The sequence below is a fragment of the Rhodococcoides kroppenstedtii genome (genome assembly GCF_900111805.1).
In the GTDB taxonomy this organism is placed as follows: domain Bacteria; phylum Actinomycetota; class Actinomycetes; order Mycobacteriales; family Mycobacteriaceae; genus Rhodococcoides; species Rhodococcoides kroppenstedtii.
Genome location: NZ_FOJN01000007.1, coordinates 1 through 54,943, shown reverse-complemented (window position 1 = coordinate 54,943; position 54,943 = coordinate 1). Strand labels below are relative to the sequence as shown.

General features: G+C 69.9%; 62 protein-coding genes and 4 tRNA genes (1 of these 66 cut by a window edge). 18 read left to right on the top strand and 48 right to left on the bottom strand.

What is annotated here, in order from left to right; translation table 11 throughout:
• The 9 genes from nusG to BMZ18_RS09900 form a co-directional block, all read right to left on the bottom strand.
• On the bottom strand, positions 1 to 719 hold the 5' portion of the coding sequence (gene nusG / locus BMZ18_RS09940; RefSeq protein ID WP_068360701.1) for a transcription termination/antitermination protein NusG. The gene continues 133 nt to the left of window position 1, outside the view; 719 of the gene's 852 nt are visible here — the first part of the coding sequence; it begins with the start codon at positions 717 to 719; the stop codon falls past the left edge of the window.
• Between the two features lie 58 nt (positions 720 to 777).
• On the bottom strand, positions 778 to 1,248 hold the full coding sequence (secE, locus tag BMZ18_RS09935) for a preprotein translocase subunit SecE (protein WP_068360704.1): 471 nt from the start codon (positions 1,246 to 1,248) through the stop codon (positions 778 to 780).
• Between the two features lie 114 nt (positions 1,249 to 1,362).
• A tRNA-Trp gene (locus BMZ18_RS09930) sits at positions 1,363 to 1,438 on the bottom strand.
• Positions 1,439 to 1,541: 103 nt separating this feature from the next.
• Positions 1,542 to 2,015 (bottom strand): (3R)-hydroxyacyl-ACP dehydratase subunit HadB, encoded by a 474-nt coding sequence (gene hadB / locus BMZ18_RS09925; RefSeq protein WP_244516478.1) that lies wholly within the window; start codon positions 2,013 to 2,015, stop codon positions 1,542 to 1,544.
• On the bottom strand, positions 2,008 to 2,547 hold the full coding sequence (gene hadA / locus BMZ18_RS09920; RefSeq protein ID WP_068099496.1) for a (3R)-hydroxyacyl-ACP dehydratase subunit HadA: 540 nt from the start codon (positions 2,545 to 2,547) through the stop codon (positions 2,008 to 2,010). Before hadA ends, hadB begins: the two co-directional genes overlap by 8 nt.
• A gap of 90 nt (positions 2,548 to 2,637) precedes the next feature.
• The gene (gene rpmG / locus BMZ18_RS09915; RefSeq protein ID WP_027504552.1) at positions 2,638 to 2,805 is read right to left on the bottom strand and encodes a 50S ribosomal protein L33; all 168 of its coding nucleotides are present in this window, start codon (positions 2,803 to 2,805) and stop codon (positions 2,638 to 2,640) included.
• Positions 2,806 to 2,901: 96 nt separating this feature from the next.
• Positions 2,902 to 2,974 (bottom strand) — tRNA-Met (locus BMZ18_RS09910).
• A 35-nt stretch (positions 2,975 to 3,009) separates the two neighbouring features.
• Positions 3,010 to 3,082: transfer RNA gene (locus BMZ18_RS09905), tRNA-Thr, on the bottom strand.
• A 181-nt stretch (positions 3,083 to 3,263) separates the two neighbouring features.
• Positions 3,264 to 3,346: transfer RNA gene (locus tag BMZ18_RS09900), tRNA-Tyr, on the bottom strand.
• A gap of 145 nt (positions 3,347 to 3,491) precedes the next feature.
• On the opposite strand from BMZ18_RS09900, the gene BMZ18_RS09895 reads away from it, so the two are divergent.
• Complete coding sequence (locus BMZ18_RS09895; RefSeq protein WP_068099495.1) at positions 3,492 to 3,983, top strand: YajQ family cyclic di-GMP-binding protein; 492 nt, start codon at positions 3,492 to 3,494, stop codon at positions 3,981 to 3,983.
• A gap of 8 nt (positions 3,984 to 3,991) precedes the next feature.
• Here the strand turns inward: BMZ18_RS09895 and htpX are convergent, their stop codons facing one another.
• Both htpX and BMZ18_RS09885 read right to left on the bottom strand, forming a co-directional pair.
• Positions 3,992 to 4,858, bottom strand: a complete 867-nt coding sequence (gene htpX / locus BMZ18_RS09890) for a zinc metalloprotease HtpX (protein WP_068360707.1) — start codon at positions 4,856 to 4,858, stop codon at positions 3,992 to 3,994.
• Between the two features lie 89 nt (positions 4,859 to 4,947).
• On the bottom strand, positions 4,948 to 5,988 hold the full coding sequence (locus tag BMZ18_RS09885; protein WP_068099493.1) for a polyprenyl synthetase family protein: 1,041 nt from the start codon (positions 5,986 to 5,988) through the stop codon (positions 4,948 to 4,950).
• A gap of 117 nt (positions 5,989 to 6,105) precedes the next feature.
• Here BMZ18_RS09885 and BMZ18_RS09880 point away from each other — a divergent pair, with 117 nt between their 5' ends.
• Positions 6,106 to 7,344 carry a geranylgeranyl reductase family protein gene (locus BMZ18_RS09880; RefSeq protein WP_068360745.1) on the top strand — a complete coding sequence of 413 codons (1,239 nt, stop codon included), beginning with the start codon at positions 6,106 to 6,108 and terminating at the stop codon, positions 7,342 to 7,344.
• A gap of 34 nt (positions 7,345 to 7,378) precedes the next feature.
• Here the strand turns inward: BMZ18_RS09880 and BMZ18_RS09875 are convergent, their stop codons facing one another.
• From BMZ18_RS09875 to BMZ18_RS09865, 3 genes are all read right to left on the bottom strand, one after another.
• A complete protein-coding gene (locus tag BMZ18_RS09875) occupies positions 7,379 to 8,077 on the bottom strand; it encodes a demethylmenaquinone methyltransferase (RefSeq protein WP_280141985.1) in 699 nt (232 codons plus the stop codon).
• 27 nt (positions 8,078 to 8,104) lie between these two features.
• Positions 8,105 to 9,247 carry a glycosyltransferase family 4 protein gene (locus BMZ18_RS09870; RefSeq protein WP_068360710.1) on the bottom strand — a complete coding sequence of 381 codons (1,143 nt, stop codon included), beginning with the start codon at positions 9,245 to 9,247 and terminating at the stop codon, positions 8,105 to 8,107.
• A gap of 94 nt (positions 9,248 to 9,341) precedes the next feature.
• Complete coding sequence (locus tag BMZ18_RS09865; protein WP_068360753.1) at positions 9,342 to 9,716, bottom strand: DUF3592 domain-containing protein; 375 nt, start codon at positions 9,714 to 9,716, stop codon at positions 9,342 to 9,344.
• Positions 9,717 to 9,898: 182 nt separating this feature from the next.
• Between BMZ18_RS09865 and BMZ18_RS09860 the strand changes: the two genes are divergently transcribed.
• Positions 9,899 to 10,399, top strand: coding sequence for a DUF2505 domain-containing protein (locus tag BMZ18_RS09860; RefSeq protein WP_068360713.1), 501 nt, complete (start codon positions 9,899 to 9,901; stop codon positions 10,397 to 10,399).
• Here the strand turns inward: BMZ18_RS09860 and menD are convergent.
• A complete protein-coding gene (menD, locus tag BMZ18_RS09855) occupies positions 10,396 to 12,006 on the bottom strand; it encodes a 2-succinyl-5-enolpyruvyl-6-hydroxy-3-cyclohexene-1-carboxylic-acid synthase (RefSeq protein ID WP_068360716.1) in 1,611 nt (536 codons plus the stop codon). The two genes, BMZ18_RS09860 and menD, sit on opposite strands and share 4 nt — an antisense overlap.
• Positions 12,007 to 12,111: 105 nt before the next feature.
• Between menD and BMZ18_RS09850 the strand changes: the two genes are divergently transcribed.
• Entirely contained in the window at positions 12,112 to 12,708 is a 597-nt protein-coding gene (locus BMZ18_RS09850) for a flavin reductase family protein (RefSeq protein WP_068360756.1), read from the top strand.
• Complete coding sequence (locus tag BMZ18_RS09845) at positions 12,705 to 13,757, top strand: AbrB family protein (protein ID WP_068104855.1); 1,053 nt, start codon at positions 12,705 to 12,707, stop codon at positions 13,755 to 13,757. Before BMZ18_RS09850 ends, BMZ18_RS09845 begins: the two co-directional genes overlap by 4 nt.
• Positions 13,758 to 13,866: 109 nt before the next feature.
• Here BMZ18_RS09845 and BMZ18_RS19145 read toward each other — a convergent pair whose 3' ends face one another.
• From BMZ18_RS19145 to BMZ18_RS09825, 5 genes are all read right to left on the bottom strand, one after another.
• The gene (locus tag BMZ18_RS19145) at positions 13,867 to 14,790 is read right to left on the bottom strand and encodes an SIR2 family protein (RefSeq protein WP_082894880.1); all 924 of its coding nucleotides are present in this window, start codon (positions 14,788 to 14,790) and stop codon (positions 13,867 to 13,869) included.
• 764 nt (positions 14,791 to 15,554) lie between these two features.
• Positions 15,555 to 17,534 carry a hypothetical protein gene (locus tag BMZ18_RS19350; RefSeq protein ID WP_139203905.1) on the bottom strand — a complete coding sequence of 660 codons (1,980 nt, stop codon included), beginning with the start codon at positions 17,532 to 17,534 and terminating at the stop codon, positions 15,555 to 15,557.
• Between the two features lie 475 nt (positions 17,535 to 18,009).
• Complete coding sequence (locus BMZ18_RS09835) at positions 18,010 to 18,453, bottom strand: DUF6918 family protein (RefSeq protein WP_068360719.1); 444 nt, start codon at positions 18,451 to 18,453, stop codon at positions 18,010 to 18,012.
• A 53-nt stretch (positions 18,454 to 18,506) separates the two neighbouring features.
• Entirely contained in the window at positions 18,507 to 19,469 is a 963-nt protein-coding gene (locus BMZ18_RS09830; protein WP_074922154.1) for an o-succinylbenzoate synthase, read from the bottom strand.
• Positions 19,470 to 19,495: 26 nt separating this feature from the next.
• Positions 19,496 to 20,104, bottom strand: coding sequence for a PaaI family thioesterase (locus BMZ18_RS09825; protein ID WP_068360722.1), 609 nt, complete (start codon positions 20,102 to 20,104; stop codon positions 19,496 to 19,498).
• A 49-nt stretch (positions 20,105 to 20,153) separates the two neighbouring features.
• Between BMZ18_RS09825 and BMZ18_RS09820 the strand changes: the two genes are divergently transcribed.
• The 4 genes from BMZ18_RS09820 (at position 20,154) to BMZ18_RS09805 (ending at position 23,898) form a co-directional block, all read left to right on the top strand.
• Complete coding sequence (locus BMZ18_RS09820; RefSeq protein ID WP_068099487.1) at positions 20,154 to 21,062, top strand: 1,4-dihydroxy-2-naphthoyl-CoA synthase; 909 nt, start codon at positions 20,154 to 20,156, stop codon at positions 21,060 to 21,062.
• Positions 21,063 to 21,066: 4 nt separating this feature from the next.
• Entirely contained in the window at positions 21,067 to 21,447 is a 381-nt protein-coding gene (locus BMZ18_RS09815) for a VOC family protein (protein WP_068360725.1), read from the top strand.
• Positions 21,437 to 22,600 carry an o-succinylbenzoate--CoA ligase gene (menE, locus tag BMZ18_RS09810; RefSeq protein ID WP_068360728.1) on the top strand — a complete coding sequence of 388 codons (1,164 nt, stop codon included), beginning with the start codon at positions 21,437 to 21,439 and terminating at the stop codon, positions 22,598 to 22,600. The genes BMZ18_RS09815 and menE overlap by 11 nt, the downstream gene beginning before the upstream one ends.
• 188 nt (positions 22,601 to 22,788) lie before the next feature.
• Positions 22,789 to 23,898, top strand: a complete 1,110-nt coding sequence (locus tag BMZ18_RS09805; RefSeq protein WP_068360730.1) for a GAF domain-containing protein — start codon at positions 22,789 to 22,791, stop codon at positions 23,896 to 23,898.
• Here the strand turns inward: BMZ18_RS09805 and BMZ18_RS09800 are convergent.
• The gene (locus BMZ18_RS09800) at positions 23,864 to 24,064 is read right to left on the bottom strand and encodes a hypothetical protein (protein WP_068099483.1); all 201 of its coding nucleotides are present in this window, start codon (positions 24,062 to 24,064) and stop codon (positions 23,864 to 23,866) included. The genes BMZ18_RS09805 and BMZ18_RS09800 overlap by 35 nt on opposite strands.
• A 320-nt stretch (positions 24,065 to 24,384) precedes the next feature.
• On the opposite strand from BMZ18_RS09800, the gene BMZ18_RS09795 reads away from it, so the two are divergent.
• The 4 genes from BMZ18_RS09795 (at position 24,385) to BMZ18_RS09780 (ending at position 28,885) form a co-directional block, all read left to right on the top strand.
• Entirely contained in the window at positions 24,385 to 25,260 is an 876-nt protein-coding gene (locus BMZ18_RS09795; protein ID WP_068360762.1) for a 1,4-dihydroxy-2-naphthoate polyprenyltransferase, read from the top strand.
• A 65-nt stretch (positions 25,261 to 25,325) separates the two neighbouring features.
• Positions 25,326 to 25,709, top strand: coding sequence for a phage holin family protein (locus BMZ18_RS09790; protein WP_068104851.1), 384 nt, complete (start codon positions 25,326 to 25,328; stop codon positions 25,707 to 25,709).
• Positions 25,710 to 25,742: 33 nt separating this feature from the next.
• Positions 25,743 to 28,196, top strand: a complete 2,454-nt coding sequence (gene pepN, locus BMZ18_RS09785; protein ID WP_068360733.1) for an aminopeptidase N — start codon at positions 25,743 to 25,745, stop codon at positions 28,194 to 28,196.
• A 53-nt stretch (positions 28,197 to 28,249) separates the two neighbouring features.
• Positions 28,250 to 28,885, top strand: a complete 636-nt coding sequence (locus BMZ18_RS09780) for a DUF222 domain-containing protein (RefSeq protein WP_074922131.1) — start codon at positions 28,250 to 28,252, stop codon at positions 28,883 to 28,885.
• 32 nt (positions 28,886 to 28,917) lie between these two features.
• On the opposite strand, the gene BMZ18_RS09775 is transcribed toward BMZ18_RS09780, so the two are convergent.
• Positions 28,918 to 29,247: a DUF4229 domain-containing protein gene (locus BMZ18_RS09775; protein ID WP_068099476.1), complete on the bottom strand. Its 330-nt coding sequence runs from the start codon at positions 29,245 to 29,247 to the stop codon at positions 28,918 to 28,920.
• 170 nt (positions 29,248 to 29,417) lie between these two features.
• On the opposite strand from BMZ18_RS09775, the gene BMZ18_RS09770 reads away from it, so the two are divergent.
• Positions 29,418 to 29,627, top strand: coding sequence for a BldC family transcriptional regulator (locus BMZ18_RS09770; RefSeq protein ID WP_068099475.1), 210 nt, complete (start codon positions 29,418 to 29,420; stop codon positions 29,625 to 29,627).
• Positions 29,628 to 29,741: 114 nt separating this feature from the next.
• Positions 29,742 to 29,954: a hypothetical protein gene (locus BMZ18_RS09765; protein WP_068099474.1), complete on the top strand. Its 213-nt coding sequence runs from the start codon at positions 29,742 to 29,744 to the stop codon at positions 29,952 to 29,954.
• A 42-nt stretch (positions 29,955 to 29,996) separates the two neighbouring features.
• On the opposite strand, the gene BMZ18_RS09760 is transcribed toward BMZ18_RS09765, so the two are convergent.
• From BMZ18_RS09760 to BMZ18_RS09725, 8 genes are read right to left on the bottom strand one after another with little or no spacing between them, the layout of a single operon-like run.
• On the bottom strand, positions 29,997 to 31,004 hold the full coding sequence (locus BMZ18_RS09760) for a MinD/ParA family ATP-binding protein (RefSeq protein ID WP_082834040.1): 1,008 nt from the start codon (positions 31,002 to 31,004) through the stop codon (positions 29,997 to 29,999).
• Complete coding sequence (gene ccsB / locus BMZ18_RS09755) at positions 31,001 to 32,011, bottom strand: c-type cytochrome biogenesis protein CcsB (RefSeq protein ID WP_074922130.1); 1,011 nt, start codon at positions 32,009 to 32,011, stop codon at positions 31,001 to 31,003. Before ccsB ends, BMZ18_RS09760 begins: the two co-directional genes overlap by 4 nt.
• Before the next feature lie 2 nt (positions 32,012 to 32,013).
• On the bottom strand, positions 32,014 to 33,651 hold the full coding sequence (gene resB / locus BMZ18_RS09750; RefSeq protein ID WP_068365692.1) for a cytochrome c biogenesis protein ResB: 1,638 nt from the start codon (positions 33,649 to 33,651) through the stop codon (positions 32,014 to 32,016).
• A 45-nt stretch (positions 33,652 to 33,696) separates the two neighbouring features.
• Complete coding sequence (locus BMZ18_RS09745; RefSeq protein WP_068104844.1) at positions 33,697 to 34,491, bottom strand: cytochrome c biogenesis CcdA family protein; 795 nt, start codon at positions 34,489 to 34,491, stop codon at positions 33,697 to 33,699.
• Between the two features lie 18 nt (positions 34,492 to 34,509).
• A complete protein-coding gene (locus BMZ18_RS09740) occupies positions 34,510 to 35,097 on the bottom strand; it encodes a TlpA family protein disulfide reductase (RefSeq protein WP_139203910.1) in 588 nt (195 codons plus the stop codon).
• A gap of 23 nt (positions 35,098 to 35,120) precedes the next feature.
• A complete protein-coding gene (locus BMZ18_RS09735; protein WP_068365690.1) occupies positions 35,121 to 35,786 on the bottom strand; it encodes a histidine phosphatase family protein in 666 nt (221 codons plus the stop codon).
• On the bottom strand, positions 35,783 to 37,117 hold the full coding sequence (gene hemL, locus BMZ18_RS09730; protein ID WP_068365689.1) for a glutamate-1-semialdehyde 2,1-aminomutase: 1,335 nt from the start codon (positions 37,115 to 37,117) through the stop codon (positions 35,783 to 35,785). The genes BMZ18_RS09735 and hemL overlap by 4 nt, the downstream gene beginning before the upstream one ends.
• 56 nt (positions 37,118 to 37,173) lie before the next feature.
• Positions 37,174 to 37,665, bottom strand: coding sequence for a GNAT family N-acetyltransferase (locus BMZ18_RS09725; RefSeq protein WP_068099467.1), 492 nt, complete (start codon positions 37,663 to 37,665; stop codon positions 37,174 to 37,176).
• A 61-nt stretch (positions 37,666 to 37,726) separates the two neighbouring features.
• Here BMZ18_RS09725 and BMZ18_RS09720 point away from each other — a divergent pair, with 61 nt between their 5' ends.
• Positions 37,727 to 39,700, top strand: coding sequence for an acyl-CoA dehydrogenase family protein (locus tag BMZ18_RS09720; protein ID WP_068099466.1), 1,974 nt, complete (start codon positions 37,727 to 37,729; stop codon positions 39,698 to 39,700).
• 31 nt (positions 39,701 to 39,731) lie between these two features.
• Here BMZ18_RS09720 and BMZ18_RS09715 read toward each other — a convergent pair whose 3' ends face one another.
• The 14 genes from BMZ18_RS09715 to BMZ18_RS09655 form a co-directional block, all read right to left on the bottom strand.
• Positions 39,732 to 40,007: a metal-sensitive transcriptional regulator gene (locus tag BMZ18_RS09715; RefSeq protein WP_068099465.1), complete on the bottom strand. Its 276-nt coding sequence runs from the start codon at positions 40,005 to 40,007 to the stop codon at positions 39,732 to 39,734.
• A 25-nt stretch (positions 40,008 to 40,032) separates the two neighbouring features.
• The gene (locus BMZ18_RS09710) at positions 40,033 to 40,305 is read right to left on the bottom strand and encodes a hypothetical protein (protein WP_139203904.1); all 273 of its coding nucleotides are present in this window, start codon (positions 40,303 to 40,305) and stop codon (positions 40,033 to 40,035) included.
• Complete coding sequence (gene mce1N, locus BMZ18_RS09705; protein ID WP_074922153.1) at positions 40,302 to 40,772, bottom strand: transport-regulating membrane protein Mce1N; 471 nt, start codon at positions 40,770 to 40,772, stop codon at positions 40,302 to 40,304. The genes BMZ18_RS09710 and mce1N overlap by 4 nt, the downstream gene beginning before the upstream one ends.
• The gene (locus BMZ18_RS09700; protein ID WP_139203903.1) at positions 40,769 to 41,251 is read right to left on the bottom strand and encodes a hypothetical protein; all 483 of its coding nucleotides are present in this window, start codon (positions 41,249 to 41,251) and stop codon (positions 40,769 to 40,771) included. The genes mce1N and BMZ18_RS09700 overlap by 4 nt, the downstream gene beginning before the upstream one ends.
• Before the next feature lie 25 nt (positions 41,252 to 41,276).
• Positions 41,277 to 41,459 carry a YfhO family protein gene (locus BMZ18_RS09695; protein WP_139203902.1) on the bottom strand — a complete coding sequence of 61 codons (183 nt, stop codon included), beginning with the start codon at positions 41,457 to 41,459 and terminating at the stop codon, positions 41,277 to 41,279.
• A gap of 108 nt (positions 41,460 to 41,567) precedes the next feature.
• Positions 41,568 to 41,702 carry a hypothetical protein gene (locus BMZ18_RS20165; protein WP_256365921.1) on the bottom strand — a complete coding sequence of 45 codons (135 nt, stop codon included), beginning with the start codon at positions 41,700 to 41,702 and terminating at the stop codon, positions 41,568 to 41,570.
• Between the two features lie 87 nt (positions 41,703 to 41,789).
• The gene (locus BMZ18_RS09690; RefSeq protein WP_083400195.1) at positions 41,790 to 42,455 is read right to left on the bottom strand and encodes a hypothetical protein; all 666 of its coding nucleotides are present in this window, start codon (positions 42,453 to 42,455) and stop codon (positions 41,790 to 41,792) included.
• A complete protein-coding gene (gene hemB, locus BMZ18_RS09685) occupies positions 42,452 to 43,432 on the bottom strand; it encodes a porphobilinogen synthase (RefSeq protein WP_068099460.1) in 981 nt (326 codons plus the stop codon). Before hemB ends, BMZ18_RS09690 begins: the two co-directional genes overlap by 4 nt.
• Positions 43,433 to 43,436: 4 nt before the next feature.
• Entirely contained in the window at positions 43,437 to 45,002 is a 1,566-nt protein-coding gene (locus BMZ18_RS09680) for a bifunctional uroporphyrinogen-III C-methyltransferase/uroporphyrinogen-III synthase (protein ID WP_068099459.1), read from the bottom strand.
• A complete protein-coding gene (locus BMZ18_RS09675) occupies positions 44,999 to 45,184 on the bottom strand; it encodes a hypothetical protein (protein WP_139203901.1) in 186 nt (61 codons plus the stop codon). The genes BMZ18_RS09680 and BMZ18_RS09675 overlap by 4 nt, the downstream gene beginning before the upstream one ends.
• A complete protein-coding gene (hemC, locus tag BMZ18_RS09670) occupies positions 45,177 to 46,178 on the bottom strand; it encodes a hydroxymethylbilane synthase (protein ID WP_068365910.1) in 1,002 nt (333 codons plus the stop codon). The genes BMZ18_RS09675 and hemC overlap by 8 nt, the downstream gene beginning before the upstream one ends.
• Positions 46,175 to 47,563, bottom strand: coding sequence for a glutamyl-tRNA reductase (locus BMZ18_RS09665; RefSeq protein WP_068104841.1), 1,389 nt, complete (start codon positions 47,561 to 47,563; stop codon positions 46,175 to 46,177). Before BMZ18_RS09665 ends, hemC begins: the two co-directional genes overlap by 4 nt.
• A gap of 7 nt (positions 47,564 to 47,570) precedes the next feature.
• Complete coding sequence (locus tag BMZ18_RS09660; RefSeq protein ID WP_068365909.1) at positions 47,571 to 48,497, bottom strand: redox-sensing transcriptional repressor Rex; 927 nt, start codon at positions 48,495 to 48,497, stop codon at positions 47,571 to 47,573.
• Positions 48,498 to 48,704: 207 nt separating this feature from the next.
• Positions 48,705 to 48,977, bottom strand: a complete 273-nt coding sequence (locus BMZ18_RS09655) for a glutaredoxin family protein (RefSeq protein ID WP_068099456.1) — start codon at positions 48,975 to 48,977, stop codon at positions 48,705 to 48,707.
• A 240-nt stretch (positions 48,978 to 49,217) separates the two neighbouring features.
• On the opposite strand from BMZ18_RS09655, the gene BMZ18_RS09650 reads away from it, so the two are divergent.
• Positions 49,218 to 50,156 carry an HAD family hydrolase gene (locus tag BMZ18_RS09650; RefSeq protein ID WP_235606547.1) on the top strand — a complete coding sequence of 313 codons (939 nt, stop codon included), beginning with the start codon at positions 49,218 to 49,220 and terminating at the stop codon, positions 50,154 to 50,156.
• A 13-nt stretch (positions 50,157 to 50,169) separates the two neighbouring features.
• The gene (locus BMZ18_RS09645) at positions 50,170 to 51,660 is read left to right on the top strand and encodes a phytoene desaturase family protein (RefSeq protein ID WP_068365913.1); all 1,491 of its coding nucleotides are present in this window, start codon (positions 50,170 to 50,172) and stop codon (positions 51,658 to 51,660) included.
• Here the strand turns inward: BMZ18_RS09645 and BMZ18_RS09640 are convergent.
• From BMZ18_RS09640 to BMZ18_RS09625, 4 genes are all read right to left on the bottom strand, one after another.
• Positions 51,657 to 52,181 (bottom strand): phenolic acid decarboxylase, encoded by a 525-nt coding sequence (locus BMZ18_RS09640; RefSeq protein ID WP_068099455.1) that lies wholly within the window; start codon positions 52,179 to 52,181, stop codon positions 51,657 to 51,659. The two genes, BMZ18_RS09645 and BMZ18_RS09640, sit on opposite strands and share 4 nt — an antisense overlap.
• Positions 52,178 to 53,263: a lysophospholipid acyltransferase family protein gene (locus BMZ18_RS09635; protein WP_068099454.1), complete on the bottom strand. Its 1,086-nt coding sequence runs from the start codon at positions 53,261 to 53,263 to the stop codon at positions 52,178 to 52,180. The genes BMZ18_RS09640 and BMZ18_RS09635 overlap by 4 nt, the downstream gene beginning before the upstream one ends.
• On the bottom strand, positions 53,260 to 54,369 hold the full coding sequence (locus BMZ18_RS09630; protein ID WP_068365908.1) for an NAD-dependent epimerase/dehydratase family protein: 1,110 nt from the start codon (positions 54,367 to 54,369) through the stop codon (positions 53,260 to 53,262). The genes BMZ18_RS09635 and BMZ18_RS09630 overlap by 4 nt, the downstream gene beginning before the upstream one ends.
• Positions 54,370 to 54,552: 183 nt before the next feature.
• The gene (locus tag BMZ18_RS09625) at positions 54,553 to 54,654 is read right to left on the bottom strand and encodes a 30S ribosomal protein bS22 (RefSeq protein ID WP_003402602.1); all 102 of its coding nucleotides are present in this window, start codon (positions 54,652 to 54,654) and stop codon (positions 54,553 to 54,555) included.
• Between the last annotated feature and the right edge of the window lie 289 nt (positions 54,655 to 54,943).

The window sequence follows — 54,943 nt, the reverse complement described above, 5'->3', positions numbered from 1 at the left end:
TCCATGACGGTGACCGACTCGCCGACCTCGAAGTCGACCTCGATGACCGGCTTGGCCGCGGTCTCGCCGGCGGTGTCGCCACCCGCAGCCGGAGTCGCGGACGCCTTCTTCTTGTCCTCCTGCGGCATCAGGAACTTGACGACCTCGTTGATCGTGAGCGGCGACGGACGCGACGTCGCACCCACGAAGCCGGTGACGCCGGGAGTGTTGCGGACGGCGCCCCACGACTCGTCGTTGAGCTCCATGCGCACCAGGATGTAGCCGGGGAGCACCTTGCGATTGACCTGCTTGCGCTGGCCGTTCTTGATCTCGGTGACCTCTTCGGTGGGGACCTCCACCTGGAAGATGTAGTCGCCGACGTCGAGGTTCTGGACGCGGGTCTCGAGGTTGGCCTTCACCTTGTTCTCGTAGCCCGCGTAGGAGTGGATCACGTACCAGTCACCGGGGGCGCGGCGCAGCGCGGCCTTGAACTCGGCGACCGGATCGACCGGCTCGGCGTCGATGTCCGCGGCGGGAGCGTCGTCACCCGCGGTCTCGTCGACAGCGGTCTCGTCGGCGTCGCTGTCGTCCTCGCCGGTGGCGGCGGCCACGTCGGCCGCGATGGCCTCGTCGGTCGCGCGGTCCTGCGCGGCCTGCTCCGCTTCGAGGCCCTGCTCGGTGGCCTCGACCTGAGCGTCGTAGGCGGCCACGTCGGTGGCGTCGTTGTGGGGCGTGCTCACGAAAGGCACTCGCTTCCTGTATTCGTTCTGTCGTGTCGGGGTGCGGCGGGGATCGGCGTCAGCCGAACAGCCACTGGACCCCTCGGATGAACGCCAGGTCCAGCCCACTGATGTAGGCCACCATGAACGTCACGAACACCAACACCACGGCGGTGTAGGTGACCATCTGCTTGCGGTTCGGCCAGATGACCTTGCGCAGCTCGGCGACGACCTCGCGGAGGAACCTCCGCAGTCGCGCGAAGATGTTCTGCTTCGGCGCCGCCTCCGTCCGCTGACGGCCGGGAACCTGCGACGCGGTGGCGACGGACTTGCCCGCCGTCGTCTTGCCCGAGCCGGCCGTTCCGTCGGCCGAGTCGGTGTCCCGCGAGCGACGCGCGGCGCGCTTGCCGGTGGGCCGCGCCGAAGACGACACAGCCGAGGATGCCGACGGAGCCGAGGATCCCGCGGCGGCAGCGTCCGCGTCGCCGCCGGGCAGGTCGGTCGACCCGTCGGTGGCGGCGTCGTCGCGCGGCTCGCGCTGATCGCTCACGTGGTTCCTCTCGGTCGCGTCTGGTTCCGCCGCGCCCGCTCGGGCGACGACGGCGGCCGACCCGCCGCATCGAGAACCTCCGCAGGGGAGGACTCGGGGAAGACCGGCCGGTCGTGGCAGGGGCGACAGGACTTGAACCTGCAACCTACGGTTTTGGAGACCGTTGCTCTACCAATTGAGCTACGCCCCTTCGATCGCCCGAGGCGATCGCAGCCGGAGACGGACAGCGCACAGCGCCGCACGACCCCGAAGCACGAGTGTACTGCACCGTGAGACGGGGAACGAAATCGTCCCTAGCCGAGACGGACGGTGGCCGTGGCCCGCCCGAAGATCTTCTTGCCCTCGAACTTCGCCGTGATGGCGACGACGGCCGTGCGGGTCTCCGCGTCCACGGACTTGATCCGTCCGGTGAAGTCGACCTTGGCCGGCTCGGTCTCCTTCACGAGGACCGGCGAGGTGAAGCGCACGTTGTACTCGGTGATGGCACCCGGGTCACCGGACCAATCGGTGACGAATCCCGCTCCGAGGCCCATGGTCAGCATGCCGTGCGCGACCACCTCGGGCAGGCCGGCGAGCGATCGCGCCACCGGGTCGGACCAATGGATGGGGTTCGGGTCGCCGGACACGCCGGAGTAGTTGACCAGGTCGCCGCGCGTGAGCTCGTAGGTCCGCTCCGGAAGATCGTCGCCGACCGCGACGTCCTCGAACGTGCGCAGTCCGACCCGCGGCGTCGCGGCGTCGATCGATCCGGTCGCATCGCTACTCACTGCGCATCACACCCTTCGCCATGGCCAGCGCCTCGGTGTCGGCACCGCCGCCGGTCTTCGCGACCAGCGTCGTGACCGTCGTCATGACGTCCCGATCGTCGGCGTCGGTCACGATGTTCTTGGTCACGATGATGTCGCTGCCGCCCATCTGGCGGAACGACTCCAGGTACACGTCGACCGTCAGCCGGTCACCGGCCACGATCGGACGGTGGAACTCGAGACGCTGGTCGGCCTGCATGATCTGGGAGAGGTCGTACCCGGTGATGACCTCGTCGAACATGGCCTTCTGCGCGATGATGCCGATCACCGAGATGAAGGTGGCGGGCGCGACGAGGTGGTCGTACCCCAGCGTTGCCGCGGCGTCCTCGGAGAGGTGCGCGGGATGCAGGTTCTGCACGGCGCGGGAGTACTCGCGCACCTTCTCGCGGCCGATCTCGTAGTGATCGGGCATGCGGTAGTGGTGCCCCACCATCGACGCGGTGTGGGCCGCCGGATCGACGACGGCAGGCGATGCCGCAGTGGTCTCGGTCATGTCGAAGTTCCCCCCAGATGGACGAGTGGCTCCACGCACGACAGCGCTGCCCCTACCCCGGAAGGCAAGGACAGCGCCGGCAGACGAAGATCAGCGAGATTCGCGGTGCGCCCGGTGGGTTCCGCAGTTGGGGCAGAACTTCTTGATCTCGAGGCGATCGGGATCGTTGCGCCGGTTCTTCTTCGTGATGTAGTTCCGGTGCTTGCACACCTCGCACGCCAAGGTGATCTTGGGCCGAACGTCGGTGGAGGAGGCCACGTCGATGCCTGCTTTCGGGTAGAGCGCGATACGGGCGCTGCGTCGGTCACGGATCGGACCTCGCTGCGCAGCGGCCGCGAAGTCCTTCGAGTCGAGTAGCGATGGCCGGACTTGAACCGGCGACACAACGATTATGAGTCGTTTGCTCTACCGACTGAGCTACACCGCCTCGGTGCCGGACGCCGGCCGGCGCACGGTCCCGCGAGCCCCCTAACGGAATCGAACCGTTGACCTTTTCCTTACCATGGAAACGCTCTGCCGACTGAGCTAAGGGGGCAGGTCCGGCGCACGCTCACGCATGCGTCGAAGCCTCGACAGACAGTACACAAGGCCCGATCGACTCGCCAAATCGGCAGGTCGGGGCCGGTCCGGGCGCCTGACCGGGCACTGGACCCGGCACATGACCGGCACAGACGACTCGACCCCGACGAGCGATGCTCGCCGGGGTCGGGCCGGGGTGGCAGATGTAGGATTCGAACCTACGTAGGCATAAGCCGACGGATTTACAGTCCGCTCCCATTGGCCGCTCGGGCAATCTGCCGGGTGCGATCCGAGGGACGGTGACCCGCTCTCGGTGCGACGACGAGACTACAACGACGGCACCCCCGAATGCCAAACCGCCTGCCCACCCGGCGGTCGGATACGGTCGATCACACCGATCAGCGCGTGGAAGAGGGAGAGCACTCATGGCCGATTCGTCGTTCGACGTCGTCAGCAAGGTCGACCGCCAGGAGGTCGACAACGCGCTGAACCAGGCGGGCAAGGAACTGTCGACGCGCTACGACTTCCGCGGGACCGGCGCCTCCATCGAGTGGTCCGGCGAAGAGGCGATCGTGCTCACCGCCGAGGCCGAGGAGCGCGTGAAGGCCGCGCTCGAGGTGTTCAAGGAGAAGCTGATCCGCCGCGACATCTCCCTCAAGGCGTTCGACGCCGGCGAGCCCGTGCAGTCCGGCAAGACCTACAAGATCACCGGCACCCTCGTGCAGGGCATCTCCACGGAGAACGCCAAGAAGATCTCCAAGAAAATTCGCGATGAGGGCCCCAAGGGCGTCAAGGCGCAGGTGCAGGGCGAGGAACTGCGGGTGTCGAGCAAGAAGCGCGACGACCTGCAGGCCGTCATCTCCCTGCTCAAGGGCGAGGACTTCGGCATCGCCCTGCAGTTCGTCAACTACCGGTAGTCACCAGATCACCGGTAGGGCCCGGCCATTCTCTCGAGCCGCGCGATCCGCTCCTCCATCGGCGGGTGCGTCGAGAAGAGCTTCCCCGCCCGGTCCCCCATGCGGAACGGGTTGGCGATCATCAGGTGCGACTGGGCGGTGAGCTTCGGCTCCGGCGGGAGCGGCGCCTGCTGCGTGCCGTACTGCAGCTTGCGCAGAGCCGACGCCAGCGCCAGCGGGTCACCGGTCAGTTCCGCGCCGGATTGATCGGCCTGGTACTCCCGCGACCGGGAGACGGCCAGCTTGACCAGCGACGCGGCGATCGGGCCGAGCATCGACACCAGCAGCAACGCCAGGGGGTTCGCACCCTGGCCGTTGCCGCGTCCGCCGAAGGCGTTGGCGAAGAACGCGAAGTTGGCCAGGCCGGACACGACGGCCGCCATGGCCCCCGCGACGGAAGAGATGAGGATGTCGCGGTTGTAGACGTGGCTGAGCTCGTGCCCGAGCACGGCCCGGAGTTCGCGCTGGTCGAGCAGGCCGAGGATGCCGCTGGTGACGCAGACCGCCGCGTTGCGGGGGTTCCGACCCGTCGCGAACGCGTTGGGGGCGTTGGTGGGGCTGATGTAGAGCCGCGGCATCGGCTGGTGCGCGGCCGTGGCGAGTTCCCGGACCATCGCGTAGATCTGCGGGTACTCGACCTCGGTGATCGGCTGGGCGTGCATCGAGCGCAGTGCCAGCTTGTCGCTGTTGAAGTAGGCGTAGCCGTTCATGCCGACGGCGAGGAGCACCGCCAGGATCAGCACGGTCGAGTTCTGGAACAGCGACCCGATGAACACGATGAGCGCCGACATGCCGACCATCAGGCCGAACGTCTTCATACCGTTCGCGAACTTCATCTCGAGTCGCCCACCTTTCGCCGGTTGTCACGACGACAACGAGCGGAGGGACTCGCCGGGTTCCCGGGCCGCCCCGCGCGCGGCGGGGGCTATCCGGTCCGAGCGACGGTGTATTCGACGAGGTGGCGCAGCGCGTCGTTGGCCGGCCCGGCGGGCAGGGCGTCGAGCTCGGCGTAGGCGCGACCGGTGTACTCGGCGAGGGTCTCGCGAGCGCGAGTCATGCCGGTCGACGACGCCAGCAGTTCGAGCGCCTCGGTGACCTCGGCGTCGTCGGTGACCGGGCCCCGCAGCAGGTGGCGCAGCCGGTCGCCGGTCGGGCCCTCCTCGCGCAGCGCGTAGAGCACCGGCAGGGTGTGGACGCCCTCGCGCAGGTCGGTGCCGGGCGTCTTGCCTGACTCCGCCGACGCGGAGGAGATGTCGATGATGTCGTCGGCGATCTGGAACGCGGTACCCACGGCGTCGCCGAGGCGTTCGAGCCGCTGGACGTGCTCGCCGTCCCCGCCGGAGAACGTGCCGCCGAAACGCCCGCTGGTGGCGATGAGCGAGCCGGTCTTCTCCCACACCGTGCGAAGGTAGTGCTCGACGGGATCCTGGTCGGCGCGGCGCCCGATCGTCTCGCGCATCTGCCCGGTGACCAGCGCGGCGAACGTCTCCGCGATCACGCGCACGGCCTGCGGACCGAGGGTCGAGACCAGGCGTGAAGCGTGCGCGAAGAGGTAGTCGCCCGCGAGGATCGCGACGCTGTTGCCCCAGCGCGCGTTGGCACTGTCGACCCCGCGACGCATGCCGGCCTCGTCCATGACGTCGTCGTGGTAGAGCGTCGCGAGATGGACCATCTCGAGCACCGTGGCCGCCGTCACGATGTCCGGACTCGACGGATCGGGACCGAGCTGCCCGGTCAGCACCGTGAACAGCGGGCGGAACCGCTTGCCGCCGGCCTTCGCCAGATGCAACGCGGCCTCGGTGAGAAAGTCCTCGCCGTCGGACAGCTCCTCGACCAGCAAATTCTCCACCGCTGCCATCGCCTCGCGCACCGTCGTCGCGAAGTCGGCGTCCCCCAGATCGACGCCCGCGACCACGGTGGTCTCCGCCGTACTCGCACCCGTGTCGGTCACCGTGCCCGCACCCATTCCCGTCGCCGAAGTCCAGTCCCGACCGCCGCCGACGCGGCGCCGTCCACCCCCAACCTAGCGGGTCTGGAAGATGGAACCATGACCGAGCAACCCACCGAGCCTGTGACGTCCGCGATGACGACCCCCGCCGAGCTGTCCGCGGACGTTCTGGTGGTGGGTGCGGGACCGGCCGGCAGCGCCGCCGCGGCGTGGGCCGCGCGGGCAGGACGCGACGTCGTGCTGGCCGACGCCGCGCGCTTCCCGCGGGACAAGACCTGCGGCGACGGCCTGACACCCCGCGCCGTGGCCGAGCTCGACCGACTCGGCCTCGGGGAGTGGGTTCGGGGCCGGGCACGCAACGTCGGCCTGCGACTCACGGGCTTCGGGCAGGAGCACGAACTGCGGTGGCCGGGCGGGTCCCTGCCGGACGTCGGCAGCGCCGTCCCCCGCACCGAACTCGACGACCGCATTCGCCGCGTGGCGACGGACGACGGCGCCCGGATGATCGAGGGCGCCAAGGCGGTCGGTGTCGAGCGTGCGGGTGACCGGGTGGCGGCGGTGACGTTCCGCACCCACGACGGCGACCTGCGGATCGCGTGTCGCACCCTCGTCGTCGCCGACGGCGTGCGCTCGCCCCTGGGCAAGCTGCTCGGCCGAGAGTGGCACCGGGACACGGCGTTCGGGGTGGCCGCGCGGGCCTACGTGGCCAGCGACCGGAGCGACGACGAGTGGATCACCTCGCACCTGGAACTGCGCGACGCCGACGGCGTGCTGCAGGCCGGGTACGGCTGGGTGTTCCCGCTGGGGACCGGCGAGATCAACCTGGGCGTGGGCACGCTGGCGACGGACCGTCGACCGGCCGGCGGCGCGTTGCGTCCGCTGCTGAATTTGTATGCCGCGCAACGCGAATCGGAGTGGGGGCTGTCCGGCGGTCCGCAGCGGGTGCAGTCGGCCCTGCTGCCGATGGGCGGTGCGGTCTCGACCGTCGCGGGACCGAACTGGGCGCTGATCGGCGACGCCGCCGCGTGCGTGAACCCGCTCAACGGCGAGGGCATCGACTACGGGCTCGAGGGTGGGCGGCTCGTCGCCGAGCTGCTCGGCGAGACGGACCTCACCGACGTCTGGCCCACCGTGCTGCGGGAGCACTACGGGCGCAGCTTCTCCGTCGCCCGACGACTCGCCGGCCTGCTGACGCTGCCCCGGTTCCTGCCCGCGACGGGCCCGATCGGGATGCGGTCATCGGCGATCATGACCGTCGCCGTCCGGGTGATGGGCAACCTCGTGACCGAGGAGGACCACGACGTCGTGGCCCGTGCCTGGCGCGCTGCGGGGTCGGCATCGCGGCGTCTCGACGCCCGGGCGCCGTTCAGCTGACCGGCTCGACCGTCGGGGAGCCGGTGACCAGGGCTCAGGGGGCTGTTGCTCGGTGCAGCGTCACGATCCCGCCGGTCAGATTGCGCCACGTGACGTCGGTCCACCCCGCGCGTTCGAGCCGACGGGCCAGTTCGGCCTGGTCCGGCCAGGCGCGGATGGATTCCGCGAGGTAGACGTAGGCGTCGGGGTTGCTGCTCACCGCGCGGGCGACCGCCGGGAGCGCCTTCATGAGGTACTCCATGTACAGCGTCCGGAACGCCGGGAACACGGGCGTCGAGAACTCGCACACCACCAGCCGTCCGCCCGGGCGGACGACGCGGCGGAGCTCGCGCAGCCCGGCCTCGTGGTCGGCGACGTTGCGCAGTCCGAACGAGATGGTGGCGGCGTCGAAGGCGTCGTCGGAGAACGGCAGTGCCATCGCGTCACCGGCCACCATGGGCAGCTTGCGCGACGACCCGGCGGCAAGCATGCCCTTCGAGAAATCCGCGGCCACGCACCACGCGCCGGAGCGGCCGAGCTCGACCGTCGAGACGCCCGTGCCGGCCGCGAGGTCCAGGACGGTCTCCCCCGGCCGCAGGTCCAGAGCCGCGCGGGTGGCGCGGCGCCACCCGCGGTCCTGCCCGAAGGACAGGACGGTGTTGGTGACGTCGTACCTCTTCGCGACCCCGTCGAACATGGACGCGACGTCCTGCGGTTTCTTGTCCAGTTGCGCTCTGGAGCCGTGTGCAGCCACGACGTCGACACTACCGATCGCGCAGATTCACGCCGCCCGCGCGCGACGCGCGGGGCGTCCGATGACGTCCTCGTAGTGCTCGAACAACCGCGCGCACAGCGCCGGCCAGGTGCGGTGCAGAACCGAGATCCGCGCGGAGGCGGCGAACCGGGCGCGAGTGGTCGGATCGGCGAGCGCGCGAGCGGCGCTGGGCAGCAGTTCCGCGTAGCGGTCGACGGGAAGCAGGTAGCCGTTGCGGCAATGACTGACCAGGTCGCGCGGCCCGCCGGCGTCGGGACCGATCACGGGGACCCCGCTGGCGAGCGCCTCCTGCACGGTCTGACAGAACGTCTCGTGCTCACCGGGGTGGGCGAAGACGTCGAACGACGCGTAGGCGGCGGCGAGGTCCTGTCCGCCGAGTTGGCCGAGGAAGACGGCCGTCGGCATGAGCGCCTCGAGCCGCGCCCGCTCGGGACCGTCGCCGACGACGACGACCGTGACGTCGTCCTGCGCGGCCAGTCCGGCGAGCCGCTCGACGTGCTTCTCCGGGGCGAGGCGACCGACGAAGCCGACGATCTGCGACCCGTCACCGCCGGTCCAGGCGCGGCGGAGGTCGACGCGACGGGCCGAGGGCGCGAACCGCAGGGTGTCGACGCCGCGACCCCACCGGTGCACGCGCGGAATCCCGTGCGCCTCGAGGGCGTCCATCGCCGACGTCGACGGGGCGAGCGTGCGGTCGCTCGCCTTGTGGATGCGCCGCGTCCACGCCCAGCAGGCCCGCGAGGTCAGACCCAGTCCGTAGCTCTCGGCGAAGCCGGCCACGTCGGTCTGATAGACGGCCACCGTGGGGATCTCCAACCGTCGCGCCGCGGCGACGCCGCCCGCCCCGAGGGAGAACGGCGACGCCAGGTGGACGACGTCGGGAGCGAAGGTGCGCAGGGTGGTGAGCAACGTCGGCGTCGGCACGCCCACGGGCAGCGAACTGACCTTGGGGACCATGACCGACGGCACGCGGACGACGGGCACACCGTCGTGCTCGGTGGCCGCGGGGGCGACCCCGGCGGGGGTGTCCGGGGCGACGACGAGCGCGTCGTGGCCGGCGGCGTCGGCGTGTTCGAGGACGCGCAGGATCGAGTTGGTGACACCGTTGACGTGGGGCAGGAACGATTCGGCGATCACGGCAATGCGCACGATCCCGACGGTCCCGCGCCGGGACGACGGGTCGGCAGAGCGACCGTGACGTGACGGCGAACGGCAGACGAATCCTGCCCGGACCTCGTCGCCGCTACTGCGCGCGTCGCCGCAGGACCAGGATCAGCGGACCTGCGATGGCCCAGGTGACCACAACGACCGACAACGCCGGGATCACCGCCACGGACGCGTCCCGGCCCGCCACCCGCACCAGGTCCGGTTCGGACCGCGCGTACTCGACGTCGATGCGCTGCCCCGCCACCAGGTTGGTCGGGTAGAGGACGCCGAGCCGGGGATTGTGCATCTCGCCGTCCGGGGTGACGAAGCTGACGGCGGACCGCAACCGACCCGCCGAGAGCACCTCCGCCGTCGCGACGCCCTCGTCGGAGGAGATGGTGTGGTCGTTGCGCCACGCCGCGAGCACCAGCAGCACGGCCAGCACCGAGATCGCGGTGGCGAGGACCGTCAGGACGGTGACCGCGAGGGGGCGTCGCCTGCGGGGTGCCGCCGTGCCCGGCGTTCCCCCCGTCTCCGTCGTCTCGCTCGTCACGGGCGCCAGCGTAGTGGCACCTCACGACGGGCTCGGACGGACAGGTCGGTCCGCCCCGATCGGGTCGAACGGGCCGGTACCCGCCGAGTACCCTCCGACGCATGGGGCGGAAATTCGAGTTCACCGAAGACTTCGACGTGACACTGGAGCAGGCGCACGCCGCGCTCACCGACGACGGTCTGTGGGAGAAGCGGAAGCAGGATGCGGGCGATCGGGCCGAGGTGTCCGTCACCCGACGCGGCGACGGCGGCATCGAGGTGACCATGAGCGAGAACGTGGGCGCTCAGGTCCTCCCGGGCGTGGTGCAGAAGGTGGTGCGCGGCGGTCTGACCATCACGCGCAAGGACACCTGGGGCCCGCTGGAGAACGACCGCGCGGGCGGCACCCTCGAGGGCGGCTCGACCGGTCTGCCGTCGAAGGTCTCCGGCGTCTTCGTCCTGGCCCCGCACGGCGCGGGCACCCGCCTCACCCTGAACGGCACCGCCGAGGTGAAGGTGCCGCTGGTGGGCGGCAAGATCGAGGGCCTGATCGTGGACATGATCGGCAAGCTCGTGCACACCGAGTCCAAGCAGGCCCGCGAGTACCTGGCCCAGCAGAGCTAGCCGATCGCGCTCCGGATGTGGGCGTGCAGGTCGCGCAATCCGGAGCGATCGGTGGTCACCTCGAACACCCGCATGCCGTCGGCGTGCCCGGTGAGGGCCTTGGCCAGCTCGTCGGTGTCCACCCGGCGGTGCGGAACGCGGTAGGCCGCGCAGAGGGCCGCGAGGTCCATGCCGTGCGGCGTGCCGAACACGCGCTCAAACACCCCCGCGTACTGCGGATCACCCTGCTCGAGCAGTTCGAAGATGCCGCCGCCGTCGTCGTTGGCCACCACGATCGTCAGGTCGCGCGGGCGCGGTTCGCCCGGGCCGATGAGCAGGCCCGACGCGTCGTGCAGGAACGTGAGATCGCCCATCAGCGCGATGGTGCGGCCCTCGTGGGCCAGCGCGGCGCCGACCGCCGTGGAGACGGTGCCGTCGATGCCGGCGACGCCGCGGTTGGAGATCACCCGCACGTCCTCGGCGGGATAGCCGACCAGGGCCATGTCACGGACCGGATTCGACGCCCCGAGCAGCAGCAGGTCACCCGGGCGTCGGGCCGAGGAGACGGTTGCCGCCACGTGGAGGCCGGTGACGGCGCGGGCGTGGTCCAGCGTGGTTCGCACGGCCTCGTCGGCCGCCGCGGAGGCGTCGGCGCAACGGCGCAGCCAGGCCTCCGACGGCCCGCCGGTGACGACGGCGCGAGTACCCGTCGCGACGACGTTGCCGGAGACGTCGGGCCAGCGCGGACCGGTGGTGAGCGCGACGACGTCGACGTCCGGGTTCGCGAGAAGCGCGGACACCGGCCGGTGCAACGTGGGCCGGCCGGTGATGACCGCCTGGCGCGGCGCGAGCGTCGGCAAGGCGAGCGGGTTGACGGCCGGGCCGTGCAGCGGCGCGGTGGGTTCGGCGACGGTCGGCAGGTGCGCCAGCTCGGGCCGGTACGCGGCGCCGTGGCCGGAGATCACCACGGTGTCCGGCGTGAGGTCGAGGTCGACGGGAACGTCCAGGGTGGCGTACTGCGTGGTGGTCCACGCGGCCCCGTCGGGGCGACCCGCCGGCGCCGGAGTGGTGTCGGAGAGACTGGGCACCAGGGGTTCGCGCAGCGGGATGTCGAAGTGCACGGGGCCGGCGTTGCCGGAGCGGGTGCCCCGCGCCGCCGCGAGCACCCGACACACGGCCGAGCGCCACTGGCTGTTGCGGTCCCCCTCCTCGGCCAGGCCGAGGCTGATGGTCGCCCGCACCTGCACGTCGAACAGGCCGAGTTGCTCGATGGTCTGGTTGGCGCCGGTGCCGAGCATCTCGTAGGGCCGGTTGGCGCTGAGCACGACCAGCGGGACGCGGGCGTAGTTCGCCTCGAGCACCGCGGGCCCGAGGTTGGCGACGGCGGTGCCCGACGTCATCACCACCGGTACCGGGCGTCCCGCGGAGATCGCGAGTCCGATGGCCAGGAACCCGGCGGTGCGCTCGTCGATCCGCAGGTGCAGTCGCACCCGCCCGGCGCGGTCGGCGGCTTCCAGTGCGAACGCCAGCGGCGCGTTGCGGGACCCGGGGCACAGGACGACGTCACGGACGCCGCCGCGGATCAACTCGTCGACGACGACGGTGGCCTGGGCAGTGGACGGGTTCACCGATCCAGGGTGACACATGACGGCAGGCCCACCGCCGGGAGAGCAGCGGTGCACACCGCCGGGAGCGCAGCGGTGCACCGCCGCGCGAGTGGCACGATCGAGACCGTGCGCCGAACCTTCACCCCGCAGTCCGTGGACGAGACCACCTACTACAAGCTGCTGACCTCGACCGTCGTTCCTCGCCCGATCGCCTGGGTGTCGACGATCTCGGCGGACGGTGTGCCGAACCTCGCTCCGTACAGCTTCTTCACCGTGGCCAGCTCCGTTCCGCCGGTGGTGCAGTTCACCTCCATCGGCCGCAAGGACAGCCTCCGCAACATCGAGGCGACGGGCGAGTTCGTGATCAACCTCGCGACGGAGGCGTTGTTCGAGGAGGTCAACGCGACGTCGGCGAACTACGAGTCCTCGATCAGCGAGTTCTCCGCCGTGGGGCTCGCGGAGGAACCAAGCGAGACGGTGCGCCCGCCGCGGGTCGCGCAGTCGCCGGTCTCCATCGAGGCGACGCTGAACCGGGTGGTCGAGGTGGGCAACGCCTTCGTCGTGATGGGCGACGTCACCATGATCACGGTGCGGGAAGGCCACCTCGCCGACGACGGGCTGCCCGCGTTCGATGCGCTCGCTCCGCTGAGTCGACTGGGCCGCAACGAGTGGGGACTGCCGCCGGCGGTGCGGACCATCGATCGGCCGACGACGCCGCGATGAGGTTCTCCCCGGCCGCCGCCGGGAGGTGGGTCGCACTCACCCTCGTCACGATTCTGCTGACCATCCTCGCCGAGCGCGTAGGTGTGCCGTCGGCCGCGCTGTTCGTCGGTCTCGCCGTGGCGACGGTGTTCGCCCTGGCGAAGGTCGGCCCCGCGAAGGTCCCGAGTCGGGCGAGCCAGGCCGCGCAGGCGGTGCTGGGGGTCGAGATCGGCACGCTGCTCGATCGGGACACCCTCGCTTCGCTGGGAACGGACTGGATTCCCGTGGTGCTCGTCTCGCTCGGCACCCTGCTGCTGTCCATCGGCGCCGGCGCGGCGCTCGGCCTGCACCGCGACCTGTCGGCGACGACGGGCGCGTTGGCTCTCGTCGCGGGTGGGGCGTCCGGCATGGTGGCCATCGCGCGTGACCTGGGCGGCGACGAACGGGTGGTCGCGGTCGTGCAGTACCTGCGAGTGCTGCTGGTGACGGCGTCGCTGCCGTTCGTCGCCACGGTGGTGTTCCACGCCGACACCGGCCGCGGCGTCGGTCCCGCGGACTCGGGGGCGCCGCTGTGGGTGGACGCCGTCTTCATCCTCGGGTGCCTGGCCGTCGGCGTGCCGCTGGCCCGGCTGATCCGCCTGCCCGCACCGGCGCTGCTCGGCCCGCTGATCGTGGCCACCGTGGCCGATCTGGCGGGCTGGACCGGCGGCGCGGAGGTGCCGACCCTGCTGCTCGCCGCCGTCTACGTCGTGATCGGCTGGCAGGCGGGCCTGCGCTTCACCGTCGAGTCGTTCCGCTCGATCGGTCGCATCCTGCCGTGGGCCACGCTGTTGATCGTCGCCATCGCCGTCGGGTGCGCGCTGCTCGGCCTGATCCTGGTGGCGACGACGTCCGTCACCCCGTACGAGGCGTACCTCGCCACCACCCCCGGCGGCATCTACGCCGTGCTCGCCCTCGCCGCCGCCAGCGACGTGAACGTGACGTTCGTCGTCGCCGCCCAGGTGCTGCGGGTATTCCTGATGCTGCTCATCGTGCCGCTGTTCACGCGGCGGCGGCAGCGCGGCGACTGACGGGATCCGGCCCGGCGGGGCCGGTCAGGCGTACTTCTGCACCAACTCGCCCACGCGCGGGAGCGCCTCGGTGACGTGCTTCTTGGCCGACATCCGCAGGGACGAGTCACTAAAGCGCCGCAGCCTTTCGGCATACATTCAAGATGAAACTCGGAATGCGCTCGAAGGAATCCACACTTATGGGCACAAGGCCGATTTCCATGAGTTCTTCAGCCCTGTCCTGACGGAGCCCCGACGTCAAAACGAAACCGAGGAGCCCCCGGCCTCCGACATCACGCTTGGCGCGCGCTAGATGTACGTCAATGTCTACATCATTCATGCTCGTGCCAATAGCAAGAAATCGCTTTGATAAAAACCGGCTCCCCAGAAGCGTGGGCCAGGGGGTATCAGCGGACGCCGATAACCGCGATATTAGGTCGGAGTACGAAAGCACGAGCCACTCGGACTTCGGGTACGTCTTTTCAACCAACGGCAGAAACCCGTGGGGATGGAACACCGTAACGTCAACGTCTCCCCTGAGATAAGTCGGGAAGTCGGAGACAACTTGCGTCTTATACCCATGCAGGTGCAGATACCATTCCAGCACGTCGTCGAAATTAAGCGTGAAGACGTCGCCGACTGACCCGCGCGACGACGCCATCACGATTGCACCTATGGCAATCAACATGCGGTTGCTCATGATGCCTTGTGGATACTCCCCCGCGTCTAGATACGCTTGAGGATACAAATTTGTCCTGACGAGAGACTGCAGATCGTTCGCGGCGTGATGTTTAGAAAATTCACGCCTCACCGTATCGATTGCTTTCATGAGAGCTTGTGACGAACGCCCTTCAGAGGGCACTATCCCCACGGCAGTTTCGCAACCCGCGACCAATTCGTCCCAATTAGGGAGGCCAAGACCCTTACTCACACCCGAGCCCAAAAGCAGCGCAAGTTCTCCATGCTTTAGAAGTATCGATAGGTATTCAAGCGCCAAGTCTTCACATTGCAGATCACGCAAGCTTAGGCTGTCAAAATCGCGGAGTGTAATCATTGCTCGTCGTCCTCGACGCGATCGAGAGGGCGCGTCCGCGATAACCGCAATGACCCAGTGGCTTCGAGACGGTCCACCACTTCTAGCGCATTTGCCAGACGGCTTTCCTCCGGCTGAAACCACCAGAAATTTCCATGCCGATCAATATTTACACGAGAACTGCACTGTTCTCGTGAAACTTCCGTACGTATGGAATAAGGCGCGGCGACCTTCTTGATAGCCGCATGCAGCTCAGAATGGAGCGGGTTCCGCCCCGATAGCGATACGAGTTCTAGCGTGGGCTCCGAGAGCATTTGCATCGTTACTTTTGTGGCCGTGAACTCTCCTGACGCGCCGTCGGACATGAATCTATACACCGACGCCATGTCAACCGACACATAGCGAGGCGCCGGACCATTCAAAGCTTGGCGTAGCCTGCTGGTGATCGAGGCCAACAGCTTGACATATGGGGACGCCAACAGAATCACTGGAGACCCTAACGACTCAAGCGGCGACCGAGTCGCAAAGTAGACGTCGTGTGCAAAAAGGCTGCCACGCCGCCTGTGATCAGGGGATACGATATGGCTAGGATAGTGGCTCCGGCCGGTCAAAAATTCGAATCGATGAACTATCCACGGGCTATCAATTAGGCGCACACCCAGAGCGGTATTGACCGAGCTCTCCATCAACTGCCTAAAAGCCTCGAAGTCTCGTAAGTCGTCGTGGCAAACAAGAACAGAAGTGTACCGACGTCGTTCGTGTATGTCCGGCGCCATTTAGAACTCCTAACTCAGCTGGAGCATTTGCCAAAGCGTTTCGTACTCAGCTTCCGGAGCACCACCTTGATCGGAATAGCCACCAAACCGATCGAGTAGGAACGCAACCGGACTCTCGACACAGTCACCACGATAGTCGCCGACATTTAGCGCATATGTCGTTCTCCCTTCTCGGATGGTCGTGTTTGTGTCGCGGATCAAACTGGCATTGAGTTCCGGGTCATAGAAGAACGCTTTTGCGATATGAACGACATACCGCGCTCCCTTGAACTCAATCCCCAGTCGCTTGAGAGCAGTTTCGTCGTCCAGGATCGCAATTGCGCGTCCTATAACCGGACGCAGACGAGCGCGCTTCTCAATGAGAGTCAGTTGCCGTTTCAAGCGAGTCACACACGTCTTGAATACGTCTTCGGACGGGGCCGTGTCGCCACCATCCGCCGACAAGGCGCATATAGTCCTGAGGAGATAGTGCTCCGTGCGTTCGTTCACGCTCGGAATCAGAGACCATGAACTCCACAACGAATTGACATAATTGGCGTCTTGAGAATCGTAGACATACAAATAGTCAAGAACATGCACGACAATTTCGTGGAACATCCCCCGATGCGATTGCACCAGCATTCGCAATGACTGTTCCGTCAAGCGCTCGGGCACTGTAATTGAAGTGTCCTCAACTGTTCCGCCCCGAATCGTTTGTGCGAGTCGGGAACATCCGTTCAGGCCGACAAGCGCTTCGACGAAAGCGACCTGCATCGAGTGCAAGGCGTTCGTTCCTGATTCACGCGCATTGTATCGAGCCAGAAGTTCACGCAGGGATGCATCGTCGGAAACCTCGAAGGTTGTCGCCCAGATGTCACGGACGTGAGCATGTAAGAACTCGTGCGTCAATGTGAGCAAATTCCACTCTTTCGTGGCGGCCGCATAAATGCATTGCCAACTCAAACTGATAGAATGGAGTGATTCGTGAAATCCCCATCTTGAACTGAAAACAGGCATGTGATACCGAAAGCCTTCTGAAATGCCGTCATCCAAGTCGGCCACACCGACGTTAGACCTGTACCAAGACCCAAAATTGATACGAGCAGAAGGCTCAAACGGATCGAAAGCTGGCCGGGCAGCATAACACCGCTGAATCCGCCCGACGTGGTCGAATTTTGCGAATGTTTCGTTCAAGTGCGAGTAAATACGCCACACCTCTCGACACATACTTCCGATACCGAGCAGAGAGTACTCGCCAACAGGATACGTTGCCCTAAAGATAGGCACCGCGCCTGAACCTAGCTGCGAACAATAGAGAGTCAGAATTGCGTTAACCTCAACGAGGACGCTCTCCAACGTGATCGAGCGTCGGACTTGCGCACCGTCGAGCTCCGGATTTTCGTATATAACGTAGAGCTCAGTCGCGATATCCTCGATAGAGGAGTGAAGCCAGTCGACCAAAGGTTGCAGTTCAGACGCATACATGGCCGCGTGCTGCGAGAAGACAGCCATATTTCCGTTGAATTGACGGATTTGCGCCGCAGCCTCGAAACCCAGCTCCTCGTGCCGTATCTGCGCGGGAGCTACCCAGGTTGGTGGCGCCGCAGGGAGTTCGAAGACGATGTCTTCTGCGAGCATCACGCCCTGCCTGTAAGGCCAGAGTTCGTGGCCGGCGAGGTAGGGCCCAAGCTCGCTGACGAGCCTCTCCGCGTCGGCGAGGTTCGAACACGAGACTACGGCGCAGGCGTGGCCGTGCGAGATGTAAGACCGCTGGGCGAACTCGTCGCCGACGTCGTTCATCAGCGCAGCCATCAACTCTGACGCCCGCCTCGGGACGAGCAGGGCTAAGACACCCTCACTCGCGAGCACAGGCGGACTCCCCTGTGGCGACGCAGAAAGCAACGGGCTTGTGCGACCGCGGTAGCGCGAGAGACCTTCGAAGGCGGTATCGGTGACGCTCAGCCCAAACTCATCGTCACTTATGGCCCAAAGGGCCAGGAAGCGCTTCATCAGGCTTGGTCGAAGGTAGCTTCCCAACCTGTTTCGTCACACTTGAAGCGGAAAGTTCGTTTCGACGTCATCGGTCCGTCACAGTCTTCCGAGCCTGCGGGCACTGATTCGCGTACCGTAGGTGCGGCGTGGAAATTGGCGCCAGCATCGTAGACCTTAGGTGCGCTCAGATGGCCGCCGAGCCAGAAGTGCTCGGAGGTCAAAATTGACCGCTGTGCCTTGATCCTTGACATATTGAACCTCATCCCCCCGGTTGAGCGCTGACCGACGAGACCCTAGCAGTAGTCGATGGTTGTGCTTGCAAGAGCTCCAATGTTAGCAGGACGCGAGCCGTCGCCAGGCGCGCAACTCAGCTCCCGCTACCGTCGGGTGTCTTCGAAGGAGCACCTCCCGCCGTAGACCCTGAAGACGACCCCGATTCCGTAGCCCCGCGCACTGGCACCGGCGTCTACTTGTACGGTCGCCAGGGGCTGCGTCAGGCGTACTTCTGCACCAGCTCTCCCACGCGCGGAAGCGCCTCGGTGACGTGCTTCTTCGCCGACGGACGCAGGGACGAGTACGCCTTCTTGATGGTCGGCTTGCTGGTGCCCTCGATGCGCTCGTCGGTGACCGACAGCAGCGCGTCGGACACGGCGTCGCCGCGGCCGACGAGGTGGTCGCCGAAGCGACCGGCCGATCCGGCGGCGGTGTACTCCTGCCAGAACGGGTCCAGCTTCTCGACGAAGCTCGGCCACAGCTTGGCGACGGCGTCGTCGATCACGCCGGGGCTGACCTTCTTCACCGCGCCGTACCCGCCCTTGACGGCGAGGCCGGACGCACCCTTCTTGCCGGACACCTCGGCGTCGATCAGCGCGGCGACGTCGGCACGGACGGCGGGAGCGACGGACTCGTCGAGCAGGGTGGTCTGCAGGGAAGCCACGAGGAACCTTTCGGGTCGAGCGGGAGCGGCGGTTCTGCCGGTCGGCGGCGACCCTACAACAGCCGCAGGCACCGTTCCGCCCGGGCGATCCACCACCGTCGGCGGTCCTCGGGCGCGGCCAGTGACGCGAGTGCACCCGGGTCCGGAATCACCGTGTCGGCGCACAATCTGCCGTCGACCAGCTCGCGCGGGGGCGCCAGATCGGCGGTGAACAGGGCTCCGGTGCCCAGCCCGCACGCGGCGGTGGACTGCAGCGCGGCCGCCGCGGCGAGCCCCGCGCTCATGCCGACGGCGGTGTCGAGAGCGCTCGAGACGACCACCGGAACGCCGAATTCCGCCAGCTGGTCCGCGAGGGCCACCACCGCACGCATCCCCCCCAGCGGCGGCACCTTGACCACGGCGACGTCGGCCGCGCCGGCCCGGACGACGCGCAGGGGGTCGTCGGCCCGGCGGATCGACTCGTCGGCGGCGACGGCGACGCCCGGCACCCGACGCCGCACCTCGGCCAGATCCTCGACGGTCGCGCAGGGCTGTTCGGCGTACTCGAGGTCGCCCGTCTCGGTGAGGGCGTGCAGTGCCCGCTCGGCCTCGTCGACGGTCCAGCCGCCGTTGGCGTCCACCCGCACGGTGGGGACGAGGGCGCGAACGGCCTCGACGCGCGCGACGTCGTCGGCCAGGCCCTGTCCCTTCTCGGCGACCTTGACCTTGGCGGTGCGGGCGCCGGGGAAGCGGGCGAGGACGTCCGGGACGTCCGCCGCCGGGACGGCGGGCACGGTGGCGTTGACGTCGACCCACTCGCGGACGCGGTCGGGCGGACCGAGGGTCGCCGCCTCGAGACCGGCGGCGAGCCACAGGGCGGCCTCGGCGTCGTCGTACTCGGGGAAGGCGGCGAACTCGCCCCACCCGGCCGGCCCCTCGAACACCATCGCCTCCCGCACGGTGATGCCGCGGAAGCGCGTGCGCATCGGCAGGGCGACGACGTGCGCCGACGCGAGCAGGTCGGCCGGAGCGCTCACGCCGAGCGACGCGCGGCTCGGCCGTGTCACGGCTGGCCGGGCAGCAACGACACCATGAGGGAGTGGCACTCGGCGAGAACCTTCCCGTCGAGGTCGGTCAGTACCGCCTCGATGAACGTCTTGCGTCCCTCGACCTTCGTGACGTGCCCGCTCACCCGTAGCTGCTGATCCAGCGGCGTGACCGCGCGGTAGTCGATGTGCAGGAAGGCCGTGCGGCTGCGCGGGCGGCCGTAGCCGTGCTGGATCAGGCCGAACAGATCGTCGAAGAGCAGCGGCAGGGTGCCGCCGTGCGCGGCCGCGTTCCCGCCGAGGTGATAGCGACGGAACACGCCGGTGGACTGCACGCCGTCGGGCCCGTACTTCTCGATGGTCCAGGGCAGGAGCAGCAGACTCCCCCGGCCCGGCAGCTCGAGCGACCGTCCGGCCGGGGAGGCGCCCTCCGGCACCACGTAGGGCGCCATCGCGGCGGCGAGCTTCTCCGCCTGGTCCGCGGCGGCCGCCAACTGCTCCTCGGGGAGGTCGGTGGAGACGGCGAGGTCCTGGATGGTCCGGAGGGCCTCGACCAGGCGCCCGAAGTCGGCGGGCGGGTGCGCGGGCGTGAACCTCGGGAAGCCGCCGTGCGGCGTGTCGCTCATCGTCCGACGGTAACGCTGCGGTCCACCACGGGAGTCGTAGGGTTGGGGCGTGACCGAGACGAGCTCCCCGTTCCAGCCCGATCAGTGGACCGTCGTGCCCGGGTTCGAGGACCTGACCGACATCACCTACCACCGCCACGTCACCGACGGCACCGTGCGCATCGCGTTCGATCGCCCCGAGGTGCGCAACGCGTTCCGGCCCGGCACGGTGGACGAGCTCTACCGCACGCTCGACCACGCACGCATGACCTCCGACGTCGGCGCGGTCCTGCTCACCGGCAACGGACCCAGCCCCAAGGACGGCGGATGGGCCTTCTGCTCCGGCGGGGATCAGCGCATCCGAGGCCGGTCGGGGTACCAGTACGCGAGCGGTGAGACCGCGGAGACGGTCGACCGCGCTCGCGCCGGTCGCCTCCACATCCTCGAGGTACAGCGGCTGATCCGCACCATGCCGAAGGTGGTGCTGTGCCTCGTGAACGGCTGGGCAGCCGGCGGCGGTCACAGCCTGCACGTGGTGTGCGACCTGACGTTGGCCAGCCGCGAGCACGCTCGGTTCAAGCAGACCGACGCGGACGTGGGCAGTTTCGACGGCGGGTACGGCAGCGCCTACCTGGCGAAGATGGTGGGGCAGAAGTTCGCTCGCGAGATCTTCTTCCTCGGCGACACCTACAGCGCCGAGGACATGCACCGGATGGGCGCGGTGAACAAGGTGGTGGACCACGCCGATCTCGAGACGGTGGCGATCGAGTGGGCGCGCACCATCAACGGCAAATCGCCGCAGGCGCAACGCATGCTGAAGTACGCGTTCAATCTGCAGGACGACGGACTGGTCGGTCAGCAGCTGTTCGCCGGCGAGGCGACCCGGCTGGCGTACATGACCGACGAGGCGGTGGAGGGCCGGGACTCGTTCCTCGAGAAGCGCGATCCCGACTGGTCGCCCTACCCCTGGTACTTCTGACGCGATGGACGTCCTGGCGAGCCGCACGATCCTGCGCCCCCGCGACCCCGCCGTCACGACGGCGTTCTATCGAGACCGACTGCGCCTGGGCATCTTTCGCGAGTATCCCGGCGGAGTGGTGTTCTTCGCGGGGCAGGGGCTGATCGAGGTCGCGGGGCACGGTGAGCCGGACGGTGGATCCACCACCACGATCCTGCTCCAGGTCCGTGACGTCCACGCCGCGCGGACGGAGCTGGCGGACGCCGGGGTGGCGATCGTGCGTGAACCCCGGACCGAACCGTGGGGCCTGATCGAGATGTGGATCGCCGATCCGGACGGCACCCGGATCGTGCTGGTCGAGGTTCCGCCGAACCACCCGCAGCGCAGGGACTCTCGTGGCGAGTGACCTCGAGGTCCTGCCCGTCCCGGGCGGACCCGGCGCCGCCGCGCTGCTCCCCCATCTCGCCCGCGTCCTGGACGGGGAGGCACCTCCGGCGCTGCCCGTGCCCGCCGACGATCCGCGCGAGATCGACCGTCTCACCGCCACTCTGGCGCCCGGCAGCCCGATCGAACACGACGCCGTGCTGGTCCTCGCCACCTCCGGATCGACCGGCGTACCCAAGGGCGCCCTCCTCACCGCCGCCGCCCTGCGGGCGAGCGCCGCCGCGACGCACGACCGGCTCGGCGGCGTCGGGACGTGGCTGCTGGCTCTCCCCGCTCACCACGTCGCGGGCATGCAGGTGCTGCTGCGCTCGGTGGCCGCCGGGACCGAGCCGGTGGTGCTCGACGTCCGCGCCGGGTTCGACCCCGCCGCCCTGCCGGCCGCGGTCGCGGCGATGAGCGGCCCGCGTCGCTACACCTCGCTGGTGCCCACCCAGCTGGTCAAGGCGTTGGCGGACCCCGAGGCCACTGCGGCACTCGCCTCGCTCGACGCCGTTCTCCTCGGCGGCGCCGCGACGCCGGCCCCGCTGCTGGCGCGGGCGACGGCGGCGTCCGTCCCGGTCGTGCGCACGTACGGGATGTCCGAGACCTGCGGCGGATGCGTCTACGACGGGCTCCCCCTCGACGGAGTGCGACTGCGCCTGGGTGACGACGGCCGCGTCTCGCTCGGCGGACCCACGCTGGCCGCGGGCTACCGCGGCATGCCCGACCACCCCGCCTTCGCCGAGCCGGGCTGGTTCCGGACCGACGACGTCGGGAGCATCGGCGAGGACGGGCGCCTGCGCATCCTCGGGCGGATCGACGACGCCATCTCCACGGCCGGGCTGACCGTCGTGCCGCGGGTGGTCGAGGACGTCGTGACGGCCGTGCCCGGCGTCGCGGAGTGCGTCGTGGTCGGGGTGCCCGACGAACGTCTCGGTGCCCGGGTGGCGGCATTGGTGGTCCTCGACGCCGGGGCGACGGTGACCGACGACGCCATCCGTGAGCACGTGGCGAGCGAGCTCGGGCGGGAGGCGGTGCCGCGCCTCGTCGTGCGGACGGCGGCGCTGCCGGTGCGAGGACCCGGAAAGGTCGATCGTGCTGCGGCGTTGCGGCGGGTGACGGACGCGGCGCGGTGACGGCGGCGGTCGATTGGCGGTGTCGTCCGAACGGATGACAGCGGGCGGAAACGACCCGCCACGGTCGACCGGGGTGTCGGCACCAATGGGTACAGTGCCATTTCACCCGTGTTACGGGGCGCCATTTCACCCGTGCCACGGGGCGCGATCGACCCGGGCCACGGGGCACGTTTTCGGAGGCGGTCGACATGACAGCAGCGCGCGACTCGGGCGATTCCGCCGAGCATTCGGCGCCGGCCGCCGGGTGGATGGTGGTGGAAACCCTGTCTCGGACCGGGGACACCCGCGATGTCGCCGTCGTGGTCCGGGACGGGCTGCCGAAGGATTGGACCTCCCTGCAGCGGGCTCTGCGGCCGAAGCGCGTCGCCGACGCGGCCCGGATCCTCGTGGGACGGGTCGTCGCCGACGGCCGTGAACGCACCGAGACCGTCCCCGTACGCGACGGAGGTGTGGACCTGCGCCTGGTCCCGGTATGCGGGCCCAGCGGAGGGGTCCACGGGGTGCTGGTGCACGTCGGTCCCGCGGGCAGTGCGCCGTCGACACCGCCGCCGCGGGCCGCCGCCTACGAATGGTCGGCGGTCGACCGGGTCTTCCGGTTCACGCCCGTGATGAGCATGTTCCTCCGAGAGGCCGACCGCGGGCGCCTCATCGGCACGGCCCCGGGCCTGTTCGAGGCAATCGACGACGCCGAGTCCGGGATGTACCTGTTGACCGCGCTGATCGACGCGCGGGACGGCGATCGCTGGGACGGGACGGTCGCTGCACGGACGGACGCCGGGCCGCTGCCGCTGCGCAACATCGTGCGCACCGCGCGGGTCGAGGTCGACGGGGAGATCGACGTCGTCTCCCGCGGCCTGGCCGTGGAACTACGGCCGGACCAGCTCTCGAGCCAGGGGCCGTCCGTCGAGGCGTTGGCTCTGCGCTCGCTGACCCGGTCGAACCCGACGTCCATCGCGCTGGTGGACGTGACGGCGGTTCGGGTGGTGCGGTGGCTGACCGAGCCCGTCGAGGGCGTGCAGTGGAAGGGCGAGGCGGATCGCCGGGACACCCCGCACCCCGACGACGTGCAGCGGCTGGTCGACCAGTACCGCGTGATGGACAGCTGGGTCGACAACAGCACTTTGATTCCGGACGTCCGCCTACGACGCCGCGGCGGGGGCTGGGTGGTGGTCGACCTCCGGGCGACGCGCGTCCCCGGTCAGCGCTTCATTCTGGTGGAGTTCCAGCCGACCGGCTTCTCCGCCGAACCGGACCCGGTCCCGGTCACCGACCGCGGCTATCCCCGGCCCTTGTACTGAGCGCGGCGAAGCAGCGCTCGAGATCCTCGGTGACGGCCCAGACGGACGGCAGATCACCGTCGAGCAGCAGCGCGCGCTGGCGGACGGTGAGGGCGCGGATGGCACGGTCGATCTCGGCCGGCGGCATGGTGGCGACGACGTCGGCGACGGACGGCAGATTGCCCATGGTGAATCCTGATCGTGACGGCGAGAACGCGTGTCGGTGGACCCGACACCGGTCCCGCAGGGGGTGACGCCACGTTCACGGCCGACGGACACAGGCCGTGAGAAACCCTCCTCCGGAGAGCGCCCGTACATCGTAAGGGGTCACGTCCCCGGCCGACAACACCGACCGCACAGTCGCATTCGGCGGCCGGCTGGCCACAGTCGCATTCGGCGGCCGGTCGGCCACAGTCGCATTCGGCGGCCGGTCGGCCACAGTCGCATTCCGCCCCACGTCCGTACCGGGGCGCGCTCGGGTACCGACCGTGAGGGATGATGCGCATCATGGCGACAGCAACACAGTGGATCGAGGGGGCGAGGCCGCGCACGCTGCCGAACGCGATCGCGCCCGTGGTGGTGGCAATAGGCGCTGCGGCCGCCATGGCCGACACGACCGTCACGTGGTGGAAGGCCCCCGTCGCCCTGCTGGTCTCCCTCGCCCTCATCGTCGGAGTGAACTACTCCAACGACTACTCGGACGGCATCCGCGGCACGGACGACGAGCGGGTCGGTCCCCTGCGGCTGGTCGGATCGGGCGCGGCGTCGCCCGGCTCGGTGCGCACGGCCGCGGTGGTGTGCTTCGCGATCGCCGCCGTCGCGGGTCTGGTACTGGCGGTGACGACGGCGTGGTGGCTCGTGGTCGTCGGCGCCGTCTGCATCGCGGGCGCCTGGTTCTACACCGGGGGCACGAAGCCCTACGGCTACAGCGGATTCGGCGAGATCGCGGTGTTCGTGTTCTTCGGGCTCGTCGCGGTGTGCGGCACACAGTTCGTCCTGACCGACCGCGTCGATCTCACCGGCCTCGCGTGCGCGATCGCCGTCGGCTCCTTCTCCAGTGCCGTGCTGGTGGCCAACAACATTCGCGACATCCCTTCGGACACCGAATCCGGGAAGATCACCCTCGCCGTCCGTCTCGGCGATCCGCGCAGCCGGGGACTGCACGCCGCGCTGCTCGCGGTGCCGTTCGTGGTGAGCGTCGCGCTCGTCCTGCAGACCCCGTGGTCGCTGCTCGGACTCGTGGCGTTCCCGCTCGCGTGGAAGGCCAACGCCCCGGTGCGGGCGCGCGCCCACGGGTTGGCGTTGATCCCCGCTCTGCGGGACACCGGCCTGGCCATGCTGGTGTGGTCCGTCGCGACGGCGGTCGGCCTGATTCTCGGCTGACCCGCCGCCACCCGACACGCCGACGCCGCCGCCCGACCCGCGGCCGTGATGCCACCATGGTGGACATGGTGTTGTTGCTCCGCCTCGTCGTCACCGCGTTCGCCGTGTGGCTCGCCGCCGCCTGGATCGACGGGATCGAGGTGACCAGTTCCGGGCACGGCGCGGGTTGGGACCTGGTGGTCCTCCTCGGCATCGCCGCGGTGTTCACCCTCGTCAACGCCGTCGTCAAGCCGGTGGTCCAGTTGCTCTCGCTGCCCCTGATCGTGCTGAGCCTGGGGTTGTTCCTGCTGGTGATCAACGCGCTGATGCTCATGCTGACCGCGGCCGTCACCGAGCTCACGGGGTACGGACTCACCGTCGCCGGGTTCGGCTCCGCGTTCTGGGGAGCGTTGCTGATCTCGATCGTCAACTGGGTGCTCGGCGGGGTGGTGCCGGACCGGCGCCGGTGATCCTGCGGTGCCGGCGGGGTGTTTCATGAACGGATGAGCACCGCGAACCTCACCCGCTCCGAGACCGCCCACCGCGCCCGGGCCGTCACCGTCCGGTCCTACGACGTCGCACTGGATCTCGCCGGCGCGCGCACCGAGCCGGAGTTCGGCGTCGTCGCCACGATCGAACTCGCGGCGTCGTCACCCGAGACGTGGCTCGACTTCCTCGGCGCGGCCGTCGACCGCGTGGAGATCGACGGCCGCGAGGTCGCGGTCGAGTACGACGGTGCCCGCATCGCCCTGCGCGGGCTCACCGCCGCGAGCACCGTGCGCGTCCACGCACGCGGGTACTACAGCCGCACGGGCGAGGGTCTGCACCGGTTCGTCGATCCCGCGGACGGCGAGACCTACCTGTACACCCAGTACGAGCCGGCCGACGCGCGTCGGGTGTTCCCCTGCTTCGAGCAGCCGAACCTCAAGGCGCCGTTCACGTTCCGCGTCACCGCACCGGCCGAGTGGCTGGTCCTCTCGAACGAGCGCCTCGACCGGACGGACGGCGACACCCGGATCTTCGCACCGACGCAGCCGATCTCGACGTACATCACCGCCGTCGTCGCCGGGCCGTACCACCGCGTGGAGGGCCGGTCCGTCCAGCACGATCTGATCATCGACCTCGGAGTGCACTGCCGGAAGTCGTTGGCGCCCTTCCTCGACGCCGACGCGATCCTGGACGTGACGCGAGCGGGCCTGGACTTCTTCCACGACGTCTTCGACTACGAGTACCCCTTCGGCAAGTACGACCAGGTGTTCGTCCCCGAGTACAACCTCGGCGCGATGGAGAACCCGGGGTGCGTCACCTTCACCGAGTCCTACGTCTTCCGCAGCCCCGCCACCCGATCGCAGTACGCCCGCCGCGCCAACACGATCCTGCACGAGATGGCGCACATGTGGTTCGGCGATCTGGTGACCATGCAGTGGTGGGACGATCTGTGGCTCAAGGAATCGTTCGCCGACTACATGGGCTCGTACGCCTCCGTCGCCGCCACCGAGTTCACCGATGCGTGGGTCGCGTTCGCGCAGCGTCGCAAGGCCTGGGCGTACTCGCAGGACCAATTGCCGACGACGCACCCGATCGTCGCCGACATCGTCGACCTCGACGCGGCGAAGCTGAACTTCGACGGCATCACCTACGCCAAGGGCGCGAGCGTCCTCAAGCAGCTCGCCGCGTTCGTCGGGGAGGACGACTTCCTGGGCGGGGCCCGGCTGTACTTCCGTCGCCACGCCTACGGCAACACCACGCTGGCCGACCTGCTGGCCGCGCTGCAGGACAGCTCGCTGCGCGATCTCGGGCCGTGGGCGGACGCCTGGCTGCAGACCACCGGCCCGAGCACGCTGACGGTGGACCGCGCCCGCGGCGTGATCGTGCAGACGGACCCGCGTCCGCAGCGCCTCGACGTGGCCGTGCTGGCCCCGGACGCCGACGGCGAGTTGGTCGATCGCGCACCGCAGGAGGTGCACCTGGCCGGCGCCGAGACGCCCGTCGACCTCACCCGTGCCGTCGACGGCACCGTCGTCCTGCTCAACGACGGCGACCACACCTACGCCAAGGTGCGGCTCGACGACGCGTCGCTGGCCGTCGTCGAGACCTCGCTCGATCGGGTTCCCGACGACCTGCGCCGAAGCCTCATCTGGTCCGCGGTCTGGAACGCCACCCGCGACGCGGAGTACCCGGCGTCGCGCTTCGTCCGGCTGGCGCGCCGATTCGCGCCGAGCGAGCCGCACGAGGGCATCCTGGGGTCCGTGCTGGCGGACACCGCCGTGGCCGTGGAACGGTACGTCGCGGATCGCGACCGGGCGCGGACGGAGTGGGCGGACACGGCGTACGAGCAGATGCTCGCCGCGGAAGCGGGATCGGATCACCAGCTCGAGTGGTTGCGGGCGTGGTCGGCGGCGGTGGTCCACGTCGACCGGGCCGCCCGGGTGCGGGAGCTGCTGACCGGTCGGACGCGGATCGACGGCCTCGCACTCGACGCCGAGCAGCGGTGGGCTCTGTGGTTCGCCCTCGCCGCGCGCGGAGACGCCACGGAGGCGGAGCTCGACGAGGTGCTGAGCACCGACCGCACCGGAGCGGGCGAGGTGGCGCACACCGCCGCCGTGGCCGCGCTCCCGGGCGGCGCCGCGCGAGTGTGGACGGCGCTGACGGTTCAGTCGCCGAGCAACGAGAAGGTCGGCGCCCTGGTCCGCGGCTTCACCGCCGGTGAGCGCGCGCGCATCGAGGACTACGACGCGCGGTACTACGCGATGCTGGGCGACGTCTGGCGCGACCGCACCATCGAGATCGCGCGACGACTGGTGGTGGGACTGTTCCCGCAGGCCGACAGCACCGACGACGCCGACCGCTGGCTGGCCGAGAACCCCGAGTCCCCCGCCGCGTTGCGACGGCAGGTGATCGAGCAGCGCGACCATCTCGCCCGGGCGCTGCGGGCGCGGACGGCGGACGCGGAGTAGTTCGTGCGTGCGTGTCATGGATCGTGACGGTGGGTCTCGCTACAATCGAACACATGAGCGATCGGGGGGTCGGCGTAGCCGGCGCGGCGCAGGTGGAGGGCACGCCGTGGCCGGCGCGTGACCCTGCCGCGTTGGGTCTGCCGGTGTCGTTCGACCTGCCCGTGGATGGGCATCTCGACGCCTTGGTCGACCTCGCCGCGGGGGCGGGGTATCTAGAGTGGCGTCGCTACCGCCATGCCGCTGCCCTGCATACCGACCTGGTGCCCGCCGAAGAAGACCGCGACGAGCGGGCGGTCGATGCGTACGCCCAGTGCGCCGCCCGCATCGCCACCGCCCTGTCGGTGTCGCAGTACGTCGCCGAACGCATCCTCGACAACGCCGTGGCCCTCCGCGACCGGCTGCCGCGGGTGTTCGAGTGCCTGCGCGACGGAGTGGTCTCCCCGACTCACATCCGCACGATCGTCTCCCGCACCGAACTCATCCACTTCGGCGACCCACCCGGTGCCGGGAAGAAGACACCACCGACACCGCGCACCTCGACACCGGGTGAACCCGAACCCACCCGACCCGCCCCACGCACCGAACAGAAACACGCCCGCCGACGCCAGGAACGCAACCGCAACCGACTCCGCAACGCCCTGAACGGCATCGCCCCACCCGAAGCCGAGGCCACACCACCGCCGTTCTGACAGGCGCAGGACGCCGAGGCGAGCGGTGGCGATCAGCCCTGCTCGCCCCGGAGCCGGGCGTGGAGATCGGCGCGGGCGCGGCGGCGGTCGTCGTCGACGGCGGCGATGTCGAGGTTCACCTTGCGGCGGAGGTTCTTGAAGAGGACCAGCGAGAGCGGGAACGCGACGACGAGCGCGAACACGAGCGCCACGATGAGCGGGAAGTCGACACCGACCAGGGCGGCCACGCCGAGGATCACGGCCGTCACCACCGCGACGAGTCCGAGCCGGGCGACGGTGTACAGGGCCAGGTCACGGGCCAGGCGGCCCTTCGGCGATCCCGCGGCGGGGGGTGACGATTCGGGCTGTTCGGGCGCGGTCATGGACCCCAGATTACCGGTCGCGCACCGTGCCCGAGTGATCCGATTTGTCCATTACCTCCCCTTTACCAACACGAGAACAGTCGAGTACCCGGGGGTTCCGGTGCCACCATGGCGTCGACACCACGGGCACTTCACGCCCGCGGCCCGCGACGCACGAAGGAGCGACCACGATGAGCGCACCGGCCTACTTCCCCACCCAGGAGAACCTGCTGACCCCCGGCCAGGTGGCGGCGCTCTTCCATGTCGACCCCAAGACGGTCACCCGGTGGGCGCACGCCGGCCGCCTCGGCTCGCTGCGCACCCCGGGTGGGCACCGCCGCTTCCGCGAGTCCGAGGTCATGAACCTGCTGACCTCGCTCACCACCGAGGCGCACGCCTGATTCTCACCTCCTCCGCTGGGTGAATGCTCGGGCTGGGAATTCTCAGGATCTCGAGAGGTTCACGCGGATGCCACCCGGCCGTCACGCGACTACCCTCGGTCGTGGAGGTGCGTGATGATCTACGTGGTGGCTTTGATCGGGCTCGTGGTCGTGGCCGTGCTCCTGTGGAAATCGTTCGGCCCCGAGACGGCCGCACCCAGAGGACGCGTGACCGGACCGGACGACGATCCGGAATTCCTCTGGCGCATGGGGCGTGACGCCGCCCGAGAGCGTCGGCGTTCCATCGATCGCCCGGAGGCCGGCACCGACCGCCCCGACACCGACTGACCCCACCGGTCGGCGCCGTCGAGCGCCGTCCGACGCCGTCGCTCAGTGCGTGATCGCGGGAAAGCCCGCGGCCACCGCGGCGGCCGTCTCGAGTAGCGCGACGCGCGTCGCCGGAGCCAGAACGTCGAGATCGACGACCGATCCCTCCGCGAGGTGTGTGTCGAAGGGCAGCACTCGCACGGCGCGGCACCGCTGGCCGAAGTGGTCGACGATGCTCGACACGTCCACCGTCTTGCTCCCCGGCCGTGCCATGTCAACCACCGTGACGGCCTGTTCCACCAGTGGCCCGTAGCCGTGCGCGTCCAACCAGTCGAGCGTCGCCGACGCGGACCGCGCACCGTCCACCGACCCCGACGCCACCAGCACGATCGAGTCCGCGTGGTGCAGAACGCCGCGCATCGCGCTGTGCAGGAGTCCGGTTCCGCAGTCCGTCACCACGATGTTGTAGAAGCGCTCCAGGACGCTCAGTACGCTCTCGTAGTCCCGCGCGTCGAAGGCTTCCGACAGTGTCGGGTCGGTCGACGACGCCAGCACCTCGAGGCGGTGGGAATTCTGCGACGTGAACGCGCGGACCCCGCTGTAGGTCTCGATGGAGTGGGTGTACTGCAGCAAGTCCCGCACGGTCCGGTCGGTCTCGACGGGAACCCGCGTGGACAACGTTCCGCTGTCGGGATTCGCGTCGACCGCGATCACCCGATCACCCCGTACCGACGCGAACGTCGATCCCAGCGCCGCCGCCACCGTCGTCTTGCCGACGCCCCCTTTGAGGGACAGCACCGCCACCCGGTGGCACCCGCGCAGCGTGCTGTTCACCTGCCGCTCCAGAGCCAGCCGGCGTTGCTCGCGCGCGCTGTTGCCGACGTTGACGCGTCCTCCCGTGGCGTCGTACACCGTCCGGCGCCAGCCGGCGGTCGGTGGCGGTGCGACGGGTCGCAGCAACCGCGACGTCGTCAATTCGTGGGACAGTCCCGTGGGTCCGTCGGTCACTCGGTTCCTCCCCGCCCGCCCCGGTCCGCTCCACCCCCGCGGGAGTCCGGGTCGGTTCGTCAGTTCAGGCCGGCGTAGGAGTGCAGGCCCGACACCACCATGTTGATGATGAACAGATTGAACAGCATCGCCACGAAACCGGCCACGTTGATCCACGCGGCACGGGTGTTTCGCCACCCGGACGTCGCCCGAGCATGCAGGTACGCGGCGTAGACCACCCACGCGATGAAGGACACCGTCTCCTTGGGGTCCCAGCCCCAGAAGCGTCCCCAGGCCGCCTCGGCCCAGATCGCGCCGAGGATCACGCCGGCACCGAACAGCGGGAACCCGATGATGGTGGTCTTGTAGGCGAGACGGTCGAGCGTCTGCGCCGCGGGGAGACGACGGGCGAAGCGCGCCAGCGCGCCGGGGTCGGTCCCGGCGGTGTCGTCGGATCCGGTCCCGGCGAAGCGCATCTTCAGTAGGAACAGCAGGGACGCCACACCGGCGACGAGGAAGATGCCGCTGCCCACGGAGACGATGGTGACGTGGATCGGCAGCCAGTACGAGCGCAGCGCCGGAACCACGGGCGCCGCGTCCGCGTAGAGCACCGTCGCGGCGAGGAACATCAGGATCATCACGGGGACGACGACGAACACCTGGGTGTGACGTTGTCCGCGCAGCGCGACCAACCCGGTGACGACGGCGGCGGCGCACGCCATGGTGACGAACTCGTACATGTTGCCCAGCGGGAACCGGTCGGTCGCCAGTCCGCGCAGGACTATGGACGCGACCGTCAGGAGCAACCCCAGCACGACGAGGGCGTGGCCCATGCCGCCGTACTTCTCGGACTTCGGGCGCGACGGGGTCGGCTCGATGCGGCCGGGTACGTTCGCCGCGATGCGGCCGGGTACGTTCGCGGCCGGCCTTCCGGAATCACCCGCCGCGACCAGCTCGCGCTTGCGGTCGTCGGCGGCGACGGTGCGGGTGGCGAACTGCGCCACCAGGAACACCGAGGCCAGGACGAACACTCCGAACGCGGACCGGAACGACCAGTCGCTGAACTGAGCCAGCGTGTCGTCGATCGGCATGACTACTCCTTCGTCGCGGTGTGCGGGGGCGCCGAGTCGGCGCTCAGCAGACGGTCGGCGAGGCGGTCGAACTCGTCGCCCCACCCGGCCTGATCGGTGCGTGCCAATCCGCCCAGCTCTACTACGGTACGTCGTGGATCGTCCGCCGGGTAGACGCGCACCCAGATCCGACGACGCTTGATCACCAGGGACACCACCAGACCGGCCATCATGGTCAGCGCCGTCACCAGCACCCAGGTCTGCGCCGGGTCGTGGCTGACCTGGAGATTGACGAACTCCTCGGCACCGTCGAAGCGCACCTGCGTGCCGTCGGCCAGGGTGGTCGACTCGCCCGGCGTGAGGTTCACCCGGTCCTGCTTGACCAGCCGCCCCTGCTCGACCAGCACCTGGCTGAGCGAGAACAACGACTGCGGGTTGCCGGTGTCGAGTCCGGTGTCGCCCTTGTAGATGTCGACGGCCACGGCCGGGTCGTTCGGCGCGGGGAAGCTGGACGAGAGCAGCGTGCCGTGGAACGACGCCGTCGGGGCGAACAGGCCCTCGATGGCGATCTGGTTCTTCCGTCGTTCGGTGCTGTCGGGGTAGAGCCCGCCGGGTGGATCGAATCGGTGGACGCCGGAGGACAGGAACGTGGTGCCGTCGGTCGGCTCCCACTGGACGGTCTCGGTGCGTGTCTCGCCGTTCGGGAACGTCACGGTGAATGTCGGGGCGTAGCCGTGGCCCTGCAGGTAGACGCGGTCACCGGCGACGCGCAGCGGGTGGTTGACCTGCAGGACGTCGTCCCGCCAGGTGTCGGTGACCAGGTCCGCGCCGGACTGGTACTCGATGTTCGAGGTGAACTGCTCGGCCTGCCCGTTGGGGAGATAGTCGGCACGGAAGTCCTTCACCCGCACGCACAGTGGGGTGAGTCCGGTGCCATCGATCAGGTTGCCGGCGCGGAACGAGTCGAACTGTGCGGGCGAGGTGGTGCAGATGCCCGGCCCGTCGTTGGCGATGACGACGACGTTGCCCTCGTAGCTGAACAACTTGCCCGCGGCGATCGCCACCAGCAGGCCCACCAACGACAGGTGGAAGACCAGGTTGCCCGCCTCGCGCAGGTACCCCTTCTCCGTCGACAGGGTGAGCGCCCCCGTCGATTCTTCGCGCCGCGCCGTGCGCCACCCGCGCATCCGCTCGGCGACGGAATCGAGCACCTCCGCGGGCGTGCCGTCGACCTCCGCCCTGCGATGGTGCGGGAGACGCGCGAGGTTGCGCGGCGTGGCGACGGGTGGGGTGCGCAGCGCCCGTGCGTGCTCGACGCAGCGCGGCAGGATGCAGCCGACGAGGGAGACGAACAGCAGAACGTAGACGGCCGTGAACCAGAAGCTGCCGAACACGTCGAACAGTTCGACCCGGTCCATCAGCGGGCCGAGGGTCGGTCGGTCGGCGATGTACTCGTCGACCTTGCCGGCGTTGAGGCTGCGCTGCGGCAACAACGCGCCGGGAATCGCGGCCAGCGCGAGGAGGAACAGGAGCACCAGCGCGGTGCGCATGGACGTCAACCCGCGCCAGGCGTTGCGGACGCCGGCCAGGGCCCGGCCGCCGACGGACTGCCGCGGCGGGCGCGGCTCGGCCGCCGGCCGGGACTCGATGTCTGTACTCATCTCACTTCTCGACTGTCTTCATCGTGTGCAACGTGCAGGGTGCGATCAGATGGGCAGGGTCGTGCCGGTCACGACGCCGTCGCGAATCCAGCTGACGAACACGTCCCACGCGCCCGTCACCAGGGCCACGCCGACCGCCACCAGCGTCACACCGCCGACGATCTGGACCGTGCGGGCATGGCGGCGCAGCCACCCCACCCCGCGCAGGGCGCTGACGGAGCCGAAGGCGAGGATCACGAACGGCAATCCCAGACCCAGGCAGTACGCCACGATGAGCACGACGCCGCGCGCGGCCGTGGATCCCTCGGTCCCGGCGGTCAGGGAGATGACGCCGGCGAGCGTCGGCCCCAGGCAGGGCGTCCATCCCAAGGCGAACACCCCGCCGAGCAGCGGTGCGCCGGCGATGCTGCCGATGCGGCGCGGCTCGAGTCGCGTGTCCCGCTGCAGAGCGGGGATCAGGCCGAGGAACACCAGGCCCATGGCGATGGTGACGACACCGCCGATGCGTTGCAGCAGTTCGCGATTGACCGCGAGCGCCGAGATCAGTCCGAACACCGACGCCGTGGCCAGGACGAACACCACGGTGAATCCCAGGACGAACAGACCCGCCGCCCCGGCCACCCGGGCGCGGCTGCGGACCGCCGTCGTCGTCGACCGCGCTTCCGAGGCGGTCACCGCGGGGGCGTCCGCACCGACGATGCCGGCGAGATAGGACAGGTAGCCCGGCACCAGCGGGACGACGCAGGGCGAGGCGAACGAGACCAGCCCGGCGAGCACGCACGCCCCCAGCGCGAGCAGCAGCGGCCCCGAGGCCGCGGCGGACTGGAACGCCTCACCCATGTCGGTCACCCATGCGTGTCACTCGCTACCGTCGGCCGGTTCCGCGGCGATGCGCTCCACGACGGGCTGCAGGTCGCTCGCGAGCAGTTCCGTCAGGAAGATCGCGGCAACGCGGTGCTCCCGGTCGAGAACGATCGTGGTGGGAACAACGGTGGTGGGGTAGTTCGCGCCGAGCGCGAGGAGGCTGCGGAAGCTGGGATCGTAGATCGACGGGTACCCGACGCCGTTGTCGACGACGAAGTCCTGCGCCTTGTCCTTCTGCAGGTCACGGACGTTGATGCCGAGGAACTGCACGCCCTGCTCGCGAGTGGCCTCGTAGACCTGCTCGAGGTCGCCGGCCTCCCCGCGGCACGGCCCGCACCACTGGCCCCAGATGTTGATCACGACGACCTGGTCTGGGAAGTCGGAGAGGGCGGTGGTCTTCCCCTCCTCCATGAGGTCCGGACCCTTCAGGTCCCCGACGGTGCCCCGGTCGGCCGGCGGGTCGTAGAAGATCGAGGTCTGCCCGCCCGGCGAGACGAACTCGAAGGTGCCGCCCTGCGCCACGGCGTCGGAGCCGGTGGCGCAGCCGGTGGCACCCACCGCGATCACCGCGGCCGCCAGCATCGGAGCGAGTGCGCGGAGCGGTCTCATGCGCCGGTCTGCCGAGGATCGGACTCGCCCGCCGGCTCCGAGTAGACGATGTCGACCAGGGTGTCGCCCTCGTAGATCAGCGACGTCAGCGAGGCCAGTCCGCACTGGCGGTGGCGCGGGTCGTGCCACAGGCGGTCGCCCTGAAGGAAACGGCGCAGCGTCCACACCGGCAGCTGATGGCTCACGCACACCGCCTCGTGCCCGACGGCGGCCACGCGGGCCGCGTTGACCGCGGCCAGCATCCGGTGCGCGATCTGCAGGTACGGCTCGCCCCACGACGGGGTGAACGGGTCCCGCAGCTTCCACCAGTGCCGCGGGCGGCGCAGGGCGCCGTCGCCCACCGCCACTTTGAGTCCCTCGAACTCGTTGCCGGCCTCGATCAGGTTCTCGTCGGTCTCGATGGCCAGTCCGAACGCCGACGCGAGGGGCGCGGCGGTCTCCTGCGCGCGTTGCAGGGGCGACGCGACGACGTGGGTGACGTCGTGACCGGCGAGGGCGTCCGCGACCTTGCGGGCCTGGGCCTGCCCGTTCTCCGACAGCCGGAAGTTCGGCAGACGGCCGTAGAGGATCCCGCCGGGGTTGTGGACCTCGCCGTGTCGCAGCACATGGACGATGGTTCGCGTGTCGGCGTGCGGGTGACTCTCGATGCTCGGCTCGGTCACGATGTCGGCTCCGTGGTGTCGGCCGCTGCACGCGCGGCGTGCGGGGCGGCGTCGGCGATGATGTCGAACGCGCGGTCGTCGAGGGCGGCCGAGACGAACCACGCCTCGAACGCGCTCGGCGGCGGGTACACCCCGCGCGCGAGCAGCGCATGGAAGAAGGCCGGGAACCGCCAGGTCTGCGCGGCCTTGGCACCCGCGTAGTCGGTCACCTCGTCCTCGGTGAAGAAGACGCTGACCATGTTGGCGGCGTACTGCACGCGGTGCGGCACACCCTCCGCGGTGAGCGCGTCCCCGAGGATCGTGCCGAGGCGCGTGGCGTTGGCGTCGAGGGCGGCGTAGACACCGGCGTCGGCGTGCCGCAGCGTCGTCAGGCCCGCGGCGACGGCCACGGGGTTCCCCGACAGCGTGCCCGCCTGGTAGACCGGGCCGGCCGGCGCGAGATGACTCATGACGTCGGCTCGCCCGCCGAACGCGGCGGCGGGCAACCCGCCGCTCATCACCTTGCCGAACGTGTACAGGTCACCGGCGACGCCGTCGACGCCGAACCATCCCGACGCGCTGACGCGGAACCCGGTCATCACCTCGTCGACGATCAACAGCGCGCCGTCGGCGGACGTCACACGCTTCAACCCCTCGTTGAAACCCGGCTGCGGGGCGATGGCGCCCATGTTGCCCGCGGCGGCCTCGGTGATGACGCAGGCGATCTCGCCGGGGTACTCGGCGAAGACGCGCTCGACGGCGTCGAGGTCGTTGTAGGGGACGACGATCGTGTCGGCGGCCTGCGCCCCGGTCACGCCCGGCGTGGTCGGCAGGCCGAGCGTCGCGACGCCCGATCCGGCGTCGGCGAGCAACGCGTCGACGTGGCCGTGGTAGCACCCGGCGAACTTCACGATCCTGGTGCGGCCGGTGAATCCCCGCGCCAATCGGACCGCGCTCATGGTCGCCTCTGTGCCCGAATTCACCAGACGAACCTCGTCCACGGGGTCGACGCGCCGCACGATCTCCTCGGCCAGCTCGATCTCGCCGAGAGTCGGCGCGCCGAAGGACAGGCCCGTCGAGGCCGCCTTCTGCACCGCCTCGACGACGGCGGGGTGCGCGTGTCCGAGGATCATCGGACCCCAGGAGGAGATGAGGTCGACGTACTCGGTGCCGTCGGCGTCGCGGAGGGTGTATCCGCTGGCCTCGGCCATGAACCGGGGGGTCCCGCCGACCGAGTGGAAGGCTCGGACGGGCGAGTTGACGCCACCCGGGATCACGGCGGACGCGCGCGTGAAGAGTGCGGCGGATCGGGCGGTGGACTGGTCGCTGTCGGGTCCGCTCGAAATGCTCACGTCCTCCAGTGTTTCACAAGGAACGGAGTGCTCCCCCGGCCGAACGAGCGGTCTACTCACTCGAGTAGTAGTTGCATCCAGGTCAGATCGAGCCACCGGCCGAACTTGACCCCCACCTGTGGCATCACCCCCACGACCTCGAAGTCGAACTTCTCGTGCAGGGCGATCGAGGTGGTGTTGGTCGACTCGATCCCCGCGACCATCGCATGCAGTCCGCCGGCGCGGGCGCGGGCGATCAACTCGCCCATCAGCGCGGTCGCCACCCCCCGGCGCAGGAAGCCGTCGGCGACGTAGACCGAGTTCTCCACGGTGAGCCGATAGCCCGATTTCGGGCGGTACTGCCCGTAGGAGGCGTACCCGGCGACGCGACCGTCGATCTCCGCGGTGAGCACCGCCATGCCCGCGTCGCGACGCCCGGCGAGCCACGCCTCGCGCTCGGTGAGGTCGACGGCGTCCTCGTCCCAGATGGCCGTCGTCTCGGCGATGGCGGCGTTGTGGACCAGCAGGATCTCGGGCAGATCGGCCCGCACGGTGTCACGAATCAGCACCGGGCGAAGGCTAGTGGGCCGAGTCACTCGCCGGGCGCCCCGGTTTTGGTTACCGTCGAGTATGACCACCACCGAATCCGCCGACACACTGGCAACGCACCTGCGTAGGACCCTCGACGGCCGCTGGCGCGACGTGCGCGAGCAGACGCGTGAGCAGCTCTCCCGGCACGAGTTCGCGCCGCACTACACGCCCAACACCGCGATCGCCCGCACCAAGGCGACCGAGCAACTGCGCATCCTCGCCGCGGCGGGTGCGGCGGAGTCCGGATTCGCGAAGTCGGTCGGCGGCACCGGTGACATCGGCGCCGCGGTGACCATGATCGAGATGCTCGCGATGTCCGACCTCTCGCTGATGGTCAAGGCGGGCGTGCAGTGGGGCCTGTTCGGCGGTGCCATCGAGAACCTCGGGACGCAGCGTCACCACGACGAGTTCATCAAGCCGTTGATCGACCTCGAGACGTTCGGCTGCTTCGCGATGACCGAGACGGGCCACGGCAGCGACGTCCAGTCCATCGGCACCACCGCGACGTACGACCGGGACACGCAGGAATTCGTGATCCACACCCCCGACAAGTCCTGTCGCAAGGACTACATCGGCGGCGCGGCCGAGGCCGCGAAGTACGCCGCCGTGTTCGCGCAGCTGATCACCGCCGGCCCCGGGGAGGAGCCGGAGAGCAAGGGCGTGCACTGCTTCGTGGTGCAGATCCGCGACGAGAACTTCGGCGAGGACCTGCCCGGCGTCACCACCTTCGACATCGGCTACAAGGGCGGTCTGCCCGGCGTCGACAACGGGCGCATCATGTTCGACCAGGTCCGCATCCCGCGGACGGCGATGCTGAACAGGATCGCCGACGTGGCCGAGGACGGCACCTACTCCTCCGAGATCGAGAACCCCAACCGGCGGTTCTTCACGATGCTCGGCACCCTCATCCGAGGACGCATCACGGTCGGCGGTTCGGCGGGTGCCGCCGCTCGGGTCGCCCTCACCATCGCCACGCAGTACGCGTTGCAGCGCAAGCAGTTCAGCGCGCCGGGCACCGACGAGGAAGTCACGATCATGGACTATCTCGTGCACCAGCGGCGCCTGCTGCCGCTGATCGCGAAGTCCTACGCCCTGCAGTTCGCCCAGAACGAGCTGGTGTCGAAGATGCACGACATCCAGAGCGCCGAAGATCCCGATGCCGACGAGCAGCGCGAACTGGAAGGCCGCGCCGCCGGCCTCAAGGCCGCCAACACCTGGCACGCCACCCGCGCGATCCAGGAATCGCGCGAGGCCTGCGGCGGCGCCGGCTACCTCGCCGAGAACCGCCTCATCGCGCTCAAGGCCGATTCCGACGTGTTCACCACGTTCGAGGGCGACAACGTGGTGTTGACCCAGCTCGTCGCCAAGGAACTGCTCACCGCGTACGCCCACGAGGTGCGGTCCTTCGGTGCCGCCGACTGGATGCGCTTCGCCGCCGAGACGGTCGGCGACGTCGTGAAGAAGCGCACCGCGGCCGCGCCGATCATCCAGACCCTCGTCGACAGCCGGCAGGACAACGAGGAGGAGGGCTCGCTGTTCAACCGCGGCACCCAGATCTCGATGTTCGAGGACCGCGAGGAGTACCTCATCTCCACCGCGGCCCGACGGCTCAACGGACTGTCCAAGAAGATGAGCCAGTTCGACGCGTTCAACATGGTGCAGGACCACATCCTGCACGCGGCCACCGCGCACATCGACCGCGTGATCCTCGAGGCCTTCGTCGCCGGCATCGACAACTGCGAGGACGACGACACCAAGGAACTCCTGGGCCAGGTGTGCGACCTCTACGCCCTGTCCGTGCTCGACGCGGACAAGGCCTGGTTCATCGAGCACCGGTACATCTCCACCGAACGCTCGAAGGCCATCACCCGCGGCATCAACGAGCGGTGCCGCACCCTGCGCCCGCACGCGCAGACGCTGATCGACGGCTTCGGCATCCCGGAGAACCTGCTCGGCGCCGCCATGCTGGCCGACGACGAGCCGGGTGAGGTGAAGGAGTCCGTCAGGACCTGATCGTCAGGAGCGCACCAGACGCGCAATGGCGTCAGCTTCTGACCAGACGCGCGATCGCGTCGCTCGCTTCCTTGACCTTCGCCTCCGCCTCGGGCCCACCCTCGCGGGCCGCGTCCACGACGCAGCCCGCGAGGTGGGCGTCGAGAAGCTTGAGCGACACGGACTGCAGAGCCTTGGTCACCGCCGAGACCTGGGTGAGGACGTCGATGCAGTAGCGGTCGTCCGCCACCATCCGCGAGATGCCGGCCACCTGGCCCTCGATGCGGCGCAGTCGCTTGAGGAGATCGTCCTGATCGAAGCTGCTCATGCCCCCACAGTACCCCCTGGGGGTATCAGGGGCGGGGTGACGAGGACACGCGGCGTCGCAGCCGCAGCAGCAGATGCACGCCCACCGCCGCGGCGACGACCGCGCCGGCCACCCACGGGCCGGACAGCTGCGTGAGGGTCCACTCGAACGTCGTCGATCCACCCGCGTCGGCGGGCAGGCGGACCGTCTCCGTGGTGGGAGTGGAGGTCACCCCGCGCTGCCACAGCAGGACGGCGGCGACGAACGCGACCACGACGCCCACGGCACGCACGGCCGCACTGCCTCCACGGCGCGTCACGGCCGCACCACGCTGGCCAGGTGCTCCCGCAGCGCCTCGTCGTCCTTCGCCCACGCCTGGACCAGGCCCTGCCCCCGCAGCCGCAACCCCACGGCCGTCCGCCCCCGCGGCACCCCGCTGAGCTCGCCCAGCACCCGCGCGCTCTGCCACTTCTCGAGGGTGTTGCCGTTCGCGACGTAGTCGGGCTCGGGGAACACCTCCGCGATGTCCGCGACGGCGACGTTCTCGGTGCCCTGCGTCAGCTCGTCGGGGGTGAGGACGACGGTCACGTGCCGACGGGCGGCGACGATCTGGATCGCCGTGAACCCCATGAGAACGACGGCGATGACCGCGAGAGCGACCCAGTGCACCACGGGGCCCGTGGTCAGCTCGACGATCAGGGCGACGAGGCAGAAGACGGGTCCCCAGGCCAGCGCACGCCACCGGGCTCCCCACTCCACGAACAGGGCGTTCTCGGGCGCGGTCACGGCGCGGTCCCCTCGTCCGCGGAGGGCGCGAACCACGCGGCAGCGCCCGGCCGGTAGACGAGCAGGGACGCGACGAGGAACGTCAGCGCGCCGACGGTGGCCAGCAGCGGGACGACGGCGAAGCCGATGAGCACCGACCCGAGCAGGAACAGCGCCGCGAGCGCGGACAGGACCATCAGAGCGCGGCGGAATCGCACGTCGCCGCGACGGCATGTGGGCCCGGCGAGGAAACCGACCGCGGCTCCGATCACCACGAACAACACCCCGACGGTACGCAGGACCGTCACCAGGCCGTCGGCGTCGGACGCGGTGCCGCCGCCGTCGACGATCTGCTCACGCAGCGTCGTGACCGGGAAGGTGAGGGACAGGAGGCCGAGCAGCAGCACCGCGACGGCTCCCACGATCCACGCGACGAGCGCGACGGTCACGAGAGTGGGGCGGCCGGTCGGGGCGGCGGTGGCGTCGGCGGGATCAGTCACGCCCACCATCCTGCCGAACGGCGGCTCACCCCAGAACGGCAGGCAGGAACACGACGGCGGCCATGAGCACGCCCGTCACCACGATGACCAGCAGCAGCCACAGTTCCCGGCGCCCGCTACGACAGGGCACGGTGTGCATGCGGTCGGTGTGCAGCAGGTTCGCGCGGTCGGGATTTGTCCGCTCGGTGCTCCCGGTGTTCGCGGTCAACGTGGTTCCTCCCCCGGCTCGCGCTCGTGTGACACCTGTCACGGTACACCGGGCAGAGCCCGGGGCAAAACCGGCGTCGACCCAGGTCAGGGGACGATCCGGCCGGAATCAGGCGGCCGAGAATCCACTTGCCACCACGAGGATCACCACCACCACGGCGGAGGACAGCAGGAGCAACGCGAAGATCTCCGCGGCCCACCGACGCCGTTCTCCGGGTTCCCGTCCGTACTCGAGTTGCGCCATTGCTACCTCCGCCGATACCGGGCCCGACCCGACATCAGCGTAACGCCACTGGTGTAACTCGTGTCACACCCGTCGCAGGCGTGTCGCCTACCCGCGGCGGCGGACGAAGAATTCCGTCGACTCGCGACGGTGCATGAGATAGACCGCTCCCGCGGCCGCCACGGCCTGCAGGATGCCGAGAATCGTGGTCACGACGGCGACCGTTCCGGACACCCCGCCGAGACCGAACAGGGACGGCAGCGTCGTCACCACGACCACCACCCCGATGCCGGTCAGCACCGCCCGCGCCCACAGCTTGCCGGCCCGCATCTTCCGCACCGTCAGCCAGACCAGCGCGGTGATCGCCGCGGCGAACAGCAGCGCGAAACCCATGGCCACGGTGAGGACGGTGTCCGCGGTCTCCGGCGCCAGAGCGAGGGACGGATCCTGCGCGGTGAGGTCGGTCATGAGCGCGTCGACGAAGACGGCACGGTCGGACCAGAGGGACCACAACCCGACGAGCATCGACGCGACACCGAGCCCGATCACCGCGATCCACAGGTGCCGCGCGGTCTCGACGTCGACGGGCGCGGCCTCCTCGGCGGCCGGACGACCGGGCCCGCCGGGAACGGGCGGCATCGCACCGGGCGGCACGCCCTCCGGATGCTGGTGCGGCACGCCCTCCGGATGCTGGTGCGGCACGCCCTCCGGATGCCGATGCGGCATGCTCTCCGGGTGCCAGCTCGGCGGGCCGAAGCGGGGGTCGTCGGTCATCGCGCCAACCGTTCCGCCACCTCGGTGGCCCAGTAGGTGAGGACGACGTCGGCCCCCGCGCGGCGGATGCCCAGGATCGACTCGTCGATGGCGGCCTCGCGGTCGATCCAGCCCCGCTCGGCGGCGGCGGTGATCATCGCGTACTCACCGGAGATCTGGTACGCCGCCACGGGAACCGGCGACGCGTCCGCGACCTCGCGCAGCACGTCGAGGTAGCTCATGGCGGGCTTGACCATGACCATGTCGGCGCCCTCGGCGATGTCGAGGTCCAACTCGCGGAGCGACTCCCGGCGGTTGGCGGCGTCCTGCTGGTAGGTGCGTCGATCCCCGCGGAGCGTGGAGCCGACGGCCTCGCGGAACGGTCCGTAGAACGCGGACGCGTACTTCGCGGTGTAGGCCAGCTGGCTCACGTCGGCGAACCCGGCGGTGTCCAGACCCTGCCGGATCGCGCCGATCTGCCCGTCCATCATTCCGCTCGGCCCCAGCATGTGCGCGCCCGATTCGGCCTGCGCCACCGCCATGTCGACGTACCGCACCAACGTCGCGTCGTTGTCGACACTGCCGTCGGCGGCGAGAACGCCGCAGTGGCCGTGGTCGGTGAACTCGTCGAGGCAGGTGTCCGCCATGACGACCGTGTCGTCCCCGAATTCGTCTCGCAGACGTCGCAGTCCGCGGTTGAGGATGCCGTCGGGGTCGGAGGCCTGCGTGCCCTCGCCGTCCTTGTCCTCGGGCTTGGGCACGCCGAAGAGCATCAGGCCGCCGACGCCCGCCCGCACCGCCCGCTCGCCGGCCGCGGCCAGCGAGTCCAGCGTGTGCTGGTGGACACCGGGCATCGACGAGATCTCGCGCGGCGCGTCGATGCCGTCGGCTACGAACATCGGCAGCACCAGATGCCGTGGCTCGAGCGAGGTCTCGGCCACGAGCCGCCGCACCGCGGGGGTGCGGCGGAGGCGACGGGGACGATCCACCGGAAACATCGGGTCAGCGCCGCCGCGACTTCTTGCGCGGGGGAGGCAGCGCACCCTCGGCACGCAGCCGCGCCGCGTGCTCGGCCAGCGCCTCGACCAGCGGACCGATCTGCGCCGTCTCCGGCTGGACGTCGACGCGCAGACCGAACTCGACGGCCGTCTCGGCGGTCTTCGGTCCGATGCAGGCGACCAGCGTGCGGGCGTGCGGCTTGCCGGCGATGCCGACGAGATTCCGCACGGTGGAGCTCGAGGTGAAGCACACCGCGTCGAACCCGCCGGTCTTGATCATCTCGCGCGTCTCCGCGGCGGGCGGTGCCGCACGAACGGTGCGGTAGGCGGTGACGTCGTCGATCTCCCATCCGCGCTCGCGCAGACCCTCCGCCAGCGTCTCCGTGGCGATGTCCGCACGCGGCAACAGCACTCGGTTGACCGGATCGAACACCTCGTCGTACGGCGGGAAGTCCTCGAGCAGCCCCAGCGAGCTCTGCTCACCGGAGGGCACCAGCTCGGGGTTGATGCCGAACGAGCGCACCTTGTCCGCCGTGGCCTCGCCGACGCAGGCGATCTTCACACCCGAGAACGCACGGGCGTCGAGACCGAACTCGGCGAACTTCTCCCACACCGCACGCACCGCGTTGGTGGAGGTGAACACCACCCACTGGTAACGACCGTCGACCAGGCCCTTGACCGACCGCTCCATCTGCGCCGGACTACGCGGCGGCTCGACGGCGATGGTGGGCACCTCGATCGGGATGGCGCCGTGGGTGACCAGACGATCGCTCATCTCCGCGGCCTGATCCTTGGTCCGCGGGACCAGCACCGTCCAGCCGTACAGTGCGCGAGACTCCCACCAGGACATCTTGTTCCGCTGCGAGACCACCTTGCCGACGGTCACCACCAGCGATCCGACCAGGTCCGACCCGGCGTCGTTCAGGGTGGCCAGCGTCGCCTCGACGGTGCGCTGCTGACGCGTGGTGCCGCGCACGGTGATCGCCACCGGGGTCTGCGGCGCGAGGCCGTGTTCGACCAGCGCGCTGGCGGTCTCGGCCAGGTGACCGGCGGTGGCGTGCAGCACCAGCGGGCCCGGCGCGGCGGCCAGCGACGCCCAGTTGACGTCGCCGCGCACGTCGGCCTCGGTGTGCTCGGAGCCCAGGGCCATCCCGGCGTAGCTCGGGACGGCGGAGCCGGCGGGCAGGCCGGGCACGACCTCGAACTGCACCGACGTCCGGGCCACGGCGGTGACCTCCGCGATCACCGAGTCGGTGGTCAGCGGATCACCGGAGACCAGGCGCACCACGTCGTGGCCGTTCTTCGCTTCGGCCACCAGGGTTTTCGCGACCTCGGCCGGCTCGCCGAGAGCCGGGCGGACGTCCACCCCGGTGTCCCCGTTCTCGTCGGCCGGACGGCGCACGGCCGACCCCACCGAGGCGACGACGCCCTGATCGACGTCGGGATCGGTGAACGCCAGCTCGGCGACGGCGAGCGCCTCGCGGGCCCGCACGGTCAGCAGCGCCGGGTCGCCGGGGCCGGATCCCACGAACAGGATCCGACCCGGGGTGTTCTTGCGGACTCGGCTCATCGTTGGTTCTCCAGTGCGTTGTTGCGGTAGCTGATCCGGATTTCGGTGGCGGGACCCCGTTTCGGGATCAACCGCGCGGTGGCGATCGTGTCGTGGGAGTCGCGGGTCCCGGAGGACCCACGTCCGGCGCGGCGGCGCGGTCCGTGACCGGCCGCGAGACGCAGGGCGCGAGGCTCAGGCATCGCCACTCCCGGTGGTGGTGCTCGACGCCGTCGGCGACGATGCGGGCTCGGTGACCTCGACGAGGTCACGGGCCCCGAGATCCAACAACTCTCGGGCCACGGACCGGCCCAGGCTCTCGGCGTCCGCCACGGACCCGACGGCCGACGCGCGCACCACGTCCGACCCGTCGACGGCTGCCGCGCAACCGCGGACGGACAGTTCCTCGATCACCCGGCCGTCGTCGTCGAGCGAGTCGACCACCTCGGCGATCGCACCCACCGGCGCGGTGCAGCCGGCCTCCAGTTCGGCGAGCAGCGCCCGCTCCGCGGTCACGGTGGCGCGCGCGGCGACGTCGTCGAGCTCGGCCAGCACGGCGGCGAGATCGGTGTCGTCGCTGCGACATTCGACCGCCAGGGCCCCCTGGGCGGGGGCGGGCAGGAACTGCACGGGCTCGAGTGCTTCGGTGACCACGTCCAGCCGATCGATGCGCGCGAGTCCGGCGCGGGCGACGACGACGGCGTCGAGATCGCCGGAGGTGACCTTGCCGATGCGGGTGTCGAGATTGCCCCGCAGCGGTCGGACGTCGAGACCCAGTCCGAGAGCACGCAATTGCGCGATCCGACGCGGCGCGGACGTACCGACGGTGGCGCCCGGCGGCAGTGCGCCCAGCACGAGGCCGTCCCGAGCGACGAGGGCGTCGCGCGGGTCCTCGCGCTGCGGGATCGCGGCCACGGTGAAGCGCGGGTCCTGCGCCGTCGGCAGATCCTTGTACGAGTGGACGGCGACGTCGATCGTGTTGTCCGCCAGCGCTTCTCGCAGCGCGGCGGTGAAGACGCCGACACCGATCTGCTGGACCGGCGCGGCCGACTTGTCGCCCGCGGTGGCCACGATCACCAGCTCGGTCTCGACTCCGGCCGCGGTGATGGCCGCGCGCACGGTCTCGGCCTGGGTGGTCGCCAGCAGACTGCCGCGCGTGCCGACGCGGATCACGCGCTTGTCCAGGGCGGCGGTCATTCCGTCACCTCGCGAGAGACGGTGAAGTCGTCGGCCAGTGCGGCACCGGGGTTCTCGGTGTCGACGGCGGCGACCTCCATCGGCGACGCCACGGCCTGGACGGTGGACGGCGAGAGTTCGAACAGCTCGCGCAGCGCCTCGGCGTAGGAGTCCCCGCCGGGCGTGGTGGCGAGCTGCTTGACCCGCACCGTGGGTGCGTGGAGCAGTTTGTCGACGACGCGTCGCACGGTGCGCGCCACCTCGTCGCGCTGGGGGTCGGCCAGGCCGGGGAGGCGGGAATCGAGACGCATCAGCTCCGCCTCGACCACCTCGGCCGCGCGCTGGCGCAGGGCGGTCACGGTGGGGGTGACCTCGGCGAGACGCTGACCCGACAGGTAGGCGGCGAGCTCGCGGGCGACGATGTCGCGGGCGGCCCGCTCGTCGGACGCCGCGGCGCCCGCGGCCGGATCGTGCTGGAGCGTGGCCATGTCGAGCACCGTCACCCCGGGCAGGCCGGCGACGGCGGGCTCGACGTCCCGCGGCAGACCGAGATCGCAGACGACCAGGGGCCGGTCGGCGGTGTCGCGGCGCGCGAGAGCGCGGTGTACGTCGGCGATGGTGACCACGGCACCCACCGCGCCGGTACAGGTGACGAGGACGTCGGCGTCGGCGACGGCGTCGGCCAGGTCGTCCAGCGTGACGGCGGCGGCCTCGACACCCGCCTCGGCGGCCGTCTCCGCGAGCCGTGCTCCGCGCGAGGCGGTGCGGTTGACCACGGTCACGGCCCCGATGCCGCCGCGGACCAGGTGCGCGACGGACAGACCGCCCATCGCGCCCGCGCCGAGCACCACGGCGCGGCGACCGGCGAGCGATCCGAGGACGTCGGCGGCCCGCTCGAGCGCGACGGAGACCACCGAGGCGCCGGCCTTGTCGATGCCGGTCTCCGAGTGGACCTTCTTGCCCACGCGCAGTGCCTGCTGGGCCAGTTCGTGCAGGGTGCGGCCCGACGCCTGCTGTGCGTCCGACGCCGCGTAGGCGGCCCGGATCTGACCGAGGATCTGCTGCTCGCCGACCACCATCGAGTCCAGACCACCGGCGACGGCGAAGAGGTGCTCGGCCGCGGCCTCGCTGTACCGCACGTAGGCGTGCTTGGTGAGCTCCGCGAGGTCCATGCCGGAGTGCTCCGACAGGAGGGCGCCGAGATCGGTCAGGGCGCCGTGGAAGGCGTCGACCACCGCGTAGACCTCCACGCGGTTGCAGGTCGAGACGATCATGACCTCGGAGACGTGCGAGGACGCCATGATCCGATCGGTGAGCTTCGGGCGGTCGGTGTCGCCGACGGCGACACGTTCGAGCACCGACACGGGAGCGCTGCGATGCGAGATCCCGAGGAGAAGAACACTCACGGAGGAATCACCGATCCGTTCTGCTGTGCGCCCCGACCGGAACACGGCCGGGATCGACTGGAGTGGCTGTGACGGTCGCGGCGTCCCGGCAGGTCGATCGGACCGGTCGAGGGCGCTGGGCCTTGTGGGCGTTGGCGAACGAGAGGATCTGCAACTCGACGGCGAGGTCGACGCGCCGCAGATCGACGTGCGGCGGCGTGACCGGATCGATCGACGCGAACGAGAGAATGCAGTCGATGCCGGCGTCGACGAGCGCGTCGACGGCGGACTGGGCGGCCACGTCGGGGGTGGCGACGACGCCGACGGTCGCACCGAGCTCGGCGGCCGCGGACACGAGGTCGCGGGCGTGCCGCACCGTCAGATCGCGGTACCCGTCCATCGCGGTTCCGACCGACACGGTGGTGCCCACCACGTCGGGGGCGACGTCGAACAGTCCGACCAGGGTGAAGCCGCGACGGGCGAAGCCCTCGTACCCGATCAGGGCGGACCCGAGATTTCCGAGCCCGACCAGCACCACCCGGTGCCCGCGGTCGAGACCCAGCGCCAGTTCGATGCGGGCCCGCAGGCGTGCGACGTCGTAGCCGACACCACGCACACCCATGGGTCCGAGGAAGGAGAGGTCCTTGCGCAGCGTCGCGGATCCGACGCCCGACGCGACGGCGAGATCCTCGCTCGACACCACCAGGACCCGGCGCTCGGCGACCGCAGCGAGGACCCGGAGATAGTCGGCCAGACGGGTGACCGTAGCCTTGGGGATCGACGGAGTCGCTGGGGGCGATTCAGCCTTGGGGATCGACGGAGTCGCTGGGGGCGATTCAGCCTTGGGGATCGACGGAGCCGCGGGAGCAGCGGACGTGTCGTGCTGCTGACGGCGGACACCGCTCGCGGTGGTCCGCGCGGTCTCGTCGCCGGGGTTCCGGCGGTCAGCGGTCACGTCGATGACTCCTCGCACGGTGTTCGCGCAGGCCGGTGGGCACGAGCGATCCCCGTGGTCACCGCTCGCGCCGGGAGGTCACCGACCCCTTGACTCGATGTCCACGGTAACCGCTTGTGAACGTATGAACAAAGTCGCCGACGCGTGTGCTAGGGTGCCGCCCCCTCCGACACGCTTCCGCGACCGGATGGCGCCGTTCGGGACGGGTCAGCCCGCGGCGTCGGCCCCCAGATCGCGGCGCAACCGGGCCACGTCGACGTCCCAGTAGCTGTGCTCGCGGCCGTCGAGCAGCACCACCGGAAGCCGGTCTCCGTACTCCGCCCGCAGGTCAGGGTCCCGATCCGCTGCCTCGTCGACGTCGACGGAGTCCAACGCGACGTCCAGTTCCGCACAGAGCGGACGCAGAACCGCCATCGCCCCGTCGCACGCGCCGCAGCCCGCGCGTGTCAGCAATGTCACCGTGTGTCGACCGACCGTCATGGGCCCATTCTCTCGTGACGGGGTACGCCGCGACTAGGCTGGTCGCGTCGTGCGGCGGCGACGGCGTGAGTCGCTGCCGCGACGGTGTCGACGAGTCGCGCGGCCGCGACCGCGTCGACGAGTCGCTACCGCGACGGACGAGACCAGGGGGAGGTGCGCATGGCCGATCAGGACGAGCCCGAGATTCTCGACGACTCCCGCGATCGTCGCCGGGTCGACCCGGCCGGCGCGCGCGATCGGATGGCCCGCCGCATCCGCAATCCCTTCGGTCCGACGGCCGCGCAGATCCGCGCCACCCTCGCCGGAGAGGCGAGCGCGGACGCCGCCATCGCGCTGCAGGCCGAGGCGAAGGACGCCGCCGCGGCCCGGGATGCCGCCGACGGCGACGACGACCGTCCGAGCCCCGTCCCCCGCGACCTGACCGCGGCGGCGTTCTTCGACGTCGACAACACGATGGTGCAGGGCGCGTCGATCATCCACTTCGCCCGCGGCCTCGCGGCGCGCAAGTACATCACCACCAAGGACATCACCCAGTTCGCCTGGCAGCAGGTGAAGTTCCGCGTCAGCGGCAAGGAGAACCTCGGCGACGTCGACACCGGCCGTGCCAAGGCGCTGTCCTTCGTCGAGGGCCGCTCGACCGCGGAGATCGTGCGACTCGGCGAGGAGATCTACGACGAGATCATCGCCGACCGCATCTGGGCCGGTACGCGGGCGCTGGCCCAGATGCACCTCGACGCGGGTCAGCAGGTGTGGCTCGTGACGGCGACTCCGGTGGAACTCGCGTCGATCATCGCGTCCAGGCTCGGGTTCACCGGTGCCCTCGGCACCGTCGCCGAGAGCGAGAACGGCGTGTTCACCGGCCGTCTGGTCGGAGACATCCTGCACGGCCGCGGCAAGGCGCACGCCGTCCGCACGCTCGCCGTCCGGGAGGGCCTCGATCTGCGGCGGTGCACCGCGTACTCCGATTCGTACAACGACGTCCCGATGCTCTCGCTGGTCGGCACGGCCGTCGCCGTCAATCCCGACGCCGACCTGCGCGAGCTGGCGAAGAACCGCGGCTGGGAGGTTCGGGACTTCCGCACCGGACGCAAGGCCGCCAAGATCGGCGTGCCGACCGCGCTCGCGCTGGGTGCCGTCGGCGGCGGCGTCGCGGCGGTGCTGGGTCGCAAGCAATCGTGACGCGCGTGCTGCCGTGACGCGCGCCGTCGTCGTCGGCGCCGGGGTGGGCGGGCTCGCCGCCGCCGCCCGCCTGTCCCACGGCGGGTACGACGTCACCGTGCTCGAGCAGTCGGCCGACCTCGGCGGCAAGCTCGGAATCGTCCGCCGGGACGGCTTCGTCTTCGACACCGGGCCGTCGCTGGTCACCATGCCGCACGTCCTGCGGGCCGTGTTCGACGACACCGGCGGCCCCGCCGACCTGCCGCTCGAGCGACTGCCCGTCGCGTGCCGCTACCGGTTCCCCGACGGCACGGTGCTGACCATGCCCGGCCACGCGGAGCGGATCCCGGACGCTCTCGACGCCGCCCTGGGGGCGGGCGCGGGAGAGCAGTGGAGTGCGTTCTCCGCACGGGCCGAACGGATTTGGGACGCCACCCACGCCGCATTCCTCGAGTCGTCCATCGGCCCGCGCGAGCTGATCACCCTCGGACGCCGGGTCGGGGACGTGCGCACCATCGCGCCGTGGTCGAGTCTGCGCGGCCTCGGCGCGCGGTACCTGACGGACCCGCGACTGCGCATGATGCTGGACCGATACGCCACGTACACCGGCTCGGATCCGCGGCGTGCGCCCGCCGCGCTGGCCACCGTGCCCCACGTCGAACAGCGGTGGGGGTCCTGGCACGTGCCGGGTGGGCTGCACCGGATCGCGGAGGCGTTGGCGGACCGAGCCCGACTGTGCGGCACGGACATTCGGACGTCGGTGACGGTCACCGGCATCGCCACCGAGGGAGGGCGGGTCCGCGGGGTCCACACCACCGCCGGCACCGTCGACGCCGACGTGGTGATCGCGAACGCGGACGCCGAGCAGGTGTACCGCGACCTGCTGCCTCCGTCCCGACGCACCGCTCTCACCCGACGGCGGATCGGGGCCACCACGCCCAGCCTGTCCGGCTTCGTGGTGCTGCTCGCCCTGCGTGGCCGCGATCCGGACACCCCGCACCACCGCATCCTGTTTCCCGAGCACTACGACGACGAGTTCGACGCTGTCTTCGGAACCCGTTCGCGCGCAGCGCATCCCGCCGCGGACCCCACCGTCTACGTCAGCGCGCCGAACGATCCGGCGCTGCGTCCGAACGAGGACTCCGAGGCGTGGTTCGTCCTGGTGAACGCGGCTCGTCACGGCCGCGGCTCGCGCGCGCTGGTGGACTGGGACGCACCCGGTCTCGCGGAGACCTACGCCGACCGCATCCTGTCGATCATGGCCGCCCGCGGCGTCGACGTCCGCGACCGCGTGCTGTGGCGGCAGATCCTCTCACCCGCCGATCTGGAGCGCCGCACCATGACGCCCGGCGGGTCGATCTACGGCACGTCGTCGAACGGTGCGCTGGCCGCATTCCTGCGCCCCGCCAACCGATCTCCCGTGGACGGGCTGTTCCTCGTGGGCGGCTCGTCCCATCCGGGCGGCGGTCTGCCGTTGGTGACCCTCTCGGCCGAGATAGTGGACCGGATGGTGCGGTCGCGCTAGTTCGTCCGGTCGGCGAAGCCGGCGGGCAGGTCGCCCGGGGCGGTGTCGATCACGGTCTCGTCGTTCTCGCCGACGTGCTCGAACACCGTGACGTGCGCGAACTCCGGCACCACATAGATCGGGTAGGTGGGGCCGGCGTCGCGGTAACGACGCATCTCGTCGAGGTGGTCGTTCTGGTACAGGACGGTCTTGTCCCCGTCGAGCTCGATCCAGTGCGGGAAGAAGATCGTGCCGTGCAGCACTCGCTGCTCGGGCACCACGGTGACGACGACGTTCGTGCCGGTGGGCTCGGTCCAGGAGATCTTGAAGACGCCGGGTGCCAGGGCGACCAGGTCGACGTCCTGGTCCTTCACCCAGCGACCCCCGACGTGACCGGAGTGGATCCGGTAATCGATGGTGGTCGCGTTCTTGACGTACATCTCGTACTGCCAGCCGTTGGCGTACGTGTAGATCATCCGGTGGCCGACCAGACCGGAGAGGTCCTGCGGCGGAACGGGATCGGAGACCGACGTCGGCCTCATCCCAGGAACACCCCGCGCCGACGGGTCAGCAGGCGGTAGAGCGTCTGCTGGATGGTCTCGCGGACGTGGTCGGTGACCTCGAAGAGCTCCATCGGATCGTCCGCCGCGGCGGGTGAGAACTGGTCCGTGCGAATGGGTTCGCCGAACTCGATGTACCACTTCGACGGCAGCGGGATCAGACCCAGCGGACCGAAGTGCGGGAACAGCGGGGTCACCGGGAAGTACGGCAGACCCAGCACGCGCGCCAGCGTGGTCAGATCGCCGATCTTCGGATAGATCTCCTCCGAGCCGACGATCGAGCACGGGATGATCGGGGTCTGGGTCCGAAGCGCGGCCGAGACGAACCCGCCGCGTCCGAACCGCTGCAGCTTGTACCGCTCGCTGAACGGCTTGCCGATCCCCTTGAAGCCCTCCGGGAACACCGCGACCACCTCGCCGCCGCGCAGCAACCGCTCGGCGTCGGGCTGGCAGGCCAGGGTGTGTCCGGCACGGCGCGCGACCGTGCCCACCAGCGGCGTCTCGAAGGCCAGATCGGCGGCGAGCATGCGAAGCGCACGCTTCTGCGGGTGGTGGTCGCGCATGGCGACGGACGCCATCAGACCGTCGATGGGGATGACGCCCGCGTGGTTGGAGACCACCAGGGCGCCGCCCGTCGCGGGGACGTTCTCGATCCCGCGGACCTCGACGCGGAACCACTTGTCGAACAACGGCCGCAGCGCGGGCAGCCACACGTTGTCGGCGAAGTGCGGGTCGTAGCCGAACTCGTCCACCTCGTAGTCCCCGGACAGCCGGGTACGCAGGAAATCGGCGCCGCCCGACACCCGCTCGGCGACCGCGCGGCGCAGCGCGTCGAGAGCCGACGACGTGCGCTCGGCCGCGTCGTCCGGGACCCGCTCGGCGAGGACCGGCACCGGGGGTGTGTCGAGGCGCGGACCGACGACGGGCGCGTCGGTGTAGGCCGACGGATGGCGGCCGCGGACGTCCTCGGGCGTGCTGCCGGACGCCGTTCGCCCCGACCGTGCCGGACGCCCCGACCGTGCTGCCGACCCGCGAAGCGGAATCACCTTCGCCACCCCGCTCACCGCCCCGCCGCCACGGATCGCATCGGAGCGGGCCGGGCGGCCCGGGCGGCATCGACACCGAGCAGCGCGAGCAGGCGCGCCTCGGCGGCGTCGATCCACTCCCGTCGCACGACGGGCGTCAGAGCCACCCCTCGGACGAAGTCGTCGAACGCCTGCATCGTCGTCCACCTCGGGGTGAATCCCAGCACGGTCTTCATGCGCGTCGTGTCCACCCCGCAGCCGAAGTTGAAGTAGTCGAGTTGTTCCTCGGAGAAGCCGCGCATGAGCGACCCCATCACCGCCTTGCCCGTCGTGCGGAACAGCGCCGGAGGGACCGGCACCTCGATGCGCCCGGCACGTCGGATGGCCTGCGAGAGCATGACGATGCCGTCGGCCGCCACGTTGAACGTGCCCGCCGGCCCGGCGACGGTGGCCCGTTCCAGCGCCGCGAGAGCGTCTTCCTCGTGGAGCAGTTGCATTCGTGCATCCCGCCCCAGCACCGACGGCGTGAGCGGCGAGGTCAGGTACCGCGAGACCGCGCCGTTGAGCCGCGGACCGATCATGGGCGCGTTGCGCAGAATGGTCACGTCCACGTCGGGACGACGACGGCCGAGCCCACGGGCGTACCCCTCGGTCTCCACCGCGTCGCGCGCGAATCCACCGCGCAGCCGCGATTTCGACCCCATCTCCTCGGTGAACTGGGCGGGGTCCTTGGCGCTGCACCCGTACACGGCGGTCGACGAGCGGAGCACCACCCGCCGCACCGACGGTGACTTCTGGCAGACGGCGAACAACTGCATCGCGCCGAGGACGTTGAGGTCCTTCATGACGGTGCGCCCACCGCCGCCGGGCGGCCGGGAGATGAGCGAGGCGTGCACCACGGTGTCGACCTCGCTGCTGCGAATGACCTTGCCGATGAGCGGGTTCCTGATGTCGGCGCGCACGAACTCGGCGCGGCCCATCCGTCGGATCATGTCCTTGGTCGGGGCGACGGCGTCGACGGCGATCACGCGTTCGACCGACGGATTCTGCGCCAGCCGCGCCGTGAGGTAGCCGCCGAGGAAGCGGCTGGCGCCGGTCACCAGAACGACGCGCGGCGCGGCCGAGGCACGGCTGTCATCGCTCACCGATCTCACCCCGACTCGCTCGTGATCCTCGTCCTACCCGTCCGGACCATCGTGTCACGGGTCGCCGATCCGCGCTGTGGACTCGGCCACAGACCGCGCCCCGGAGGACCCGACGAACGACTCTGCCCGTGCACCTCGAGGTGCACGGGCAGAGTCGGCGCGGCGGCTACCGCCGCGGGAAGATCACTTGCCGAGTTTCCTGCGCTGAACGCGAGTGCGGCGCAGCAGCTTGCGGTGCTTCTTCTTCGACATGCGCTTGCGGCGCTTCTTGATCACTGAACCCATGCGGGTGTCCTCGCGTTCTTCTGGTCGTATCGGTCGGCAGCGTGTGCTGCTGCGCACGGCGGGGCGGCGCACCCGACGAGGGTGCGCACAACGGCGCAGGGGCTGTCCGCACGCGCGTGTGCAGCCCCATCATAAACCGGCAGGCAGTGCTCACCCGAATCGGGTGAGCGGACCCGGCGGGCCGCGCGCCTAGCTGTAGTGACCTGAGAGGTTGTTGACGGCGTGCCGTCTTGAAATGGGGAGGACCTCCTGGCGGAGTGGATGTGTCTGGCATCTATCCGTAGGAGGT

Coding starts and splice junctions, on each gene's coding strand:
- BMZ18_RS09880 (WP_068360745.1), top strand. CDS start 6,106: ATGACGACCCCCGCCGAGCTGTCCGCGGACGTTCTGGTGGTGGGTGCG.
- BMZ18_RS09805 (WP_068360730.1), top strand. CDS start 22,789: ATGACAGCAGCGCGCGACTCGGGCGATTCCGCCGAGCATTCGGCGCCG.
- ccsB (WP_074922130.1), bottom strand. CDS start 32,011: ATGCCGATCGACGACACGCTGGCTCAGTTCAGCGACTGGTCGTTCCGG.
- BMZ18_RS09745 (WP_068104844.1), bottom strand. CDS start 34,491: ATGGGTGAGGCGTTCCAGTCCGCCGCGGCCTCGGGGCCGCTGCTGCTC.
- BMZ18_RS09825 (WP_068360722.1), bottom strand. CDS start 20,104: ATGAGCGACACGCCGCACGGCGGCTTCCCGAGGTTCACGCCCGCGCAC.
- BMZ18_RS09650 (WP_235606547.1), top strand. CDS start 49,218: ATGGCCCGCCGCATCCGCAATCCCTTCGGTCCGACGGCCGCGCAGATC.
- BMZ18_RS09795 (WP_068360762.1), top strand. CDS start 24,385: ATGGCGACAGCAACACAGTGGATCGAGGGGGCGAGGCCGCGCACGCTG.
- BMZ18_RS09625 (WP_003402602.1), bottom strand. CDS start 54,654: ATGGGTTCAGTGATCAAGAAGCGCCGCAAGCGCATGTCGAAGAAGAAG.
- BMZ18_RS09845 (WP_068104855.1), top strand. CDS start 12,705: ATGAGGTTCTCCCCGGCCGCCGCCGGGAGGTGGGTCGCACTCACCCTC.
- BMZ18_RS09790 (WP_068104851.1), top strand. CDS start 25,326: ATGGTGTTGTTGCTCCGCCTCGTCGTCACCGCGTTCGCCGTGTGGCTC.
- BMZ18_RS09885 (WP_068099493.1), bottom strand. CDS start 5,988: ATGGGTGCGGGCACGGTGACCGACACGGGTGCGAGTACGGCGGAGACC.
- BMZ18_RS09860 (WP_068360713.1), top strand. CDS start 9,899: ATGGGGCGGAAATTCGAGTTCACCGAAGACTTCGACGTGACACTGGAG.
- BMZ18_RS20165 (WP_256365921.1), bottom strand. CDS start 41,702: ATGGCGCAACTCGAGTACGGACGGGAACCCGGAGAACGGCGTCGGTGG.
- BMZ18_RS09815 (WP_068360725.1), top strand. CDS start 21,067: ATGGACGTCCTGGCGAGCCGCACGATCCTGCGCCCCCGCGACCCCGCC.
- BMZ18_RS09640 (WP_068099455.1), bottom strand. CDS start 52,181: ATGAGGCCGACGTCGGTCTCCGATCCCGTTCCGCCGCAGGACCTCTCC.
- pepN (WP_068360733.1), top strand. CDS start 25,743: ATGAGCACCGCGAACCTCACCCGCTCCGAGACCGCCCACCGCGCCCGG.
- htpX (WP_068360707.1), bottom strand. CDS start 4,858: ATGAAGTTCGCGAACGGTATGAAGACGTTCGGCCTGATGGTCGGCATG.
- BMZ18_RS09715 (WP_068099465.1), bottom strand. CDS start 40,007: ATGAGCAGCTTCGATCAGGACGATCTCCTCAAGCGACTGCGCCGCATC.
- hemB (WP_068099460.1), bottom strand. CDS start 43,432: ATGTTTCCGGTGGATCGTCCCCGTCGCCTCCGCCGCACCCCCGCGGTG.
- BMZ18_RS09740 (WP_139203910.1), bottom strand. CDS start 35,097: ATGCTGGCGGCCGCGGTGATCGCGGTGGGTGCCACCGGCTGCGCCACC.
- BMZ18_RS09690 (WP_083400195.1), bottom strand. CDS start 42,455: ATGACCGACGACCCCCGCTTCGGCCCGCCGAGCTGGCACCCGGAGAGC.
- BMZ18_RS09800 (WP_068099483.1), bottom strand. CDS start 24,064: ATGGGCAATCTGCCGTCCGTCGCCGACGTCGTCGCCACCATGCCGCCG.
- BMZ18_RS09675 (WP_139203901.1), bottom strand. CDS start 45,184: ATGCCTGAGCCTCGCGCCCTGCGTCTCGCGGCCGGTCACGGACCGCGC.
- BMZ18_RS09895 (WP_068099495.1), top strand. CDS start 3,492: ATGGCCGATTCGTCGTTCGACGTCGTCAGCAAGGTCGACCGCCAGGAG.
- hadA (WP_068099496.1), bottom strand. CDS start 2,547: ATGACCGAGACCACTGCGGCATCGCCTGCCGTCGTCGATCCGGCGGCC.
- BMZ18_RS09770 (WP_068099475.1), top strand. CDS start 29,418: ATGAGCGCACCGGCCTACTTCCCCACCCAGGAGAACCTGCTGACCCCC.
- BMZ18_RS09775 (WP_068099476.1), bottom strand. CDS start 29,247: ATGACCGCGCCCGAACAGCCCGAATCGTCACCCCCCGCCGCGGGATCG.
- BMZ18_RS09720 (WP_068099466.1), top strand. CDS start 37,727: ATGACCACCACCGAATCCGCCGACACACTGGCAACGCACCTGCGTAGG.
- BMZ18_RS09680 (WP_068099459.1), bottom strand. CDS start 45,002: ATGAGCCGAGTCCGCAAGAACACCCCGGGTCGGATCCTGTTCGTGGGA.
- hemC (WP_068365910.1), bottom strand. CDS start 46,178: ATGACCGCCGCCCTGGACAAGCGCGTGATCCGCGTCGGCACGCGCGGC.
- BMZ18_RS09780 (WP_074922131.1), top strand. CDS start 28,250: ATGAGCGATCGGGGGGTCGGCGTAGCCGGCGCGGCGCAGGTGGAGGGC.
- BMZ18_RS09655 (WP_068099456.1), bottom strand. CDS start 48,977: ATGACGGTCGGTCGACACACGGTGACATTGCTGACACGCGCGGGCTGC.
- resB (WP_068365692.1), bottom strand. CDS start 33,651: ATGAGTACAGACATCGAGTCCCGGCCGGCGGCCGAGCCGCGCCCGCCG.
- BMZ18_RS09765 (WP_068099474.1), top strand. CDS start 29,742: ATGATCTACGTGGTGGCTTTGATCGGGCTCGTGGTCGTGGCCGTGCTC.
- BMZ18_RS19145 (WP_082894880.1), bottom strand. CDS start 14,790: ATGATTACACTCCGCGATTTTGACAGCCTAAGCTTGCGTGATCTGCAA.
- BMZ18_RS19350 (WP_139203905.1), bottom strand. CDS start 17,534: ATGAAGCGCTTCCTGGCCCTTTGGGCCATAAGTGACGATGAGTTTGGG.